Source organism: Zoogloea dura, assembly GCF_012927165.1.
Classification (GTDB): Bacteria; Pseudomonadota; Gammaproteobacteria; order Burkholderiales; family Rhodocyclaceae; genus Zoogloea; species Zoogloea dura.
This window is the reverse complement of record NZ_JABBGA010000009.1, coordinates 1-55,704: the sequence shown is the minus strand read 5'-3', so window position 1 is coordinate 55,704 and position 55,704 is coordinate 1. Positions and strand designations below refer to the sequence as shown.

Here is a 55,704-nt window from a genome sequence, read left to right as displayed (position 1 = left end):
CCGCGAGGGCGTGCCGGTGATCGAGCTGGATGTGCGCGACGGTATCTGGGCACTGGTGGCCATCCTGGCCATCTACCTCGCCTTCACCCTGTTCAGGCTGTCCCGCCCGCGGGCGGCGGCCCGGGCGGATGCCGACGCAACAGTGGCGCAGACGGTTCTTGCCGCTGCGCCGCCGGCACCTGCCGCTGTCGAGGAGGCTCCGGCCGAGCCGGAGCCCGAGTCTGCCCCCGAGGATGAATCGGTTTCACGTGCCCTGCTCAACGAGCTGGAGATCCAGCAACTGCGAAGGGATGTCTCCCAGCTGCAGACCGAAAGCGATTTCCTGCGGCGCGAGCTTGCCGCCAACCGACGCGACCTCGATGCCCTGAGGGATGCGCAGCAGGCGGTGCGCGAGCAGGCGCCGCCGGTCCAGTATGTGCGCCCGGTGTCGCCCCAGCATTCGGAGGCCATGCTGCTGGCCGGCCGGGGTTTCGATGCGGCCAAGATTGCGGAGCACTGCGGCATTTCCGTGGCCGAGGCGGAGCTGGTCTGCGCCCTGGCGCGAGCGGAGGAGAGGGCATGACGGACGAGCGCAGGCTGGCGGATGACGGCCCCGATTCCGGCGAGGATTCCCGCCGCCAGTTGTGGTTCAGGGCCGGGGTCGCTGGTGGCTTGATTGCACTCCTGCTCGGCGCATTGGCGGTTTTCGACCATCTCTCGAAGCCGCGTGGCAGTGAGGAGGTGGCCTTGCCCACCAAGCCGATCGCCCCTGCCCAGGTGGCTTCGGATGTGGGACGTGACGCGCCGCCGGAGGTGATTCGCGCCGGGAGCGAGGGGCCCCAGGCCGGGGCCGCGGAGGAGCAGCCGGCCGAGGCTACGGTGCCACCCATGTTGCCGCGCGATTCCGAAGGTGCCGGGGCACCGGTGGATCGCCTTGAATCGCCGCGTGTGCCGACGGCCCGGCCGAATCAGGCTGCGCCCTCTGCGCACGGACGTGAGGTGGAGCATCGGGCGCCTGCCCGTGCCGACGAGACGCCGCGTTCCGCTGCGGTTCCGGTGCCGGCAGCCCCGCCAGTCACCCCGCCGGCCCAGGCTCCGCGCGTGCCCGCAGCGGCAGCGCCGGCGCTTGTGCAGCAGACCAGCCCGGCGCCACAACGGGATCTGCCTCCAGCCGGAACTGTGGTGGCACCAAGGCCTGCCGGCTCAGCCCCGACCGCGTCCCCGGCGCCTGCCGTGGCGGTTTCGGTAGCGGCGCAGCCGCAGTCCGGCGCCGCGCCGGCCCCCGTGGCCGGCATGCCGGCGCGGACGGGCGCTGCAGCGCCCGTCGCTGCGCAGGCCGCGGCCGCTCCGGCAGAGGCCCTGGCACGGGGCTATGTGCTGCAGTTCGGTTTCTTCTCGAGTGTTGCCCGGGCCGAGGAACTCAAGGCCCGGATGGCCCAGGCCGGCATTCCCGCCCAGGTTGAAACCCGTCTGGTGGTGGGGCCGTTCGCCGACCGCCGGGAAGCCCTTGCGGCCCAGTCCCGCCTGCGCGAAAAAGGCATCGACACGGGCGTGCTGCTGCCCCTCGGGCGCTGAGGGGCGCTGCTCTCCGCCCGGTCAGTCGGTGACGATGGCGAGGGCGTGGCCGGTGCGGCAGTTGAGGGCCAGCCGTGATGCCTGCCCCTGGGCCTCGGCCTTCCACAGGGCGCCCTGGTCACCCAGGCTGCGCGCAATTTCATAGCCACGCTGCTTGAGCCAGCCCGGATCAAGGTGTTCGGCGACGAGTCTCGTCGTTTCAGGACTGCGGGGGTGGGCAATGACGAGTCTAAAGATTCCCATGGCGATCTCCTGAAGATGCAACGGGGCCCAATCTAGCGTCGTAGTGTGACGGTTGTTGGAGGGTGTGGCCCTGCTTCAGGGGCTGAGCTGGAAGGTCAGTGCGGGTGGCGGCAGGTGACCCGGCAGGCCGGGGTGCCGGTATTCATCGAGGATGCGGGTGGCCTCTTCCGCGTCCACCGGGCGCGAGAACAGGAAACCCTGCATCTCGTCGCAGCCGAGGGATTCGAGGGCATGCAACTGCTCCTTGTGCTCGACGCCCTCCGCCGCGAGCTGGACGTCGAAGCCCCGGGCGATGCCGGCGAGGACGCTGACCACCGGGTGATGCCCGGCGGGCTTGATGTCCTGCACGAAGCGACGATCGATCTTCAGGCGGGTGATGTTGCAGCTCTGCATGTGGGTCAGCGAAGAATAGCCACTGCCGAAGTCGTCAATGACGATGCCCACGCCCAGGTTGCGCAGGCCCTGCATGCGCAGGGAGATACGCTCACCGTTCTCCACCAGAAGCCGTTCGGTGATTTCGAGCTCCAGGCTGCCCGCCGTCAGGCCATGGCGCGACAGGGCCCGGGAGATCGACAGGTCGAGTTCGGGGTGGTCGAAATCCCGGGCCGACAGGTTGGTGGACAGGCGCAGATCCGGGTGGTCCTGACGCCAGTTGGCCAGCTGGGCACAGCCGGTTTCGATCACCCAGCGGCTGATCTCGTGGATGATGCCGGCGTCTTCGGCCATGTGGATGAAGCGTGTGGGTGCCACCAGCCCATGGCGCGGGTGGCGCCAGCGGACAAGCGCCTCCATGCCGGTGATGCGCTGGCGGGAGATGCTGACCAGGGGCTGATAGTGGAGCTCCAGCTCCTGGCGGCTCAGGGCCTGGCGGAATTCGTGCTCCAGGGACAGGCGCTGCCGGTAGTTGGCGTGCATGTCGGCCGCAAAGAAGCTGTGTGCGTCGCGTCCCGTGCTCTTCACCTGGTGCATGGCGACGCTGGCGTGCTGGATGAGTTCGTCGGCGCAGCTGCCGTCTTCCGGATGCAGGGCCAGGCCGAGGCTGAGGGTGGCGGCAAACTCGCTGTCACCGACGCTGAAGGGCTGACGAAAGGCGTCGAGGATCTTTTCGGCAATGATCCGGGCATCGTCCCGGCCGCCCACGTCGGGCAGCAGCGCCAGGAATTCGTCGCTGCCGTGGCGGGTCAGCGTGTCGCCCTTGCGCAGGCTCTGGCGCAGGCGCAGGGCGATGGCCCGGAGCAGGGCGTCGCCTTCACTTTCGCCATAGGTTTCATTGACGAATCTGAAGCGGTCCATGTCGATGAACATCACCGCGATGTAGCCCTTCCGGCGCCGGGCCTGGGCGATGGCCAGGTCGAGGCGGTCGCGGAACAGCTCGCGGTTGGGAAGGCGGGTGAGCGGGTCGTGGTGAGGCTGCCGGGTTGCGATGTCGTGCCCGGGGCCGGACAGATCCCGGGCCGCGCCATAGGTGCCCGCGTAATGGGCGGGCGCCTGGGCGTCGTCGCGGTTGTAGATCCCCATGGCGTTCAGCACGATGGTGACCGGCTCCTGGGGGGCCTTGCCCTCCATCGTCTGGCTGCGGCTCAGGCGCAGTTCGAAATTGCTGGTGGCGCGCCTGCCGGTACGCCGTTCGTTGAAGGAGAAGCGTGCCCGCTCAAGGTCTTCCGGGTAGATGATCTCGGAAAAGTGGTGGCCGATCAGGGTGCTGCGGGAGTGGCCGAGCAGGGATTCGATACGCTGGTTGAGATAGCTGAACCGGCCGTCCACATCGAGGGTGTAGATGAGGTCGAGGGAGTTCTCGACCAGGTAGCGATGCATCCTTTCGGACGATTCCAGGCGCTGTCTGGCCTGGCGCTGGTTGCGCTCGATCTGGCGCTGCGCCAGCGCGTTGTTCACGGCGTGGCGGAGCTGGTCGGCGGTGTAGGGCTTGAGCAGGAAGTCCCGCGCGCCGCGTCGCAGGGCGCCAATCGCGGCGTCTGTCGAGTGCTCGGCGCTGATCATGATCACCGATTCCCGGCGCTCATGGCTGATCAGCCAGTCCATGACCGCCAGGCCGGTGGCGTCCGGCAGGCGGTAATCCAGCAGAAGCAGGTCGTAGGCGCTGGCGTTGAGCCGGGACAGGGCTTCGGCGACGGAGCCGCAGGTTTCGATCAGCCGGTCATGTGCCTGGAGCAGCGCGGCAATTGAACGGGTGAGTGACGGCTCGTCGTCTATGACCAGGATGCGGGCCAGGGTCTCCGGGGACGAGCGTTGCCTGGCGTCCATGGGAAAAGGGGGCCCTTTCCAGGGGATGACCATTCTGACTCCCTGATATGGGTCTGGTTTTTTTGTGGCCCAATGATGCCCTAAATCACGGCCGGGCCGCCAGTGGCATGAAAATCTGGAATACCGTTCCGGAGCCGGGCTGGCTGCGGCACAGAATGGTGCCGTTGTTGCGGGTGACCAGCTCCCGCACCACCGGCAGTCCGACTCCGCCACCCGGCTTGGTGCTGTTGCGGGCGCCGCCGGTGAACAGCGTCTGTACGCGCTCGGGTGAGAGGCCGGGGCCGTTGTCCACGATGCGGATCTCCAGGCAGGCGTGGCCGTTGGTGTTGATCCCCGATACCGCCGAGACGCTCAGCTTGCCGCCCTCGGGAATGGCCTCGGCGGCATTCTTGAAGAGATTGAGCAGGATCTGCTTGAGCGCGTCCGGCGGAATGGCGGCTGGCGGCAGGTTGGGCGAGGTGCGCAGTTCGAAGTTGATGCCCCTGCGCGCAAACAGCGCCTCACCATACAGCGCGCGCAGGTCGTGCAGGATCTCGGCGACGCCGCTGTGGGCGGGGCCGGCCGGAACCATGCCGGTGAAATCGCTGGTCTTGCGGATCAGTGTGGCGACCCGGTCGAGTTCGTCGCTGAGCAGGTTGAGCTGCTCCTTGAGGGTCGAGTCTTCCAGCTTCTCATCGATGATCCCCAGGTAGGTCTTGATCACGGTGAGCGGGTTGCTGGCCTCGTGGGCGATCCGTCGGGCGTGGTCGATGTAGCGCCGGGCCACGCTCTCCTCGAGATCCACGCGCATCCGCTCATCGGCCTGCTTGGCCGAGATCCGGGTAGTGGCGGCGTCGGTGACGAGCTTGCGCAGGGCCTGGTCGATCTCCTCGCCGGTATGTTCGTCCGCGGCGCAGGGATAGACGGCGATGCCGGACTGGTGCTCGTTCTCCCAGGGGACGCAGAGCAGGCCGTCGCACTCCAGCCAGCGGGCAAGCTGCCAGTCGGCGGCGCAGCGGCCGGGCGGGCGGTCGGCGGACTGGAAGCGTGTCTCGACGCCGCTGCGGTAGGCCTCGGCGATGACGCTGTGGGCATCCTCGACCGCGATATGGAGTTGCGACACGCCGGGCAGGGCCGTGCTGGTGGTGCCGCTGAGAGTCTGGCCGTCGAGGGGCCGGATGAACAGCACTGGGGCATCAAGGCCGAGCAGCAGGCGCGAAGCGGTGTTGAAATCGCTCCAGGCAGACAGGTCGCGGGTGAAGACGCTGCGGGTGAAGGCGTTCAGCGCCGAGCGGGCGACGCCGCCATCGATGCTGCCTGTCTCGGTAACGGTGTCCGCTTGGTTGCTCCAGGGCAGCGAGAGCATCGCCGGCTCTGCCGGGATTCCCGCGGCGAGGGCGCGCTCCTGCACTTCACGGCTGGTGTCGGCGAGCAGGCTGACCAGCAGGGCGCCTTCCAGGCCGGTCAGGCGGCCGGCGCGCTCCAGGCAGTCGGCCGACTGGCTGCTGCGGTAATTGGCAAGCTCCTCGGCGGCGGCGGCGATGCGGACCAGCGGGTGGGCGGTGACGAGGGTGTCCACGTTGGCGTGATGCAGGGCGATGGCGTCGGTGGCTACCGGCGGCAGGCCACATGAGGCGAGCAAGGCGGAGGAAATCTCGGTGTGATCCTGGCCGTAGCGCTCCCACTCATTGCCGCTGAGCGTCCATTCATCGGGGCTGTCGGCCAGCAGGCTGGCGTAGTCGTCGGCGTATTCGGACATCCACAGCAGGCCGAGGTCGTGGAGCAGGCCGGTGGCATAGGCCTCGTCGGGGGCCGCGTAGGCGGTCTCGCGGGCGAGGTGCCCTGCCAGTTCGGCGACGAACTGGCTGTGCAGGCAGTGGTGGCGATGGCTGTGCTCGCTGGTCCGGCGCTGGGGCTGGTGGATGATGTGGCGCAGCGCCCAGGCCTGCAGCAGGGCCTGGCTGGTGTTGTCGATCCGCAGGGCGATGGCGTCCAGCAGCTTGTGCCCCTCCGCTTCGCCGAGCGGGCTGGTGAGCAGCAGCTCGAAGAGCAGGACCGGATCGAGAATGATGATGCGTGCGGCATCTTTCGGCGTGGAGGTCCCGAGGGACAGTACCCGCAGCAGGGAGATCGCCGCCTCACGCTGGCAGTGCAGGCGCAAGGTGGGAATCACGGCGGGGCGTCGCATTTTGGCGTTTCGGGTGGTTTGCATGAAGGAGGCACGTATTTCTCAGATTTCGTGCTTTCGATCGTATCCTGCCCACCCAAACCCAAACTGTGACTTATGTTTGCCCTGACCCGCCCCATGCGTGGTGAGCGTGATCCATTCCGCGAATGACGCTGAGGTTTTGCAGCCATCCGACCGCTCTGTGCTGTGGGTGGACGGCCTGCCGCCCGGGCGGCAGGGTGGCCCGGGCGGAGGTGATGCTTGGTTGCGGGCCGGGTCGGACTAGCCGAATTGCAGGCTGTCGGCGAAGGAAAGGGCCTCGAGGTGGGCCCGGTTGACCTGGTCGGGGGAGATGTGGAGTTCGCCGGCCAGCTGGGCCAGCTGCTTGTCGTCAAAGCTCTCTAGTGCCTTGGCCAGCTTGAGGAAGGGGGCATAGACGCCATCGCCCGTGATCAGCGCATCGGCGATCGGGGTGGGGAGATGCATTTCCTCCAGGGCCGACTGCAGGCTGGCGCCGAGCAGGAGGTGGAGCAGCGAGAAAGCGCCGGTGATGAAGAGGTTGTCCAGCTCGCCCTTGTCGAAGAAGGCGGCCCCGATCTTCTCCATGAAGCGTCCGCGGGCGATGGCGGTCTGCATCAGCGCGGGTGCAGACGGGTCGCGGCTGGCGGAGACGAGCAGCACTGAAAGCCATTTATTGAGCTTTTCGTAGCCGAGGATGGTGACGGCATGCCGGAAGGATTGAATTTCGCACATCAGCCCGAATCCGGCGGAATTGATGTATCTCAGGAGCTTGTAGGAGAGGGCCACGTCCTGCTTCAACACGGTTTCGATCTCGCGGACTTCCGCATTGCGCCGCACCAGGTTCATCAGACGCACGATCTGGGCGTGGGACGGGGCGAGCTTGCCGTCGGTCTTGACGCCACGCAGGAAGAACCAGCCGGAGGCGCCGTCGTAGCCCTCGGCGATGGCGTTGCGGAAGTCGGGTACATCCGTCAGCCCCCAGGCGATGGACAGCCCTGGTGGGTCGGCGGGCAGGTGTTGGCGCTTGGCATCCACGATCAGGAAGCGCCATTGCACATTGGGCGGCAGGACGGTGTCGTGCTGATACCAGGTGAGGTTGAGGCTGATGTTGGCGGCCAGCAGCTGGGGGATCAGGGTCAGGGTCAGGGGATGGGCGATCGACTGGGTGGGGATCTCGACCATGGCATTGGCCGGGGCGATCCAGTTGAGCAGGTCCGGGGTGGGCACCAGCTTGTAGAGGCTGATGAAGACCGGGTGGGTCGAAGGCCACACCTCGGCGAGGCTGTCCAGGGCCTCCACCGCCTGGGAGACGGACGCCGCATGGACGATCAGCCGGTTGGCGGTGATCTTGTGCTGTTTGTTGATGACCGGTTCGCGGGTGATCAGGACGGCATTGCTCATGGCGCAGGTTCCGGTGGGAGCTCAGGCGGCTCCGGCGTCGTTCGAAAAGCTGAAGGCGTCGGCGAAGAAGGCCTCCTGCGGCAGGCCGCAGCGGGAGGTGAGGTCGGCGCGGGCGGTGTCGATCATCGCCGGCGAGCCGCAGGCATAGACTTCGTGGCCGGACAGGTCGGGCAGGTCGGCCATGAGGGCGTGATGGGCCAGGCCGCGGCGGCCGCTCCAGGCGTCCGCGGGCGTTGCATCGGAGATGACCGGGATGCAGCGGAAGCCGGGCAGCAGGGCCTCCCAGCTACGGGCCAGTTCGAGCTGGTAGAGGCCGGCCAGGTCGCGGCTGCCCCAGTAAAGGGTCATCGGGCGGGTCTGCCCGGTGGCGATGGCGTGCTCGACGATGCTCTTGATCGGTGCGAAGCCGGTGCCGCCGGCCAGCAGCACGATAGGCCTGGTCGATTCTTCATGCAGGCGGAAGCCGCCCAGGGGGCCTTCGAAGCGCAGGATGTCACGCTCCTTGAGCTTTTCGAACACATGGGTGGTGAATTGCCCGCCCGGTACCAGGCGGATGTGCAGTTCGAGGAAGTCGGCGCCGCTGGGCGCGCTGGCGATCGAAAAACTGCGGCGCTTGCCGTCGGCCAGCAGGAAGTCGATGTACTGGCCGGCGATGAACTGGAATTTCTCGCTGGCCGGCAGCTTGATCTCGAGCACGATCACGTCGGGCGCCGCGCGGGTCAGCTTCTGGACCCGGCATGGCAGCTTCTTGACCGGGATGTCGCCTGCCCGGGTGACCTGGCGGACTTCGACCACCAGGTCGGAGCGCGGCGTGGCACAGCACAGCAGGGCCAGCCCGGCTTCACGGTCGGCGGCGGTCAAGGTCGATTCGGAGATGCGGCCCAGGTCCACCTCGCCGGAGACGATCCGGCTCTTGCAGACGCCGCAGGCACCGTCCCGGCAGCTGTAGGGGAGGAGCAGCCCGGCGGCGAGGGCGGAGGCGAGAACGGTTTCGTCGGGGGCGGCCTCGAAGTGGAGGCCGCTGGGCTGGAGGGTGACCTGGAACGACATGGTGGGTGGCCGTGAGATAATGGAAATATGAAACGTCGAAAAATGAATCGGGTGCTGATTGTCGGGAGCGGAGACGTGGTCCGCCGCATCATTCCGTGGCTGGCGCTCCGCTTTCGCGTCCGGGCCGTGGTGCGCCGTCCGGAGGAGTGCGCAGCACTGCGTGCCCTCGGGGCAGAGCCCCTGGTGGCTGATCTCGATGTGCCGGGCAGCCTGAGGCGTCTGGCGGGTATCGCGGAATACGTCCTGCACTGCGCGCCCCCGCCGGGGCAGGGGGATGACGATCCGCGAACCCGGCGCCTGCTGGCGGCCCTGACTCGTCGCGGGAGTCTACCACGACGGATAAGCTACATAAGTACTACGGGCGTCTATGGAGACTGTGGCGGCGCCTGGCTGGACGAGAGCCGGCCGGCACGCCCCGTCTCGCCGCGCGGGCGTCGGCGGGTGGCTGCCGAGGCGCGTCTGCGGCGCTTTGGCGCTGCATCGGGTTGCCGGGTGGCCATCCTGCGGGCGCCGGGCATCTATGATTCGGCGGCCCGCCTGCCGGTCGAGCGCCTGCGCCGCGGCGATCCGGTGCTCAGCCCCGAGGACGACGTGTTCACCAATCACATCCATGCGGACGACCTGGCCCGCCTGCTGGCCCTGGCCTTGTTTCGCGGCCGGCCGAACCGGACCTACAACGCCAGCGACGACAGCGAGTTGAAGATGGGGGACTACTTCGATCAGGTAGCCGATGCCCTGGGGCTGCCACGGCCGCCCCGGGTGTCGCGGGCCGAGGCGGGGAGCCGACTGTCGCCGCAGACCCTGTCCTTCATGTCCGAATCCCGTCGCCTCGACAACCGGCGGATCAAGCGCGAACTGCGCGTGCAGCTGCGTTACCCGACGGTGGCGGCCACCCTGGCCGGCCTGCGCGGCATTTCTTCCTGAAACCCTAACGAGACCCGTCATGCTCTTCCTCAGCATCAAGGCCCTGCACATCATCTTCGTGACCAGTTGGTTCGCCGGCTTGTTCTATCTACCCCGCCTGTTTGTCAATCACGCCATGGTGAGCGATGCCGCGACCCGTGAGCGGCTGGCCCTGATGGAGCTCAAGCTCTATCGCTTCATGACGCCGCTGGGCATCCTGGCGGTGGCGCTGGGCATGTGGCTGTGGTTCGGCTTTGACGTGGCTGGAGGCTGGCTGCACGCCAAGACCGGGCTGGTCACCTTCCTGATCGTCTATCACCTTTACTGCGGCCGCCTGATGCGGGACTTCGCCGCCGGGCGCAATACCCGCAGCCACGTGTGGTACCGCTTCTTCAACGAGGTCCCGGTGCTGGTGTTGTTCGCCTGCGTCTTCCTTGTCGTGCTGAAGCCCTTCTGATTCTTCCTTACGGATTCCTGCCTTGAATTTCTTTGCTCCCTGTCCCCGCGGCCTCGAGTCGCTCCTCGTCGAGGAGCTGCGCGCCCTCGGCGCCACCGACCCCAAAGCCCTGCCCGGCGGCGTGCAGTTCGCCGGCGACTGGGCCGTGTGCTACCGGGCCAACCTGGAAAGCCGCCTGGCCAGCCGCATCCTGTGGCAGATCACGATGGGTCGCTACCGTGGCGAGGAGGATGTCTATCGCATCGCTTACGCGCCCACCTGGGCCCGCTGGTTTACGCCGGATCAGACCATCCGCGTCTTCGTTACCGCCCACAAGTCGCCCCTGCGCAGCCTGGAGTTCACCACGCTGAAGATCAAGGACGCGGTGTGCGACCACTTCCGTACCGTGGCCGGGCGTCGTCCCGACGTGGACACCCAGACGCCGGACATGCGCATCCACGCCTTTCTGTCGGAGGACACGGTCACCCTGTATCTCGACACCTCTGGCGAGCCGCTCTACAAGCGGGGTTTCAAGCCCGCCGCGGTGGAGGCGCCGCTGAAGGAGAACCTGGCTGCCGGCATCCTGCGCCTGACCGGCTGGAAGCCCGGTGAGGAGGCCCTCTGCGACCCGATGTGCGGCAGCGGCACCTTCCTGATCGAGGCCGCCCAGATGGCGCTGGACGTGGCGCCGGGGTTGGGGCGGCACTTTGCCTTCGAGCGCTTCAAGCACTTCGAGCGGGACGTGTGGCTGCCCATCCGCAAGGCCGCCGAGGCGCGCCGGCAGGCACCGCGCAAGCTGGCCATCTACGGTTCGGACATCCTCGAGGAGCAGCAGCGCAAGAGTTTTGTGAACCTGCGCAGCGCCGGTCTGGACGGCTGTGTGGAAGTGGGGCGCGGCGACATGCTGGACATGAAGGCGCCGGCCGCATCCGGCGTGCTGGTGGCCAACCCGCCCTATGGCGTGCGCCTGTCCGACACCTCCGAGCTGGAAGCCTTCTACCCGAAGCTCGGTGACGCCCTCAAGGCCCACTGGACAGGCTGGCGCTGCTACTTCTTCAGTGGCGACCCGGCCCTGCCCAAGGGCGTCCGCCTCAAGGCCAGCAAGCGCACCCCCCTGTACAACGGCTCCATCGACTGCCGTCTGTACGAATACCTCATGATCGCCGGCTCGGCGAGAAAACCAAAACCCTCCGACGCCGCCTGAGGTACTGACTGCCCGTCAGTGAGGGAAGGCAATGCGCAGCGAGCCTTCCCGAACCAGCACACGCCTGAATGGGGGCAGGAAGCGTAGCGAGCGGTCCGAGGTCGCGACGAGAAGCGCAGCCGTACTCGAGTACGGCGAGCATCGCAGTCGCGAGACCGGACCACGCAGTAGCTTCATGCCCCCATTCACACGATGTCGAGGTTCTGGATGCCGGAGAGCATGTCACGGTCGCCACGGCTGCTCTTGAGCTTGATCTGCAGGCGCAGGTCGTTCATGGAGTCGGCGTTGCGCAGGGCGTCCTCGTAGGTGATCAGGTTCTTCTCGTAGAGGTCGAAGAGGCTCTGGTCGAAGGTCTGCATGCCCAGCTCGCTGGAGCGCTTCATCACTTCCTTGATGTTGGGGATGTCGCCCTTGAAGATCAGGTCGGAGATGAGCGGCGAGTTGAGCATGACCTCCACCGCCGGCACCCGGCCCTTGCGGTCGCACATGGGCAGCAGGCGCTGTGAGATGAGGGCCTTGAGGTTCAGGGAGAGGTCCATCAGGAGCTGCTGGCGCCGTTCTTCCGGGAAGAAGTTGATGATCCGGTCGATGGCCTGGTTGGCGCTGTTGGCGTGCAGGGTGGCCAGGCACAGGTGGCCGGTCTCGGCGAAGGCGACCGCGTAGTCCATGGTGGCCCGGTCGCGGATTTCGCCCATCAGGATCACGTCCGGCGCCTGGCGCAGGGTGTTCTTGAGGGCCGGCTCCCAGGAGTCGGTGTCGATGCCGACCTCGCGCTGGGTGACGATGCAGTTCTTGTGGGCATGCACGAACTCGATCGGGTCTTCCACCGTGATGATGTGCCCGAAGGTCTTTTCATTGCGGAAGTCCACCATCGCCGCCAGGGAGGTGGTCTTGCCGGTGCCGGTGCCACCCACGAAGATCACCAGGCCGCGCTTGGACATGGCGATGTCCTTGAGAACGGGCGGCAGGCCCAGCTCGTCGAGGGTCGGGATCTTCTGCGGGATGGTCCGCAGCACCAGGCCCACCTGGCCTTGCTGGATGAAGGCGTTGGCGCGGAAGCGCCCGATGCCCGGCGGGGAGATGGCGAAGTTGCACTCCTTGGTGGCCTCGAACTCCTGTGCCTGGCGGTCGCTCATGACCACGCGGGCCAGCTCGGCCGTGTGGGTGTGGGTGAGCTGCTGGTTGGACTGGGGCACGATCTTGCCGTCGATCTTGATCGCCGGCGGGAAGCCCGCCGTGATGAAGAGGTCCGAGCCGTTCTTCTGCAGCATCAGCCGCAGCAGATCGTGCATGAACTTGAGTGCCTGGTCGCGTTCCATGGTGGGTCCTGTGGCCGGCAATGCGCCGGCGGGTGGCTAAGTTCAGGGGGAGGTGCAGGGCGCGTCCGGCCGCTGTTGCATCAGGCCGGGAAGCTGTCCTTGTTCTGGGCTCGCAGGCGGGCTTCGGCGCCGGACACGATGTTGCGGCGGACGAGGTCGGCGAGGCACTGGTCGAGGGTCTGCATGCCGAGGTTCTGGCCGGTCTGGATGGCGGAGTACATCTGGGCGACCTTGTTCTCGCGGATCAGGTTGCGGATGGCCGGGGTGCCGATCATGATCTCGTGGGCTGCCACCCGGCCGGTGCCGTCCTTGGTCTTGAGCAGGGTCTGGGAGATCACCGCGCGCAGGGATTCGGACATCATGGCCCGCACCATGTCCTTCTCGGCGGCGGGGAAGACGTCGACGATACGGTCGATGGTCTTGGCGGCGGAGGAAGTGTGCAGGGTGCCGAACACCAGGTGGCCGGTCTCGGCGGCGGTGAGGGCCAGGCGGATGGTTTCCAGGTCGCGCATTTCGCCCACCAGGATCACGTCCGGGTCTTCCCGCAGGGCCGAGCGCAGGGCCGCGTTGAAGGAGTGGGTGTCACGCGCGACCTCCCGCTGGTTGATCAGGCAGCGCTTGGATTCGTGCACGAATTCGATCGGGTCCTCGACGGTGAGGATGTGGCCGTATTCGTTTTCGTTCACGTAATCGACCATCGCCGCGAGCGTGGTGGATTTGCCCGAGCCCGTCGGGCCGGTGACCAGCACGATGCCCCGCGGCTGGTTGGCAATGTCCTTGAAGATCTTCGGGCAGTTGAGCTCCTCGAGGGTCATGACCTTGGACGGAATCACCCGGAACACCGCCGCGGCGCCGCGGTTCTGGTTGAAGGCGTTGACCCGGAAGCGCGCCAGGTTGGGGATCTCGAAGGAGAAGTCGGTCTCGAAGAATTCCTCGTACTGCTTGCGCTGGGAGTCATTCATGATGTCGTACACCATGCTGTGGACGTCCTTGTGGGCGAGCGCCGGGAGGTTGATGCGGCGGACGTCGCCGTGTACCCGGATCATGGGCGGCAAGCCGGAGGAAATGTGCAGGTCAGAGGCCTTGTTCTTGACGGTGAAGGCCAGCAGTTCGGTGATGTCCATCGTTCGGGCTCGCGGCAGGCAGGGTTGTTCGGGCAGGTGTTCCGGCAGGAAGGGAGGGCAAGGGGCCGATGCTATACTCAACGGCCCTTACTGCCCAGAATCAAGCTTTGGAAGAGTATAAATCAGGCATATCCGAGCGCCTTCAAAACCTCATCGCCCGGATCGCCGGAGCGGCCAGGTCGGCTGGTCGTCCAGCGGATGAGGTGAGGCTGCTGGCGGTCAGCAAGACCTGGCCGGCGGAGGCCGTGCGCAGTGCCGCGGCAGCCGGCCAGCAGGCCTTCGGCGAGAACTATGTGCAGGAGGGTGTGGCCAAGGTCGAGGCGCTGGCCGGCCTGGGCCTCGAGTGGCACTTCATCGGCCCCCTGCAGAGCAACAAAACCCGCCTGGTGGCGAACCATTTTGCGTGGGTGCACTCCATCGATCGCCTGCGCATTGCCCAGCGCCTGTCCGAACAGCGTGACGTGCATCTGCCGCCGCTGCAGGTGTGCCTGCAGGTCAACGTGAGCGGCGAGGACAGCAAGAGCGGCGTTGCGCCGGACGAGCTGCCAGCGCTGGCGCTGGCGGTTGCCGCATTGCCGCGGCTGCGCCTGCGTGGCCTGATGGCGATTCCCGAACCCACTTCCGACACGGCCTTGCAGCGCCGGCGCTTTGCCCAGTTGAGGCAGCTGCGCGATGCGCTCGCCGCGCAGGGCTTGGTGCTGGACACCCTGTCGATGGGCATGTCCGATGACCTGGAGGCGGCGATCGCCGAGGGTTCGACGATGGTCCGCGTGGGCACGGCGATCTTCGGTGCGCGCACTTATCCGGCGCAGGGCACGGCCGGGCCGGCGGCATCCTGACGGTTTCTTTTTTCCAATCAAGCTCCTATCAATACGGCGGAATCGACACAATGAAGATCACTTTCCTGGGTGGCGGCAACATGGCGGCGGCCTTGATCGGCGGCCTGGTCAAGCAGGGCTTTGCCGCGGCAGACCTGCAGGTCGTGGAGTTGTCCGCCGAGGGGCGGAGCAAGCTGCAGGGCGACTTCGGCGTGCGCGCCGTGGAAGCTTTTGACGAGCAGGCCCTGGCCTGCGATGTGTTGGTGCTGGCGGTGAAGCCGCAGCAGATGAAGGTGGCGGTGGCGCCGATGGCCGGCCGTCTCGATCAGCAGATCGTGGTGAGCATTGCGGCCGGCCTGCGCCTGGCCGACATCAGCCGCTGGCTGGGCGGCCATACCCGCCTGGTGCGGGCCATGCCCAATACGCCGGCGCTGATCGGCGCGGGCATCACCGGCTTGTATGCGGATGCATCGGTGGGCGCCGAGGGGCGCGAGGCTGCCGCCCGGGTGCTCAACGCAGTCGGCAGCACCGTGTGGGTGCCGGAAGAGGCGCAGATCGACGGCGTCACGGCGGTGTCGGGCAGCGGCCCGGCCTATGTCTTCCACTTCATCGAATGCCTGCAGGCGGCCGGCGAGTCCCTCGGCTTCGATGAGGCGACGGCCCGCAAGCTGGCGCTCGAGACGGTGCTGGGCGCGGCCCGGCTGGCCGTCGACAGTGATGAAGCGCCCGCCGTGCTGCGTGAGCGGGTGACCTCCAAGGGCGGCACCACCGCGGCGGCGCTGGCCTCTTTCGCGGCCGACGGCTTCCCGGCCATCGTCACCCGTGCGGTGGCGGCGGCCGAGGCACGTGGCCGCGAGCTGGGCGAACAGCTCGGCCAGGACTGAGCGGGGTCGATCATGCTCGGAGGCCTTTTCCTGACTCTCGTCGACACCCTCGGCGGACTATTGACCGGTGTGCTGTTGGCGCGCTTCGTGATGCAGTGGCAGCGCATCTCCTTCCGCAATCCCATCGGCCAGTTCGTGGTGGCCACCACCGACTGGCTGGTGCTGCCCCTGCGCCGCTTCATCCCGGGCCTGGGCGGGCTGGATCTGGCCAGCCTGCTGCCGGCCTGGGTCGTGCAGGTGCTGGTGATCTTCGTCGCCCTGGGGGTGCGGGGCATCATCGGTGTTGCTGATCCGCTGAGCCTGCTCTTCGTCATGTGGGGCGTCGGCCTGCTGGAGCTGTGCAAGGTCGCCCTGTATTTGCTGATGGGCGTGGTCCTGATGTCGGCGGTGCTGTCCTGGGTCAATCCCCATGCGCCGATGGCCGGTGTCATCAACGCGCTGGCGGAACCCTTCCTGCGCCCCTTCCGGCGCGTCATCCCGACCATCGGCGGGGTGGATCTGACGCCTATCGCCTTGCTGCTGCTGGTCCAGTTGCTGCTCAGCGCGCTGGCCATGGGCAAGTACATGCTGGTGGGGCTGGCCTGAACATGACGTGGCTGAGCCGGGCGGCAGATGGCAGCGTGGTGCTGACGCTGCATATCCAGCCCGGTGCCAGGAAGACCGAGCTAGCCGGGTTGCACGGCGAAGCCCTCAAGATCCGGCTCGCCGCCCCGCCTGTCGATGGCAAGGCCAATGCCGCCCTGGTGGCCTTCCTGGCCAAGGCCTGCGGGGTGTCGAAGTCGGCGGTGGAGCTGGTGAGCGGCGAGACCTCCCGCAGCAAGCGTGTGAGGGTGCGCGGTGCCGATGTGGCGGTGCTGGAACGTCTTGTTGACGGTGCCTGAAGCAATGGCAGGCCGTCGATTGCTTCCGGCACGCCGTCGAGAAGGAATGGCAGGCCGTCGATTGCTTCCGGCACGCCGTCGAGAAGCAATGGCAGGCCGTCGATTGCTTCTGGCGCGTCGTCGAGAAGGAATGGCGGGCCGTCGATTGCTTCTGGCACGCCGTCGAGAAGGAATGGCGGGCCGTCGATTGCTTCTGGCGCGTCGTCGAGAAGGAATGGCGGGCCGTCGATTGCTTCTGGCGCGCCGTCGAGAAGGACTGGCGGGCCGGCAGGCGTGATTCGCCGCCTGCGCATTGATGCAGATTGACGCAGGGGCGGCTGAAGCCGCCCCTGCATGCTTTCCGAATGCCCCGCCGGAGCGGGGCGGGGGCTATTACTCCATCGCCTCGTACAGCGGCAGGGTCAGGAATTCCGGGTATTCCGGGGTCAGGGACATGCGGTCGAAGATCTCGGCGGCCTGGTCGTAGGTGGCGGTGTCCTCACCCTGGGCGGTGACGGTGGCCTTCACCTTGGCCAGCTCCTCGGCGATCATCGGACGCACCATTTCAACGGTGACCTTGCGGCCGTCGTCGAGGATGCCCTTGGGCGACACCACCCACTGCCACACCTGGGAGCGGGAGATCTCGGCGGTGGCCGCATCTTCCATCAGGTTGTGGATGGGCACGCAGCCGTTGCCGGCCAGCCAGGAGCCCAGGTAGTGGATGCCGACGTTGATGTTGTTGCGCAGGCCGGCTTCGGTGATCGGGGTGGTGGGGCGGAAGTCGAGCCACTGCTCCGGGCCGAACTTGCCGTCCACCTGCTTCTCCCACTGGTTGGGCTTGTCGCCGAGCACCTTCTGGAACTCTTCGGCGGCGATCGAGACGAGGCCCGGGTGAGCCACCCAGCCGCCGTCGAAGCCGTCGTTGGCGTCGCGGGTCTTGTCGTGGCGGATGCCGGCCAGGGCCTTCTCGTTGGCTTCCGGATCGTTCTTGATCGGGATCAGGGCCGACATGCCGCCCATCGCCGGGGCGCCGCGCTTGTGGCAGGCCTGCACCAGGGCCAGGGCGTAGCCGCGCATGAAGGGCACTTCCATGGTGATGGCGCTGCGCTGGGCCAGGCAGAAGTCCTGATTCTTCTTGAACTTCTTGATGCAGGAGAAGATGTAGTCCCAGCGCCCGGCGTTGAGGCCGGCGGAGTGGTTGCGCAGTTCGTAGAGGATCTCTTCCATCTCGAAGGTGGCGAGGATGGTCTCGACCAGCACGGTGGCCTTGATGGTGCCCTGGGGCAGGCCGATGTGATCCTGGGCCATCACGAAGATGTCGTTCCACAGGCGGGCCTCGAGGTGGCTTTCCATCTTCGGCAGGTAGTAGAACGGGCCGGCGCCGCGGGCGATCTGCTCCTTGGCGTTGTGGAAGAAGACCAGGGCGAAGTCGAAGATGCCGCCGGAGACGCGCTGGCCATCAACGGTGACGTGCTTCTCGTCCAGGTGCCAGCCGCGGGGGCGGATCTGCAGGGTGGCGATCTTGTCGTTGAGCTTGTATTCCTTGCCGTTCTCGTTCTTGAAGGACAGCTCGCGGCGGATCGCCTTGTAGATGTTGACCTGGCCCTGGATCTGGTTGTCCCACTTCGGGCTGTTGGAGTCCTCGAAGTCGGTCATGTAGGAGTCAGCGCCGGAGTTGAAGGCGTTGATGATCATCTTGGCCTCGACCGGGCCGGTGATCTCGGTGCGGCGGCGCTCAAGGGCCTTGGGCAGCGGCGCGATCTTCCAGTCACCTTCGCGGATGGCCTTGGTCTCCGGCAGGAAGTCGAGCTTCTCGCCGGCATCGATGCGAGCCTGGCGCTCGACGCGGGCCTTGAGCAGTTCCTGACGACGGGGCTCGAAGGCGCGATGCAGCTTGGCGACCAGCTCGAGGGCTTCCGGAGTGAGGATGGTTTCGTAGCCCGGTTGAAGCGGGGCGTTGATCTGCATGCCGGCGGGGAGGGTGAGGCTCATGGTGACTCCTTGTGATGAAGGTTAAAAATAGGTCTTGGCGAAGTATACGGTGGTCAGGGTGCTGCCCACGGCCACCACCAGGCGGCGCAGCCACAGGGCCGGCAGGCGGCGGGCCAGGGCGGCGCCGGCCAGGGCACCGGCCATCGCGGTGGCGGTCATCAGGACCGTGTGGGGCCAGCTGACGGCGCCCGCGATGATGAAGGTGCCTGCCGCAAAAGTGTAGTTGACAGCGGAGGTGAGGTTCTTGAGGCCGTTGAGCTCCTGGATGTCCTCTACACCCTGGATGGCCAGCGCGGCGAGAGTCAGGATGCCCAGGCCGGCGCCGAAGAAGCCGCCGTAGATGGCCACGGCGAGCTGGAAGAGCAGGCCGCCGACACCGCCGGGCGTGCCCCGGGCCTGGTCGCCGAGGCCGATGCGGGACTTGACGCTGCGCACCAGGCGCGAGACCTGGCTGGAGAAGGCGAACAGCACGGTGGCGATCAGCAGCAGCCAGGGAATCAATTTGGCGAAGGCGGCGTTGGAGGTGGCCAGCAGGAGCAGTCCGCCGGTGATGCCGCCGATGAAGGCGGCGATCACCAGCAGCAGCGTCCAGCGCGGGTGGCGCATCACCTCCTTGCGGTAGGCCCAGGCGCTGGACAGGCTGGCCGGCCACAGGGCCACGCAGTTGCTGGCGTTGGCCACCACCGGCGGCACGCCGGCCGCGAGCAGGGCGGGAAAGGAGAAGAAGGTGCCGCCGCCGGCCATGGCGTTCATGGCGCCGGCCAGGAAGGCGCCGCCGCCCACCAGCAGGATCTCGGCGGGGCTCATTTGTGGCGGCTCCGGGTGATGAAGTCCACCACCTCGTCCATGGTCTGGCCGGTGGCACTGGGGGTGAAGTCGAGCTCTTCCCTTGGCTGGCCGGCCCGGTTGATCCAGAACGTGGTGTACCCGTACCAGCTGGCACCCGCTGCGTCCCAGCAATTGGAGGTGACGAAGAGGATGCGCTCGGCCGGGCAGCCGAAGGCCGCCGGGCCGAGGCCGTAGGCAGCAGGGGCGGTCTTGTACTGATGCACGGCATCCACCGACAGTACGTGATCGAAGAGCCCGCCCATCCCGGCGCTCTTGACGGCGACCGCAAGCATGTCGGGCGTGCCATTGGAAAGAATGGCGGTGGGCACGCCAGCGGCCTTCAGGCTGCGCAGGGCGCCCAGGTTTTCGGGAAAGGGTGACAGGCAGGCATACTGGTTCATCAACTGGGTGCAGCGATGGGCATCCAGTTCGAGGCCCAGCCGGGCTGCCGCGAAGCGCAGGCCGTCCTGGGTGATCTCCCAGAAGGGCTTGTAGCGGCCGGATAGGCTGCGGATGAAGCTGTACTCGATCTGCTTGTTGCGCCACAGCTCGGCCAGCGCCGCACCCTTGCCGGGGTAGAGCTGCTCGGCCAGCAGACCGACGGAATAGACGTCGAAGAGCGTGCCGAAGGCGTCGAACGCGACTGCCTGGATTCGGGGCGGATGGGCCATGCTCTTGCTACCTTTGCTCAGCTGTTGGGGTTGGGGTGGCTCCTCGGGGGCGCTTCTGCCGGACTCGTGGTCCGGTGGCGCCCCTCGGGATCCTGTCTCCTCCACCTTTGATGGGCTGCAGTGTATTCAATGACTGAATAAAAAAGAAGATGTAATAAAATCAAATGATTTTTTACCAAGAGTATTAAATGAGCAGCTTCAAGGAAATCGAAGCCTTCGTCAGCGTCGCCACCCGGGGCAGCCTGTCGGCCGCCGCCAGGGCCGACGGCGTGACGCCGGCCATGATGGGGCGACGCATCGACGCGCTTGAAGAGCGGTTGGGGGTCAAGCTGCTGTTGCGCACCACCCGCAAGCTGAGCCTCACTTTCGAGGGCAGTGCCTTTCTGGAGGACTGCCAGCGCATCCTCAACGATCTGGCCAATGCGGAAGCGTCGGTGAGCCTGGGCGGGGTGAAGGCCAGCGGCCACATCAAGGTGTCGGCGCCAGCCGGCTTCGGGCGGCGCCACGTGGCGCCGCTGGTGCGGGACTTCCTGTCGGCCCATGCGGAGGTGACCTGCAGTCTGGATCTCAGCGACCGCCTGGTGGACCTGGTCAACGAAGGCGTCGATTGCTCGATCCGGATCGGCGAGCTGAGCGACTCCAGCCTGGTGTCAGTACGCCTTGCCGATAACCGGCGCGTGGTGGTGGCAAGCCCGGATTATCTGGCGCGCAATGGCGTTCCGCTGACTCCGGATGATCTGGCGCGGCACGATTGTCTGTCGCTCGACCCGCAGCGGGGCTGGGTCTTTTCCGATCTGGAGGCGCCGGGGCGAACGCGTACGATCAAGGTGTCGGGCCGCTTCGAGTGCAACGATGGCACTGTGCTGCACGAGTGGGCGCTGGGCGGCATCGGCCTGGCCTGGCGTTCGATGTGGGAGGTGGAGCGGGATCTGGCGAGCGGAGCGCTGGTGTCGGTGCTCGACCTTTTCGCCGCGCCCGCCACCGGGATCTACGCGGTGTTTCCGCAGAACCGCCGGCTGCCCCTGCGGGTGCGCCTGCTGATAGACCATCTGCGCAGTGTCTTTGGCCGGCCGGACTACTGGCGCGGTGCCGCCTGAGTCTGCGGGACCGGCACGGCCTGCAGGCCGGAGGCATTTGTGTCGCCGATCTCGACTTCGACACGGATGCGGCTGGGTACAGCCTTGTCGTGGATTTCTGCGGGGCGGAATATCCATCCCATGATAAAGCCGCCGTAGATCCCGCCCGCTTCGCAAAGTTGTGGTTCGCAGAGCGGATTGACCCTCATGACACGGCCATCCGTGCCAATGTCAACTTCTATGGCAAGCTGCCCGGCCGGTGCACCCGGTGTCGGTGGCCAGTCGTCAGGGCCGATCTCTGTGAGCAGTTCCGGGGGGCGGCTCAGGGCAGAGAAGGGGAAGTAGGCCGGTGCCGGCGCGGGGGCTGGGTCTGGCTGCGTGCCGGAGGGAGCTTCGGTGGGCGCGTCCTGGCGAGGCGGTATTTCCAGAGAGGGCGTCGCGGGGCGGGGGGGGAGGGTGCTGGCCACGGCCGCATCAGGCGCTCCGGCTCTGGCGCGCGGGCTGCTGAGGGTGGCCTGCAGGCGCTGGACGGCCCGTGCCTCGCCCGGGCTTGCCGGCCCCAGGGGCCAGGCAAGCAGAACCAGCATGTGGAGCAGTATCGAGAGCGTGCAGGCAATCGGTAGTCGGGAGGGCGGTGGCATGGGCGATGGCGGGCTTGGCGGTAGCCATGGTCAAGCATAGTGCAGCTGGTCGTGAGTGCCGGCAGCCGTCTGTCCGGAGGCGCTTCCCGCTTGTCGCAACTGTCTGGTCTTTGACCGGACTTCATCCGAATATTGACAGTGGAGGAATGAAAGATGCAAAAAAACCAGGGTTTCAGTCTGATCGAGTTGATGATTGTGGTGGTGATCGTCGGCATTCTCGCGTCAATCGCCGTGCCGGCCTACACCGATCACATCATCCGCGGCAAGATCGCCCAGGGCGTGGAAGGCCTGTCCGAGGCCAAGGTGCGCATGGAACAGGTCTTCAATTCCAAGCGCTCCTACAAGCTGGATGATGGCAGCTGCCCTGATCTGTCGGGCATGTTCACCGATCTGCCCTTCACCATTGCCCATGACCCTGCCTGTACGGCGACCACTTTCACCCTGAAGATCAGCGGCAAGTCGGCCAGCGGCATGAGCGGATTCTGGTATTCGATCAACGAGAGCGGCGAGAAGAAGTCGGCCACACCCAGCACCAGCGGCAGTTGCTGGCTGATGAGCAAGGGGGCGTCGTGCTGACCTCCAGGCGTTCGCTCCAGCGCGGCTTCACCATGCTGGAGCTGATGGTGACTGTCGTCATCCTGGCGATCCTGATAGGCATCGGGATGCCGCAGATGGCTCAGTGGATCCAGCGGATGACCGTGAGCTCGGCGTCGGAGCTGATCCAGAACGGCCTGCGCCAGGCGATCGGCGAAGCGATCCGGCGCAATACCGAGGTGGACTTCATCCTCACCGATGGCACGCCCAGCGTGTCGGGCGTGGCCAGCCTGGTCGCCAAGCAGAATGGCATCAACTGGGCGATCCGGGTGGTGGATGCCGCTGCGGCAAATCGCTACGTGAATGGCCATGCAACCAAGGAGTTGTCCAGCGGTGTCACGTTCCAGGGGCCTGCCGGTGTCCGTTTCAACGGATCGGGTCGGGTGCTGGATCTGACGGGCTCTGCTGTGGGGGGAAAGCAGATTTTTCGGGTCACCCGCTCCGGCGCGGAGGTGGCTTACTGTGTCTTCGTGACGCCGGGGGCCGCAGTGAAAATGTGTGATCCCTCCAGGACGAGCGGCGACCCCCGGGCTTGCCAGCCCATCCTGACCGCATCCGAGTGTCCGGCTGCGTAGGAGATGCGATGAAGAATTCGAGGCGAACCCTACGCGGCTACGTGCTCCTGGAGGCGCTGGTGGCCCTGCTGATCTTCTCCCTTGGGTTGCTTGGGATGATCGGCTTCCAGGCGGCCTCCACGCGGATTGCCACCGACAGCCGTTTTCGCACCGAAGCGGCGATTCTGGTTGATGAGTTGATCTCGAAGATGTCGGTGGATCAGCGGGTGAACGTGGCGGCCCGGTATGGCTATGACTCCGCAACGGGTGTCAAGGGCGTGGCGACGGACGCGTGGTTCAACGACCGCGTTGTTGGGGCCAGCAAGCTGCCCAATGCAGCGGCGAAGGTCGAGGTTGCCAATGGGGCGGCGCTGGACACGATGTCTGTGACTATTACCCTGACCTGGATCATGCCGGGGTCAATCAAGGAGTCCAGCACTACAGCGGAAAAGGCAAAGCAAAAGGAACAGGCGGAGGGCAAGTATGTCACCAGCACCTTGCTGTATTGACCGGAAGCATGTGCGTCCTGCATCGCGGGTCGGGCAGACTGGTCTTAGCATTGTTGAAATGATGGTCGGGGTGGCGGTTGGGTTGATCGCTACCACGGTGATCATGCATACCTATTCATCAAGCGAAATGTACCGGCGTAATCTGACCGGAACGGGGGATGCAGTGCAGTCCGCGTCTATAGCCGCGCAGCGTCTCGATCTGGCGCTGCAGGGCTCCGGGGCGGGTTTGGCTCGGAGTACCCGGGTGTGGGGGTGTAGGCTCATGGTGACCTACGCGAGCAATGTCGTGTTGCCGAGGAGCGGGCCTTATCCAGCGCCATTCGCCAGTGTTCCCTCCACGCTTCGGGTCATGCCTCTGGCTGTTCAGAGCGGGGGAGCTTCGGGCTCCGACGTGATCCTTACCATGGCGGCAAATTCAGCATCTGCCAACCAGCCCTTCAACGTTTCGTCTCCGGCAGGGACTTCGCTGGTCGGCTCTCCAACGCCGCCGCTGGGGATCGGGCTCAAGAGCAGTGCGAACGCAGTCGATTACGATCTGTTCCTGGCCGCGCCGCAGGACTTGGGGGGGGATCCGGGGGATTGCCGGATCGTCCAGGCCGCCTCTACGTTTGCCCCGTTCACCCTACTTACCGATGCAACGCTTGCGTTGAAGGTTGCTCAGGTGCCTGATGTGGCCGTGCCTTTGAACAGCACGACTTATGGAAATGTCGACTCGTCCATTCTTGCAAAGGCCCCTGCTGCGTTTCATCTGGGGCTCAGGGCGGACCCCAGGTTTTCGATGTTCGGGGTCAATGACAACAATGAACTCGTCCAGTACGATTTGCTCAACCGCAATGACTCTCAGGTCATCGCAGAGAACATCTTTCTGATGAAGGTTCGTTATGGCCTCGACAATGGCGTGGGGGGAACCATCAACGACAATGCGGTGGACGAATGGGTTTCCCCCGGAGAGAGCGGCTGGACCATCGGCGAACTGATGGATGGGAAAGCGGCCACCCAGCAGAAGATCGGTTTTATCAAGGCAATCAGGATTGCCGTTGTTCTCAGATCGTCCCAGCCGGTGAATACCGATGCAGTGGTGTCGAGCATTGATCTGTTTCAGGATCTCGCGGCGTCCCGCCAGTTCAGTTACACCTTGTCGTCCACCGAGAAACGATATCAGTACCAGGTTTACGAGTGGGTGATCTCCCTGCGCAATATGCGGGTGCCGCCTGTTATCTGATGAATCGGAAGCGGATGGGTTCGAGCATGCGATCTCTTTACATTCAACGACAGCAGGGAACGGTTCTGGCCGTGGTGCTGGTCGTACTCGTGGTGATGATGCTGGGCTCGGTTTCACTGATGCGCTCCATCGATACGTCTGCTTTGTTGTCGGGCAATATCGGTTTCAAGCGCGACTCCCTGAACAGTTCGGCCGCGGGGCTCAACAAAGCGTTCGAAAAGATGAAGCTGGCAACGTTTGTCGGCACTCAGGATTCGGTGGCGGGTTGCCCTCCACCTGCCGGTACCGGCACGGCCTGCACGGCAGTGAGTACCTGGAAGACCCTGAATTTTTACCCGCGTCTGCTTGAGTCCGACGCGAGTGGCATTCCCGTCATTCTCAAGGATACGGCGGCGTTCGACGGAAAGTTTACCGCTGGAACGGTAGTGGCCAATGGTAATCAGGTTCGCTTCCTGATCGAACGCATGTGCAATGCCTACGGGCCTTCCTCCAAGGCCAACTGCGTTCTCTCGGCCTATTCCCCAAAAGGGGGGGAGCAGTTCTCCGAGAAGGCGGGGTCGGTTGCAACCCCCGTCTACCGGGTGACCGTGCGGACCGATGGGGCCCGCAATACCCAGACTTATGCCCAATGGAACGTGACCTTCCGGCAGGAGTGAGCCTGCCATCGCTATGGGATTATCAATCATGAACGCATTCATTCCATTGTCCAGTGGTGGTCCATCCGGGCAGGTGAGGACGCGCATGGCCCGCGCTCTGACTGCAATTGCCCTGTGGCAGGCGATGCTGCCCACGGCCTGGGCGCTTGATACCCCGCTGGCAGACTCGCCCATTCCTTCCAGTCAGGAAGGTGTGCCCGCCAACGTGATGATGGCCCTCTCGGTAGAGTTTCCGACAGCACACAGCCATGCGAACTTCAGTACCGGTGGCTATGGCGTGACGGCCTTGCCGGCCAGTTCCTCCTCCGATCCCTATTTCGAGCCGACGCGCCGCTATCTGGGCTATTTTGATCCGGGGAAGTGTTATCTGTATTCAGGCAACTCGACAAGCGGCTATTTTTATCCCTCGGGCAATTCGACAGGCACCAATTACACATGCACTGGGGAATGGTCCGGGAGTTACATGAACTGGGCCACCATGCATGTGATCGACCTCTTTCGCTGGGCGATGACAGGCGGTACTCGCGATGAGGATCTGCCCCTTGATTTTTCGGGCTCTGCTACGGGCACGACCATCTTGAAGAAAGCATGGTGGTCGGCCGACGGGAGTCAGGGGGGCTTGTCGAATTTCCCCGACAAGTCGATTGTCGCCGCAAACATCACCAAGTACACCGGGCTTGCGGCCAGTGGAACGAAAAATCTGGTCGCCCGGGTATATGGCCGGGGGATCAACGTCGATTTCAGCTACAGCACCAACAATACGGCATCCACTACAGCGGTGAGCTACCAGGTGCGGGTGAAGGTCTGTGACGGTACTGATACCACCAAGCATGAGTATCCCGACCAATACTATTGCCAGAAGTACACCAGCGAGGACAAGACGAAGTGGGTGTACAAGCCGGTAGGGCTGATCCAGAAGAACATCAACCGTATGCGTTTTGGTGCGACGGGTTATCAGAACCTCAACAACACCACCTACGGGGACGACAACAAGCTGCAGACCTGGGAAGGCGCGGTCGTGAAGGCGCAGATCCGCGATACCAAGAAGGAGATTACCGAAACAGGTGCCTTCCCTCAGGACCCCTTTCCTGCTGACAAGGGAGGGGATGCGGATGTGAGCCGCACGGGGGCCATCAATTATCTCAATCTTTTTGGTTACAAGGCGAAGAACTACAAGCGCTACGATAACGTCAGCGAGATGTACGCGGTGGCACTCCGATACCTGCTGGGACCCCAGGGGATCGGCAACGTACCGGCCTACACGACGCCGCCTTCCGGCTTGTCGGCTACCCAACGGGCCGCCATCAAGGACGATTTCCCGATGATCTCCAGTTGGGTGGACCCGATGTTCGCGGCCAACCTGGGAGGTACTTGCCAGAAGCAGTTCATCATCGGTGTCGGCGACACCAACACGTGCAGTGGGTCTGGATGCGACAGTCACCTGTCCGGAAGTTCCACGGCAATGAACCCGGCCGTGTCGGCCGAGAGGTTTGCGGGTGAGACTGCCAATGCCTGGGCCAAGAAGATCAGTGGTTACAGCTTGCCCTATGACTATATTGCGGGTCTGGCTTACGCCGCCAATACCAAGGCTTTGCGCAGCGATTTTTCGAACATGAGGGTCAAGACCTTCTGGGTGGATGCGCTCGAGTATTCGGAGATGGACGCAAATAACCAGTATCAGAAGGCCGCCAAGTATGGGGCATTCAATGATCTGAACAACAACGGGGTGCCCGACAATGGGGAGTGGAACGCACTGGGGCAGACTTACAAGGGTACTGCCATCCCGGATGCTTACTTCCCTGCATCCGATCCGGATCGGATGGTGGCGGGCCTCAATTCGGCCTTCAGCCAGATCAATTCCCTGATCGGTTCGGCGGCAGGTGTGGGTCTGACCGGATCGGTGATCTCGGAGAGCTTTGCCAGTGATGCCATTTTCCAGGCGTCCTATGACTCCCAGTATTGGGCGGGCGACCTGAAAGGTCTCAAGATCACTGCAATTGATGCGGATACCGGCAAGATCTCATCCAACCTGGTTTGGAGTGCGGCGGCCAAGCTCGATGCGATGGTCGCAGGGAGCGGATGGGATTCCGGACGCAGGATCGTGACCCTTGCACCCAACTCCAGCGGCAAGCTGGTTGGCGTTCCGTTCAGGGTGGCCAGTTTGTCGACTGCCCAGAAGACCACTCTGGGGGGGACTTCGACCGAGCAGACCAATGTGCTCAATTATCTGCGCGGTGATGCAACCAATGAATCCACCTTGACGGTGCGGAAGGCCTACCGCTACCGTGCTTCCGCGCTGGGAGACATTGTTGATTCAGGGGCCATCTACATGGGGCCACCAAGCGGAGTGTACTCCGACGCCTATAATCCCGGCTATGCGGCCTTCAAGACGGCCAAGGCCTCCCGCAAGCCGGTAGTGTTCGTGGGAGCCAACGACGGCATGCTGCATGCCTTCGATGCCCAGGTAAACGGGGCGAGCACTGGAGGGCAGGAACTGTTTGCGCTGGTGCCGAACGCCGTTTATCAAGGGCCCGATGGCCGGCCGGTTGAAAGTGGTCTTAGGGCATTGGCCGACAATGCCTATCAGCATCGTTACTACGTCAATGCGACGGGTATGGTTCGCGATGTAGACTTTGCCCGCGCTGGTGTCACGCCAAGTGCATCGGCGACGCCGGATTGGCGAAGCCTGTTGGTCACGGGCCTGGGTAAAGGGGGGCGCAGCTATGTGGCGATTGATGTGACGGATCCGTCGGCCTGGACATCCGAGTCTGCGGTAGCGGGCAAGGTGCTGTGGGAGTTCACCCACGAGGATCTCGGGTTCACGTTTGGTAGGCCGATGATCGTCAAGACGGCCAAGTGGGGTTGGGTGGTCATCGTCGCTGGCGGCTATAACAACAATCTCGGTTCGGACGCCAGCAAGAAGGGTAAGGGTGTGATCTTTGTGCTGGATCCCAGGGATGGCACCCTGTTGCACAGGGTGTACACCACTCAGGGCTCGGCGACGAGTCCAGCCGGATTGGAGCATCCGAACGGGTATGTGCCCGACTATGCCGACATGACCCTGGAGAGCCTGTATGTCGGGGATCTGCTGGGCAATGTCTGGCGCATGGATTTCACCAGCCCGACGGTGAGCGTGCCCGCTCCCACCCTCCCCATTGCCAGGTTGACCGATGGGGAGGGGGTTCCTCAACCGATCACTACTGTGATCTTGCCGGAGATTGCGCCAAGCCTGGCCCGTTATGTATTTGTGGGTACAGGGCGCTTGCTGCACACCGATGATCGGGATAACACGCAACAGCAGACCTTTTATGCGCTGCGTGATGGTACCGTGAGTAGCCCCTATTCAACCGAGAGCGGGGCCGGTAATCCATTACCCAGTGGTGTTTCGTTCCCATTCGAACGGAACAAGATGACGGCGGTGACGAGCCTGATTAGTGGCATGATCCGGAATTCCGATGAGCCCATGGGCTGGTACTATGATCTCTCCGGTGTCAGTGGCAACTACCGGGAGCAGATCACTACCCATCCGCAGGCCAATGAAGGGATCATTGCCTGGATCGGTACCTTGATGAATCAGGATAAGTGCAATCCTGCAGGTCAAAGTACTGCCTATGCAGTGCACTACGAGTCGGCCAAGACGGCTTTCGGACGGATTCAAAACGGGGTTCGCGTACCGGTGGAAATGGTGAGTTCTCCGACCGGTGTGGTAGGAGCAAGACTGGTGCGGATCGGCAATACTATCCGTCTGCTGGGGTCGTCGGCGGATCCGACCGTCGGTGCTTCCATTCTCGGTAGCCAGATCGGTGGATTGACCGACCCGCGTGTGCTCAACTGGCGGATCATCGGCCAGTAAGTGCCGCTACGGTAATTCCGCTCCGAGAACACAAAGGGCGTGCAACTGACAGTGAAAAAATCCGTCTGTCGGGCAAGCCAGTTGAGACGATGCCCGCCGTCGAAAGATGGCGGGCATTGTTGCTCATGGGCTTTGTACAGGGCGAAGAGAGATCGCAGGGAGCGCTGTTCCCTGTTTCACTGGATGAACTGACCCCGGAGGATCGCCTGGTCCGGGTCATCTGGCCCATCCGGAGATGATGAAACGGCGCCGGGCCAGCGTCGAACACCTCTTTGGGAATTTGAAGGAGCGCATCTTCGGCAACGGACGGCTCCTTGTCCGGGGCTTGCGCAGCGTGGGTGGCGAGATGGCCGTGGCGGTGCTCGCCCATAACTTCAAGCGAGTGAGCAATGTTCTCGGAATTCCTGCCTTGATGGGCAAACTCGCTCAGGCCTGACGGCAGTAGCGCGCCATAACACCACCAAAAAACAAAACGCCTCGCAAACTTCGCGAGGCGTTTTTATTCAACCGGGCCAGCAGAAGGTTTTTACACAGTCTGGAAAGGCGCCCTTTGTGTTCAATACGAAGCAATCTCAGCTCAGGTGATGATCAAATGCGCGTCTTGGTGCGGACGGAGAGACTCGAACTCTCACGCCAAAGGCGCCAGAACCTAAATCTGGTGCGTCTACCAATTTCGCCACGTCCGCAAGCGGCGCGCATTGTAACTGCCGGCCGAGTCAATGACCAGACGGCGGTCGAAAATGTTTGAACTGCAAAGCAAGTGAAGGGGAGGCTGGCAATCCACCAGCAATCCCTCCTGGCAAAGGCTTAGCCCCTGCGCATGGCGTCGAAGAATTCACCGTTGTTCTTCGTCGCCTTGATCTTGTCGAGCAGGAACTCCATTGCATCGATGTCGTCCATGCCATACAGCAACTTGCGCAGCACCCAGACCTTTTGCAGGATGTCCGACTTGAGCAACAGTTCTTCGCGGCGGGTGCCCGAGCGGTTCACGTTGATTGCCGGATACACGCGCTTCTCGGCCATGCGGCGATCCAGATGGATTTCCATGTTGCCGGTGCCCTTGAACTCCTCGTAGATCACGTCGTCCATGCGGCTGCCGGTATCGATCAGCGCAGAGGCGATGATGGTCAGGGAGCCACCTTCCTCGATGTTGCGGGCTGCGCCGAAGAAGCGTTTGGGCTTCTGCAGGGCGTTGGCGTCCACACCGCCGGTGAGCACCTTGCCGGATGCGGGCACGACTGTGTTGTAGGCACGGGCCAGACGGGTCAGGGAGTCCAGCAGGATGACCACATCCTTCTTGTGCTCCACCAGGCGCTTGGCCTTTTCGATGACCATCTCGGCCACCTGGACGTGACGGATGGCGGGTTCGTCGAAGGTGGAGGCGACAACCTCGCCCTTCACCGAACGCTGCATTTCGGTTACTTCTTCGGGGCGCTCGTCGATCAGCAGCACGATGACCACGACGTCCGGATGGTTGGACGTGATGGAGTGGGCGATGTGCTGCAGCATGACCGTCTTGCCGCTCTTCGGAGGTGCCACCAGCAGGCCGCGCTGCCCCTTGCCGATCGGCGCGATCATGTCGATCACGCGGGAGGTGATGTTCTCTTCGCCCCGGATGTCCCGCTCAAGCTTGAGGCATTGATTGGGGTGGAGGGGGGTCAGATTCTCAAAGAGGATCTTGTGCTTCGAGGCCTCGGGGGGTTCGAAGTTGACCTTGTCCACCTTGACCAGGGCAAAGTAGCGCTCACCATCCTTGGGGGTCCTGATCTCGCCTTCCACCGTATCGCCGGTGTGCAGGTTGAAGCGTCGGATCTGGCTGGGAGAGACATAGATGTCGTCGGTGCCGGCAAGATAGGACGTATCGGGCGAACGCAGGAAGCCGAAGCCGTCCGGCAGTACCTCCATCACGCCATCGCCGTAGATCGGCTCGCCTTTCTTGGCCCGGTTCTTCAGCAGCGCGAAGACCAGTTCCTGCTTGCGCAGGCGGTTGGCGCCTTCGATGTCGTTGGCAATGGCCATTTCAAGCAATTGGCCGACGTGGAGGGACTTGAGCTCCGAGAGTTGCATGGCAGGCAGCGGTGGGGGGAGGGGGAAAATAAAGGTGGGGAAACAGCGGAGCGCGTCGAGATGTCTGCTCTGACTGCTGAGCGGCGCCGGGGTTGCCGGATGGCTTGCCCGGAGGGCGCCGCTAAAACTTGACCGGGAGGGTATCCCTATTACAGATGGCTGTCAATGAAGGCCGCGAGCTGGGACTTCGACAGGGCGCCGACCTTGGTCGCTTCGATGTTGCCGCCCTTGAACAGCATCAGGGTGGGGATACCACGGATGCCGTACTTGGCCGGGGTTTCCTGATTTTCATCGATGTTCAGCTTGGCAACCTTGAGCTTGCCGCCGTATTCCTTGGCGACCTCGTCGAGGATGGGGGCGATCATCTTGCAGGGACCACACCATTCTGCCCAGTAATCGACCAGCACGGGGCTGGCGGACTGCAGAACCTCGCTTTCGAAGTTTGCATCGGTGACGTAATGGATATGTTCGCTCATGATTCCTCGCATTCAGGGGGGGCTGGGGTCGTTGGATGGGGCGCCTGGCTGGCGCGGGGCGTTGCAGCCCACGATCCGATCGACAGGGTAAGAGATGTCCGATCCTAGCGAATATTGTCTGGCAAGAAAAGCGATTTTCTCGCCGCAGGCCGGGTTTCGTGGTGCCGAAAGTGCAGCCCATGCTGGGTCTGGCCGCACCGGATGCGGTAGTCGGGTAGGTTGTAGCCTACCGGATCGGGTATATTTCCGGCTTGTGGACATCTTGCCTGCGCAGTTGGTCGCCCGTCTGACCGGGGCTGCTGCGGGCTTACTAGATAGAACAGGAGTTTGCCCCATGACCTATGTTGTTACCGAAAACTGCATCCGCTGCAAGTACACCGATTGCGTTGACGTGTGCCCGGTGGATTGCTTCCGTGAGGGTCCCAACTTCCTGGTGATCGACCCGGAGGAGTGTATCGACTGCACGCTGTGCGTCGCCGAGTGCCCGGCGGAGGCGATTTTTGCCGAGGACGATGTCCCGGCCGATCAGCAGGGCTTCATCGCCCTGAATGCCGAGCTCTCGGCCAAGTGGGTTCCCATTGTGGAGCGCAAGGAGCCGCCGGCGGATGCGGATGACTGGCGTGGTGTGAAGGACAAGCTCAAGTTCCTCGAGCGCTGAGCGCGACCGGACCGGAGCAGTGGAGGGCGCGTTGAGCGCCCTTTTTACTGTGCGCCCGTTAAACGGCGCGGAGGCGCGGACTCAGATTATCTGGCTGACCTTGCCGCGATTTCGGGTCTGCTCCGGTGTCCTGCGGTACAATCCAGACCGATTTCATCCATCGTCCCCTCCATGGCCGATCAGCATTCCCGTAAACCCCTGCTCAACCCGGAACGGCGCCGCAGGGGGATCTACATTCTCCCGAATCTCTTTACGACAGCAGCGCTCTTTGCAGGCTTCTATGCGATCGTCCAGGCCATGAACGGCTTGTTCGAGCAGGCCGCCGTGGCGATCTTCATTGCAATGGTGCTGGACGGGCTCGATGGTCGGGTTGCACGCCTGACCCGTACCCAGAGCGCGTTCGGGGCCGAATACGACTCTCTGTCGGACATGGTGTCCTTCGGTGCCGCGCCGGCGCTCATCATGTATGAATGGGCCCTCAAGGGGATGGGCAAGCTCGGCTGGATGGCTGCGTTCATCTACTGTGCTGGTGCGGCCCTGCGCCTGGCCCGCTTCAATACCAATATCGACGTGATCGACAAGCGCTACTTCCAGGGGCTGCCGAGCCCGGCGGCGGCTGCGCTGGTGGCTGGTCTGGTGTGGGTGGTGATCGACAACGGCATTGCCGGCCCGGATGTGCGTTGGTACGGCTGCGCCCTGACCATCTTTGCGGGTGTGTCGATGGTGAGCAATGTGCTCTTCTACAGCGGCAAGGAGATCAACCTGCGCAAGAGCGTGCCCTTCATCGTCATCATCGCCTTCGTGCTGGGCTTCCTGCTGGTTTCCAGCTACCCGCCGGGCGTCCTGTTCGGGCTGTTCCTGTGCTATGCGGTGTCCGGCTATGTGCTGGGGGCCTGGGGTTGGCTCAAGGGGCGGCGGAGCAGGGCGGTTGCTGCACCCGAAAAGACTGATCTATAGTCGAAACCCTTCCCGTGCTGCCGGGGGCTTGCACCGGTGGCACGGCGATCCTTTCTGACATCCTGCGCGTCCGGCATTGAACGCCGGGTCTGCGCTCAAATCCAATAACAAGGAATCCGGCGGGAGCCCATCATGAACGACCAGCTCATCATTTTCGATACCACCTTGCGTGACGGTGAACAAAGCCCCGGCGCATCGATGACCCGGGATGAAAAGCTGCGCATCGCCCGCCAGCTCGAGCGCATGAAGGTCAACGTGATCGAGGCCGGTTTTGCGGCTGCCTCCAACGGCGACTTCGAGGCGGTCAAGGCGGTGGCCGAGGCGATCAAGGAGTCCACCGTCTGTTCCCTGGCTCGCGCCAACGAGAACGACATCCGTCGGGCTGGCGAGGCGATCCGCCCGGCCGCATCCGGCCGCATCCATACCTTCATCGCCACCAGCCCGATCCACATGGAGAAGAAGCTGCGCATGACGCCCGACGAGGTGGTCGAGCAGGCGGTGAAGGCGATCGGCTGGGCCCGCGAGTACACCAGTGACATCGAGTTCTCCGCGGAGGATGCCGGGCGTTCCGACATCGATTTCCTGTGCCGGATCTTCGAGGCCGTGATCAAGGCCGGGGCAACCACGATCAATGTGCCGGATACCGTTGGCTACAACGTTCCCGAGCAGTTCGCCGCCACCATCCGCAGCCTGATCGAGCGGGTGCCCAATTCCGACAAAGTGGTGTGGTCGGTGCATTGCCATAATGATCTTGGACTTGCGGTGGCCAACTCTCTGGCGGCCGTGCGGGCCGGTGCCCGTCAGGTCGAGTGCACCATCAACGGCCTTGGCGAGCGCGCCGGCAACGCTTCCCTCGAAGAGGTGGTGATGGCCGTGCGTACGCGCAAGGACATCTTCCTGTGTGATACCCGCATCGACGCCACCCACATCGTGCCAGCCTCCAAGCTGGTGTCCGGCATCACCGGCTTTCCGGTGCAGCCGAACAAGGCGATTGTCGGGGCCAATGCCTTCGCCCACGAATCCGGCATTCACCAGGACGGCGTGCTGAAGCATCGCGAGACCTACGAGATCATGCGCGCCGAAGATGTGGGCTGGGGCGCCAACAAGCTGGTCATGGGCAAGCACTCCGGTCGCAACGCCTTCCGCTCCCGCTTGCAGGAGTTGGGCGTGGAGATCAAGTCGGAAGAGCAGCTCAATCATGCTTTTGCCCGCTTCAAGGAGCTGGCCGACAAGAAGCACGAAATCTTCGACGAAGACCTGCAGGCCCTGATGAGCGACGAAAGCTCCGAGCCGAAGGAGCACTTCCGGCTTGTGTCCTCCTCGTTTCATTCTGAAACGGGTGAAACGCCTTGTGCCCGCGTGACGCTGTCGGTGGGCGGTGCGGAAGCCAAGGCCGAATCCTGCGGCTCGGGCCCGGTGGATGCTGCCTTCAAGGCCATCGAGGTGGTGGCCAACAGCGGCACCGAGCTCCTGCTGTATTCGGTGAATGCCATCACCACCGGCACCGACGCGCAGGGCGAGGTCACCGTGCGCCTGTCGAAGGATGGGCGGGTGGTCAATGGTCAGGGTGCGGATACCGACATCATCGTGGCGTCCGCCAAGGCTTACCTCAACGCGCTCAACAAGATCGAGGCTGGCGTGGAGAGGATGAACCCGCAGGTTTGAGGCCTGCGGGTTGCGGCTCAGGCGTCCTTGCGGGCAGCCTGGGCCAGGCGGGACGGTGCGGTGTTGCGGGCGTACAGCACCACGACTATGAAGAAGATCACGCTCAGCACGGCCTCCGCCAGCGCCAGCGCGTTGCCGGGGGCCGCATCATTGGTGCGCACCACGCCTTCGGTGAGATAGAGCAGGATCATCATCGAGCTCCACTGATAGGTGTAGCGGGTGCCGCGCAGGATGCCGAACAGGGCGCCCATCAGCGGCAGGACCTTGAGCGTCATCCAGGAGCCGCCCGGGCGCAGGGGGGCCAGGAGGGTCTCCCAGGCGAGGCACAGGGCAATCAGGGCCACCAGCGTGATGCTGGCGATCAGGGCGAGAGTCTTGGGTTTCATCGGGCGTGGAGTTTGAGGGCGGTTTCGGCAAGGCGCTTGCCGAGGGCGGTGGCGAGGCGCTTTTCCTCGTCGGTGAGCTGGATGTTGTCGTCCTTGCCAGCCCAGTGGGTGGCGCCGTAAGGCGAGCCTCCGCTGCGGGTGCGGGTCAGGTCGGGTTCCGAGAAGGGTAGGCCGACGAGCAGCATGCCGTGGTGGAGCAAGGGCGTCATCATTGAGAGCAGGGTGCTTTCCTGGCCGCCGTGCTGGCTGGCCGTGGAGGTGAACACGCAGGCCGGTTTGCCGGCCAGGGCGCCCGACAGCCAGGGGCCGGCCGTATTGTCGAGAAAATACTTCATCGGTGCGGCCATGTTGCCGAAACGGGTGGGGCTGCCGAGGGCAAGGCCGATGCACTCTTCCAGATCCTGTGTCTCGGCATAGGGGGCGCCGGTGGACGGGATGTCGGGCTCGGTGGCCTCGCACACCGCAGAGATGCGGGGGACGGTGCGAAGCCGGGCGGCGGCACCGGGGACACTGTCTATCCCCTGGGCGATCATTTCGGCCAGGGCCCGGACAGAGCCTCGATGGCTGTAATAGAGGACAAGAATTTCCTGCATGAACAAGGGCCTTTGATGCGGAACGGCATTATACGTAAATGAACTCCCTGCTTGATCCCGGACGGCGTCAGCGCGCCTGGCTCCGTTCCTGTCCCCTCCTTGCCAAGGCCGTTGTCAGGCGCTTCAAGGAAGGGCGTTGTGCCCAGGTGGCGGGGAGCCTGGCCTTCACCTCGCTGCTGTCCCTGGTGCCGTTCGTCACCCTGGTGGTGGTGGTGTTCAGCCGCTTTCCCCAGTCCCAGCGGTTTGCCGAGGTCCTCCGGGGCTTCCTGCTCGACAACCTGCTGCCCGACAAGGCCGGCAAGGTCATTGCGACCTATGCGCTGCAGTTCAGCCAGAAGGCCACCAATCTCACCATCGTCGGCGGGGTGGTGCTGATCTTTACCGCGCTCATGCTGATGCGGACGATCGATCAGGTCATCAACCAGATCTGGCGGGTTCCGGGGGGCAGGCCCTGGGCCACCCGGCTTGCCGCTTACTGGGTGGTCCTGTCATTGGGGCCGCTGTTCCTGGCAGGAGGCGTGCTGGCGGCCAGCGTGATGCTGACGGCCTCGATGGATCTGATGAACGAGCCAGCCTGGCTGGAGGTGGCGGGCTTTCGTGTGATCTCCGTCATGCTGCTGGCAGGCCTTTTCGGCTCTCTCTACTTTGCGGTGCCCCACTGCACCGTCCGTCCCCGGGACGCAGCTCTCGCAGGTTTGCTGGCGGCGCTGGGCTTCTTTGTGATGCAGCGTCTCTTCGGCCTGTACTTGGTGCATTTCCCGAGCTACACCCTGGTCTACGGGGCTTTTGCGGTGCTGCCCATCTTCCTGCTCTGGCTTTATTTGTCCTGGTTGATCATCTTGCTGGGCGCGGTCGTTGCGGCGGTGCTGCCTGAGCGTAGCCTGCGGCGCCGGCCTTTGCCCGAATTCCCGGGGCGCCGGCTGTATGTGGCCTTGCTGATCGCCAGGGAACTGGCGGAGGCGCAGGCAGAAGGCGGGTGCCGCAGCGTGGAGTTGCTGGCCGACGCCGCGCGGGTGGGGCATGAGGAGGTGCGCGACATACTCGGCGTGCTGGCGTCCGAGGGGATCGTAGCCAGGCGTGATACAGGCGGCTGGTTGCTGGCGAGGTCGGCGGAGAGCTTGCCGCTGGCCGAACTGGTCAGGCTGTTCGGCTTGGGGCGGGTGCCTGCTGCGTCTGGCTGCAGCCCGGGCGAGGAGCGGGTCGCAGAAGTCTGGGAGCGTCTTCAGAAGGGCTTCGACGAAACTGCCCGCCTGCCCCTGAGCCAGTTGCGGGGGCTTGGGCAGGCGGCGGGTGGGGCTGGCTAGAGCGGGTAAGGGTCGATTTCGTACTGGAACAGCTCGACGGCCGCAGTCTGCATGTCGAGACTCAGCAGGCGGCCTTGCGCGACATACAGGCGATTGGTGTCCGACACCAACATGAAGCGGCGGGCGCTGTAAGTGCCTGCTGGCGCAAGGATGGCCTGCTGCCGGCCTGCGGCCTGGATCGGCGGCAGGACCAGGGCGGGGCTCATGGCGCGCGGACGGTTGGCGTTCCGGAAGCCCACCGTCACCGGCTTGGCCGAATTGGCGATGACCTGCAGGCCGAGTTCGACCTGTTCCGGGGTTTCCGAGCGGATCCAGCGCACCACGCAGAGAGTCCAGGGTTCTTCATCGTCCCGGCGCAGTGCGATGGCGATGCCGGCATTGAGTGTGGCGGCCGCAGCGGTAACCTGCATGATGGCGTAGCCGGTGGGGCTTTCGTTGACCACCATCCATTCGCTGGCGTGAGCCGACTGGCGACTTGAACCGGGCTCCCGGAGCATCTTCCAGATGTTGTCCAGGCCGCAGCACACCTGGACCGAATACTGGTTGCGCCGCCGCGAGTGCTCACGGTGCGGCGGGCATGCCCAGTACTCGCGGACGCGCCTGAGCAGGGTGGCCACTTCGTGGCGTTCCATGCCGGGGTGGGTGTCCGGCGAGGGCGGCTCATCGCCCTCGAGCTGATCGATCAGGCAGGTGGCCCGTCGGGCGAGTTCTTCGCCGGAAAAGTACAGCAAGCCTTCCACGGGAGGGGGAGGGCGGCGATGGATGGAGATGGGGGGGGTGTCCTGGTCGGGGTCGACCCAGAACCAGCCCAGCTCATCCTCTCCCGGGGGGGAGTGGCGGATGGAGGTGGCCCTGACATTGCTGGCGAGATAGTCGGCCAGCCAGGTGATCTCGCGCCCGGTGAGGCCCGCCGGATGGGCGGCAGACAAGGCCAGCAGGTATTTGTAGGCAGCCAGGATGCCCTCGACCGCATCGTCCCCCTTGTCGCCGGCGAGCGGGTCGGCGGCGTTGAAGACGGCGTGGGCGCGCAGCCAGAACTCGAAGGGCGCGCTGCTGCCGGACAGGTGGGCAATGGTGAACTGCTCTGCGAGCAGTTCGATGGCCCTGGCGCTGATGATCGACGGGTTGCGGCGCAGGGAGCGGGCCAGCCGGTGGTGCGTCTCGGAAAGAACCTCTTCATGCGCTGCGGCTACTTTGCCGAGTGCTGCCAGCATGCGGGTTGCCGAGCGATGCAGGCCGATGGTCAGCGGCAGGGTGGCTGCGGCGAGGCGCCCCCGGAAGAGGCGGCTGATGGCCATGCTGCGGGCGTACAGCGGTTCGAGGCAGCGCTTGAGTTGCCCCCGGTTGGACTCCGAGCTGCCGAGCTCGTCGAGGTGGCGCACGAGGGATGCCAGTTCCAGGTCGGGGTCGTCAACTAGCGGGGATGCCAGCCAGTCGAGAACCGGAGCCATTCGATCGGAGAGGTGGGGGTCTGCGGCGCTCATTGCCTGCTAAGTCTCTGGGGCGAGGCGGTATTGTAAATAAATCCCTGTCCCATGTGCCGCGTTCGGCACACTTTATGAGTGTGTCCTGTCTGTATGGCGGCTGTTCGCGGCAAATCGGCTCATGCTGCTCTGACTTGCCGTGTTCGCCTTGCTGTTTTGCCGTTCATAATTTAATATCCAATGTTTTTCCATTCCATCGGATCAGGAACACGTCATGGTTGTTATTCGTCTTGCCCGCAGCGGCTCCAAGAAGCGCCCTTTCTACAACATCGTCGCCGCTGATTCCCGCAATCGCCGCGATGGCCGCTTCATCGAGCGCATCGGTTACTACAACCCGGTTGCTTCCGGCAATGCCGCCAGCCTGGTGATCAACGCCGAGCGTCTGGCTCACTGGGAAGGCAACGGCGCCCAGCTGTCCGAAACCGTTTCCCGCCTGGTCAAGCAGTCCGCCAAGGCTGCTGCCTGAGCGGATCAGGCAGACTTCAGGCCCGGCTTTTTACGTGAGTGACCGATCGATGATCGTGCTGGGGAGGATCGTTGCCCCGTTTGGCGTGAAGGGCTGGGTCCGCGTACATCCCTTCGGGGATGACCCCCTGTCGTGGGGAGGCATGTCCCGGTGGTGGCTCGGCACTGATCCTGATGGTTCGGAGTGGGTCGAGTACTCCCTGAAGGCCTGCCAGGAACACGGCAAGGGCGACCTGATCGCGTCTTTTGACGAAGTGCCCGACCGCAATGGCTCCGAAGCCCTTGCCGGGTATTACGTGGCGGCGCCGCGGGATGCGTTGCCCAAGCCGGCTGACGACGAGTACTACTGGGCCGATCTTGTCGGCCTTGAAGTGCGCAATGCTTCCGGTGTTCTGCTCGGTACGGTAAGCGGCCTGATGTCCACGGGGGCCCATGATGTGCTCCAGGTGCAGGATGGCGATGTCGAGCGTCTGATCCCCTTTGTGGCGAGTTACGTCACGACGGTGGATATGCCGTCGCGGATCATCCGGGTCGAGTGGGAAGCCGACTGGTGACGGTTGCGCCGGGGCGAAGAGCCTACGACGTCGTCACGCTGTTTCCGGAAATGTTCGATGCCCTCTCGGGTTTCGGGGTGACCGGAAGAGCGCAGGACCGGACTCTGTACGAACTTCACTGCTGGAATCCGCGGGACTTCACCGAGGATCGTCACCGCACCGTGGATGATCGCCCCTATGGGGGAGGGCCTGGCATGGTGATGTTGCCCGGGCCGCTGGAAAAGACCATCGGTGCAGCGAAGGCGCGGCAGCACGAGTCCGTTGGCTGTGCAGGCCGGGTGATCTATCTGTCTCCGCAGGGCAGGCCGCTGGATCATGCCCGCGTGCTTGAGCTGGTGGCTGAGCCGTCGCTGGTGCTGTTGTGCGGAAGGTACGAGGGGGTGGATCAGCGCCTCATCGAGCGTTGCGTGGATGAAGAGATTTCGCTGGGTGATTTCGTCCTTTCGGGGGGGGAGTTGCCGGCAATGGTATTGCTTGATGCGATGATCCGGCAGTTGCCGGGCGCGCTGAACGACGGGGATTCGGCAATCGAGGATTCCTTTGTCGATGGTTTGCTGGACTGCCCGCACTACACCCGTCCGGTCGAGTACGAGGGTTTGTCCGTGCCCGGGGTGTTGATGTCGGGCAATCACGCCGAGATCCGGCGCTGGCGTCTGCAGCAGTCGCTGGGGCGCACGGAGCAACGCAGGCCCGACCTGTTGTCCGGTCGGTCCTTGAGCAAGGAAGAGTTCCGCCTGTTGGAAGCATTCCGGCAGGCAAACAAGAAGGACGCAGAGTAAGGCGTCCTTCATAAAAAAGCCGTGCACCAGGTGGCGACCTGCTCTGCATGTAAGGCCAATGGCCCATATCTTTCAGGAGTTACGCATGAACCTCATTCAGCAGCTGGAACAGGAAGAAGTTGCCCGCCTGACCCAAGGCAAGACCATCCCCGAGTTCGCCCCCGGCGACACCGTGGTTGTTCAAGTCAAGGTTAAGGAAGGTAACCGCGAGCGTCTGCAGGCTTACGAAGGCGTTGTCATTGCCAAGCGTAACCGCGGCCTCAACTCCGCTTTCATCGTCCGCAAGATTTCCTCCGGTGAAGGCGTTGAGCGTACTTTCCAGACCTACTCCCCGCTGGTTGCCAGCATCGAAGTGAAGCGTCGTGGTGATGTGCGTCGTGCCAAGCTCTACTACCTGCGTAGCCGCTCCGGCAAGTCCGCCCGTATCAAGGAAAAGCTGGACTACAAGTCCTTCGCCGCCAAGGCTGCCGCTGCAGCTGCCAAGGCCTGAGTTTTTCCAGGACGAAAAAAACGGAACCTTCGGGTTCCGTTTTTTTTGCCTGTTTTGCCCGCCGTGCCTGCTGCGGGCGGGGCGCTCAGCGGAGGCGCTTGTCCTGTTCGATGAGGGCGTAGGCGGAGTGGTTGTGGATGGATTCGAAATTCTCGGACTCGACCACGTAGGCCACCACGCGGGGTTCATCGTTGAGGCTGCCGGCCACGTCACGGACCATGTCTTCGACAAACTTGGGGTTGTCGTAGGCGCGCTCGGTCACGAACTTCTCGTCCGGGCGCTTGAGCAGGCCGTACAGCTCGCAGGAGGCCTGGGCTTCGACCAGTTGCACAAGCTCCTCGATCCACAGCAGGTCGTTGGTGATGGTGGTCACCGTGACGTGGGAGCGCTGGTTGTGGGCGCCGTAGGCGGAGATCTTCTTCGAGCAGGGGCACAGGCTGGTGACAGGCACCACGACCTTCATGGTGAATTCGTAAGCGCCGCCCTCGCGGATCTCGCCGATGAAGGTGACCTCGTAGTCCATCAGGCTCTGCACGCCGGATACCGGTGCGGCCTTGTTGATGAAGTAGGGGAAGGTCATTTCCACGTGGCCGGTCTCGGCCTCGAGCTTCCTGACCATCTCCCGCAGCATGGGCTCGAAGGACTCAACGGAGATCTCGCGCTCGTGGCTGTTGAGGATCTCCACAAAGCGTGACATGTGGGTGCCCTTGAAGTTGTGGGGCAGGCCGACATACATGTTGAAGACGGCAATGGTGTGCTGCACCCCGCCGCCGCTCTTGTCCAGCACCTTGATCGGGTGCCGGATGGACTTGATGCCGACCTTGTTGATGGCCAGGTGGCGGGAATCCACGGAATTCTGTACGTCCGGGATGGGTGTGGGGGTGGCGCACGTAGTCATGGCTGTACTGTTCTCTAAGATCTCGTTGGGGAATGGGGGTCTGTCGCCCCCTGATCATTCGATCCTAACATTCCCGACAAAAGCGCTCAACTATTCGCCTTGCCGGCAGCTTCAATCCGCTGTGCCACGCTGGCGGCGTCAAGGCCGACCTCGGCCAGCAGCTGGGCCTGATCGCCATGGTCGATGAAGCGGTCGGGCAGGCCGAGCTGCAGCACGCGGGTGGTCTTGCCGGCTTCGTGGAGGACGCGTGCGACTTCGGTGCCGACGCCGCCGATCACCGAGTTTTCCTCAAGGGTGACCAGGAGTTCGTGCCGTCCGGCGAGATCGAGGATCAGGTCGCGGTCGATGGGCTTGGCGAAGCGCATGTTCGCCACCGTGGCGTCGATCTGCTCTCCGACCTGCAGCGCGGTGCCGAGCATGCTGCCGAAGGCGAGCAGGGCGGTCTTGCGGCCTTCGCGCCGGACCTCGCCCTTGCCGATGGGCAGCGCGGCCATGGCGGCCTGCGGTGTTACGCCCAGGCCGCTGCCGCGGGGGTAGCGTACGGCGGTGGGGCCGTTGTGCTGGTAGGCGGTGTAGAGCATCTGCCGGCACTCATTCTCGTCGGCGGGGCAGAAGATCGTGAGGTTGGGGACGCACAGCAGATAGGACAGGTCGAAGGCGCCGTGGTGGGTGGCGCCGTCTGCGCCAACCAGGCCGGCCCGGTCGATGGCCATCATGACCGGCAGGTTCTGCAGGGCGATGTCGTGGATGAGCTGGTCGTAGGCGCGCTGCAGGAAGGTGGAGTAGATCGCCACCACCGGCTTGAAGCCCTCGCAGGCCAGGCCGGCGCCGAAGGTCAGGGCGTGTTGCTCGGCGATCCCCACGTCGTAGTAGCGGTCCGGGTATTCATGGGCGAAGCGGACCATGCCGGAGCCTTCGCGCATGGCCGGTGTGATGGCGACCAGGTTCCGGTCGGACGCCGCCATGTCGCACAGCCAGTCACCGAAGACCTGGGTGTAGGTGAGCTTGCCGCCCCCCTTGCTGTCCTTGCCGGAGGGGATCCCCGCGAGGTGGTCAAAGCGCGAGACGCCGTGGTACAGGATGGGGTCAGCCTCGGCCAGCTTGTAGCCCTGGCCCTTGCGGGTGATCACGTGCAGGAACTGGGGGCCCTTGAGGGTGCGCAGGTTCTGCAGGGTGGGGAGCAGGGATTCGAGGTCGTGGCCGTCGATGGGGCCGATGTAGTTGAAGCCGAACTCCTCGAACATCGTGCCGGGCATGACCATGCCCTTGACGTGCTCCTCGGTGCGCTTGGCCAGTTCGAAGACCGGCGGGGGGAGGTTTTCCAGGAAGCGCTTGCCGATCTTGCGGGCGCCGTTGTAAATGCGCCCGGAGAGCAGCCGGGAGAGGTGCTTGTTGAGGGCTCCGACCGGCGGCGAGATGGACATCTCGTTGTCGTTGAGGATGACCAGCAGGTTGGTGTCGTGGATGTCGCCTGCGTTGTTGAGCGCCTCGAAGGCCATGCCGGCGGACATCGCGCCGTCGCCGATCACTGCGATGGCGCGCCTGTCCTCGCCGCGCAGGCGGGCCGCCTCGGCCATACCCAGGGCGGCGGAGATCGAGGTGGAGGAGTGGGCTGTGCCGAAGGTGTCGTAGCCGCTCTCGGAGCGGCGCGGGAAGCCCGAGATGCCGTGGTACTGGCGCAGGCTGGCCATGCCTTCGCGGCGGCCGGTGAGGATCTTGTGGGCGTAGGTCTGGTGGCCTACGTCCCAGACGATGCGGTCGTCGGGGGTGTGGAAAACGTAGTGCAGGGCGACGGTCAGTTCGACGGTGCCGAGGTTGGACGACAGGTGGCCGCCGGTGCGGGAGACCGAGTCGATCAGGAAGCTGCGCAGTTCGTCGGCCAGCTGGGGGAGCTGGTCCGGGTCGAGCTTGCGCAGGTCCGCGGGCGACGCGATGCGGTCGAGCAGGCTGGCGCGGGGTGAAGCGGGCTGCGTTCCGAGGGGCATTCCGGGTTACCGGGTCGTTAATGGGTGTTCGTTGGGGGCGGCTCGATCAGAACTGACGGCGGATGATGAAGCGCGTGAGTTCGGAGAGGCGCTGGCCGGCGTCGCCAAACGGGGCGAGGCGGGCGATGGCATCCTGGTACATCTCCTCGGCAAGCTCCCGGGCGCGGCTGACGCCGAGGAGGCTGACGTAGGTGGGCTTGTCGTTGGCTGCGTCCTTGCCGGCAGTCTTGCCGAGGGTGGCGGTATCGGCCTCGGTGTCGAGGATGTCGTCCACCACCTGGAAGAGCAGGCCGATGACCTTGCCGACATGGTCCAGCGTCTCCATTTCGGCGTCGCCCAGGGGCTGTCCGCATTGGGCGCCGAGTGTCACCGAGGCCCGGATCAGGGCACCCGTCTTGTGGATGTGCATGAACTCGAGCTCGGCCAGGCTCAGCTGCAACCCGACCGAGGCGAGGTCGATGGCCTGGCCGCCGGCCATGCCTCGGGAGCCGGTGGCGATCGCCAGCTGGCGGATCATGCCGAGCTGGCGTGCCGGGGCGTCGCACACAGGGGCGTCGGTCACGTGCTGGAAGGCCAGGGTCTGCAGGGCATCGCCCACCAGCAGGGCGGTGGCTTCATCGAACTGGACATGGACGGTGGGCTTGCCGCGACGCAGCACATCGTCGTCCATGCACGGCATGTCGTCGTGGACCAGCGAATAGGCGTGGATCATCTCGAGGGCGCAGGCAACCCTGTCGAGGCGTTCGGGCGCCGCGCCCGTGAGCTGGCCTGCGGCATGCACGAGCAGCGGACGCACGCGTTTGCCGCCGCCGAGTACGGCATAGCGCATGGCCTCGTGCAGGCGTGCCGGCGCGATCGCGGCCGACGGCAGTGCGCGGTCGAGGGCGTCTTCGGTGCGGGCCTGGATGTCGGCCATCCACTGCCCAAAGTTCATCTGGCCGGAGTTGCTGTTGTTCATGGTTGCGGGGCCTCCGGGGTTGCGGCTTCGATCACGCGGATGCTCTGCTCCGCGTTTGACAGGAGGTCCTGGCATTGCCTCAGCAACTGGGTGCCGCGCTGATAGGAGGCGAGTGCCTGGTCGAGGGGAAGCTGGCCGTTTTCCATTTCCTGAACGATGGATTCCAGTTCAGAAACAGCTGTTTCGAAACTCGGTGACTTGGAGTTCTTGACCATGCGTGGCCGGATTTTACGTGGGGAAACCGTAAAAATAGCCTATGGCCGGGCTTCAGGTCAAACGCGTAATACTATAGAATCCCGTGTTTAACGTTTCGGGCTTTCGCTTTGAATCAGGGGGTTCGGGATGTCTGACATCGCTTCTCAGGCACTTCTCTCGCCGGCTGCTTGCCAGCTGCCGGTATCGTGGTATTTCGACGAAAAGATCTTCGAATTGGAGAAGCGACTCCTCTTCGATGCCGGTCCCGGCTACGTCGGCCACGAGCTGATGGTGCCGGAAGTCAATCAGTACCGCTCCCTGGAGTGGGCAGACCACGCGCGGCTGTTGATCAACCGCGAGGACGGTTTTTACCAGATGTCCAACATCTGCCGTCATCGCCAGGCGATCATGCTCGAGGGGTCCGGCACGGCCGACCGCAACATCGTCTGCCCGATCCACCGCTGGACTTACAACCCCGACGGTCTGCTGATCGGCGCTCCGCATTTTGCCGACAAGCCCTGCCTCAATCTCAAGCGTGACAAGCTTGAGAACTGGCATGGCCTGCTCTTCAACGGGCCGCGCTCGGCCAACGCCGATCTGGCGGGGATGCAGGTTGCCAGGGAACTCGATTTCGCGGGCTACAAGCTCGACAAGGTCGAGATCCACGAGTGCAACTACAACTGGAAGACCTTCATCGAGGTGTATCTCGAGGACTACCACGTCGTGCCGTTCCACCCGGGGCTTGGTCAGTTCGTCACCTGCGATGACCTGACCTGGCAGTTCGGCGAATGGTATTCGGTGCAGCGCGTCGGCATCACCTCGCTGCAAAAGCCCGGGTCACCCACCTACAAGCGCTGGCATGAGTCCGTGCTGGCCTATCACGGTGGTGAGATGCCGAAGCACGGCGCCATCTGGCTGACCTACTTCCCGAACATCATGGTGGAGTGGTACCCGCATGTGCTGGTGGTCAGCACGCTGATTCCGACCGATGTGAACAAGACCACCAATGTGGTCGAGTTCTACTATCCGGAAGAGATCCTCGAGTTCGAACGCGAGTTTGTCGAAGCCGAGCAGGCAGCCTACATGGAAACCGCCATCGAGGACGACGACATCGGCGAGCGGATGGACCGCGGTCGTCTGGCCCTGCTGCGCGAAGGCCGCAACGAGGTCGGGCCCTACCAGTCTCCCTACGAAGACGGGATGCAGCATTTCCACGAGTTCTACCGGCGGATCATGCAGTCGCATATCGGTTGAAACGCAGCAGCTTTGAGTAGAAAAATGGGAGCCCTCGGGCTCCCATTTTTGTTGGCGGCTCCGGGAGCCCCCCTGTTACGGGGGCCCGCGGCGCAGATCAGCGGTTGGATTCGCGGACGATCTTCCACTGACCGTTCTCGAGCTCGTAGTGCAAGGTCTTGGACATGCTGTCGGTGAAATCGGCGGAGCGGTAGTTCTGGGTGAAGCTGGCTTCGGACGCGGTGGCGGACAGGCGGCGCACCGTGATGCCCTCGACGCTCACGTTGATCTCGCCCGGTTTGGCGAGACGCTTCTCGCGCTGGCTCAGCCAGGCTTCGAGGCTGCCTTGCTCGGGCTTGAAGTTGCTCGAGTAGAAGGCCTTGTAGCTCTTGAAATCCTTGGCGGACCAGGCCGCGGCCCAGGATTTGACCTGCGCTTCGACGCCCGTGGCGGCGGCCGGGGCTGCCACCTGCGCCGCAGGCTGTGCCGGGACCGGCAGGGGCACGGCGACGGGTTGCGGACGTCCCTGGAGTGCGCCCGCGGTATCGAGCGGCGGCACCTCCGGCAGGTCGGTGCTGCACTGCACGGCCTCATCGGTGGCTTCGCCCTGGCTGGCGGCGGCTTCCTCGGGGGCGTTGCGGCTGACCGGGGTCAGTTGCACGCTCGGCAGGAGGGTGTGGGTCTGGGTGAGGACACGGAGTTCGGCCTGGACGAGGTCGTAGCGGGCCCGGGCGGTGGCGCGCTTGGCGTCGAACAGCTCGTTCTCGGTGTTGAGCACGTCGAGCAGGCTGCGCTGGCCGATGTCGAACTGCTGGCGGTAGGCATCGCGGGCTTTCTCGGTGGAGAGCTGGTGCTGTTCGAGATAGACCAGCTGTTCCTTCAGCTTCTTCACGTCGTTCCAGGCGATCGCGGTCTGCTGGCGGACGTCGCGGCAGGCCTTGTCGCGCAGGTCGGTGGCGTTGTAAAGCTGCTCGTGGGACTGGCGGATGCGCGCTTCGTCGGAGCCGCCCTTGTAGAGGTTCCAGTTGAGCAGAACCTGCAAGGCGGTGCTGGTGGTCTCGCCGGTCACGCCCAGCAGGTTGCGGTCCATGCCGGTGCTGGCGCGCAGCTCGACGGTGGGCAGGTTGTTGGCGCGCTGCACGTCGATGTTGGCGCGGGAGGCGCGGATGTTGGACACCGCCGCGCGGAAGGACGGGTTTTCGACCACGGCCTGGCGCAGCACATCCTTTTCGGCCGGCAGCTTGGTGGCGAAGGAGGGCACGCTCTCCAGCTTGTCGGCGGGGGCTTCGCCGACGACGCGCTGATAGCGCTGGCTGACGTCGTGCAGGTTGGAGCTCTCGGTGAGCCAGTTGGACTGGGCCAGGGCGAGGCGGCCGAAGGCTTGTTCGAGGTCAACCCGGCGGCCGACGCCGGCTTTCACGCGGCGCTCGATCTGGTCGACGGTTTCCTTGTGGATGGCCCAGTTCTCCTGGGCCAGCTTGGCCAGGTCACGGTAGCGCTGAACGTCGAGATAGGCACGTGCCGCTTCATAGGCCGTCTCGTCGGTGCTGCCGAGGAGTTCGTAGTAGCGGACCGCGCGGGCAAAGCCCAGGCGCTTGATGTCGTTGCTGGTGGCGAAGCCATCGAAGATCAGCTGGCGCAATTGCAACTGGTAGCCCGGGCGGTTGTAGCTGTCCGACGGTGCGGTGGGCGTGTCACGCCGTTCGCGGCCGGTGTAGCCCTGCAGGTCGATCCGCGGGAAGAGACCGCCACGGGCGATGTCCCGTTCAGCATCCGATGCCTGGTAGTTGTGCAGGCGCGCCAGGACTTCCGGGTTGCGGAGGACGGCCTTCTCGATCGCGTCGGGCAGCGTGCCCGGGGTGCCCGCGTGGGCTGCGGACAGGGTCAGGAAGGACAGCGCGAGGCTGGCGGAGAGCTTGGTCAACGTGGGCATGGTCATCTCGGTAAGGGGAGATTCGGGTAGCACTTCAAGGTGCGGCGATGAAGTTCGCGGAGAACATTCCGCAAGGCAGACGGATTCTATTCGGCGACTTTGGCATTTCCCGAGAATTATTTGGGTTTTTGGATGAGACAAGGCCCGGATCCTTCTTCTCGAATTAATATTTCACAAATAACGACAGAGCGCGGTAGAACTCAATTTTTCCCGCGCGGAGCCGTTGATTCCGGCTGAGTTGCCGCCTTCCTCTCTGACCCCGCGACATTTCGCACAGACGCCGGTTCTCTGCTCCTGATGGCTCCAGCCGATTCCCTGCGTTCAATTTCACGCCAATTCCGGTCCGATTGCCGGATGGCCTGGTTCGGAATGCTGATGGGATTGTGGGCCGTGCTGGCTTTTGCCGGCTTCGACCTGGAGCGGATGGAGGCGGTCGCCCAGCAGCGTTTTGGCGCAGCGGCGGCCGAGGCCGTAGAGGCTTGGCGAAGCGCGCTGGCGGGCTGGCGCGACCAGGCCGAGCAGGAGCAGTTGCGAAGGGTCAACGAGTATTTCAATCGGCGCATCCGCTTTGCCGACGACTCGGTGGTGTGGTCCCAGACGGATTACTGGGCGACGCCCCTGGAGACCATCGGGCGGGGCGCGGGCGATTGCGAGGATTTCGTTTTTGCCAAGTACTTCAGTCTGAGGGAGCTGGGGGTTCCCGAGGCGCGCCTGCGCATGACCTATGTGCGCGCCCATATCGGCGGGCCGGCCAGCAGCGTGACCCAGGCCCACATGGTGCTGAGCTACTACCCGTCGCCGGAAGCGGTGCCGCTGGTGCTCGACAATCTCATCACGGACATTCGTCCGGCGACGGCGCGCCCGGACCTGGCGCCCGTGTTCAGTTTCAACATGCAGGGTGTTTTCGTGGGGGGCGCCGCCCAGGCGACGAGCCCGGTGGACCGGGTGTCCCGCTGGCGGGAACTGCTCCAGAGAATGCGTTCGGAAGGCTATACGCCATGAAGGAAAGATAATGTCATTGCTGAGAAGGTTGTGGGTCAGTGTGGTGGTGGCGATGGGGGTGGTGCTGGCCGGGTCCTTCGGAGTCAGCCTGCTTACTGCGCGAGGCTACTTCGAGCAGCAGCTGTCGGCCCAGGCGGGCGACGGTGCGGTGTCGCTGGCCCTGTCGATGTCCCAGCAGAGCAAGGACGTGGCGACTCTCGAGTTGCTGATTGCGGCCCTGTTCGATGGTGGCCATTTCCGCATGATCCGCTTTACCGATCCGGCCGGAAAAGTCCTTATCGAGCGTGTCCAGCCGGACGTCGCCGACGGCGTGCCGGATTGGCTTCCGGCGCTGCTGCCGCTCAATGCCCGGCCTGGCCAGGCGCTGGTGAGTGATGGCTGGCGGCAGGTCGGGCAGGTGACGGTGGAGGCGGCCCACGGCTATGCGCACCGCTCCCTGTGGCGGGGCTGTCTGCAACTGGGCAGCCTGATGCTGGCCATCGGATTGTTCTGGGCGGTGGCAGTGTCGATGCTGATGGGCTGGGTGCGGCGGCCTCTCGACGAGATGGCGGAGCAGGCCGAGGCGATTGGTGGCGGGCAGTTCCGGGTGCTGGAGGAGCCCCGCGTGCTTGAGTTGCGGAGCATGGCGCGTGCGCTGAACCGGATGTCCGAGCGCGTCAGGACCTTGTTTGCAGAGCAGGCCGGGCGCATCGAGAGCCTGCGGGATGAAGGCAGCCATGATGCCGGAACCGGCCTGTTGAATCGGGCTGCCTTCAATGGCGAGCTGCGCCGGGTCTTGTCCGACCCGGATGTGCCGCCGGGCGGTTGCATTGCAGTGTTGCGGATTGCCGATCTGGCCGGGTTGAACCAGAAGCTCGGCCGGGTCCGTACGGACGAGTGGCTGGCCAGTGTGGCAAGTACGTTGCAGCGCAGCCTGGAGGCTGGCGATGACATGGCGCTGGGGCGCCTCGGTGGTGCGGAGTTCGGTGTTCTGGTCCCCGGCCTGGGCCTGGGTGAGGGACGTGCCCTGCTGGAGCGGGCTTGCGGTGCGGTGGCGGCGCTGGATCTGAAGATCGACGACACGCTGCGCCTGAAGCTGGACGCGGCGGCGGTGGCCTATCGGCGTGACGATACGCCCGGCGACGTGTTGGCGCGGGTCGATTCGGCCCTGATGCGGGCCGAGGTGGAGGGCGGCATTGTGGCCGAGCCCGGTGGCTCGCCCCTGCCCATCCCCGCGCCGGGCGAGGGGGGCTGGCGGGAGATGCTCGAGGGTGCCTTGGCGCGCCATGACTTCGCCCTGGCGGGCTACCCGGTGCTGGATCGGGAGGGGCGCCTGGTGCACCGGGAGTACATGCTCCGTCTGCCGGTGGAAGGCGCGGTGCTGACCGCCGGGCAGTTCATGCCGGCAGCAGTGCGGGTGGGGCTGGCCGCTGCCTGCGACCTGGAGGCAATCCGCCTGGGGGTCGATCTGCTGGCTGCTTCAGCGGAACCCGTGGCGATCAACGTGGCACCGCGCTCCCTGACCGAGGCGGGTTTTCTCGACAAGCTGGACATGCTGCTCGCCATTGCCGGGCCGAATGCCGCACGCCTTTCGATCGAGGTCAGCGAGCGTGGGCTGGATGCCAGCCTGGCGGGGCTGGAGTCGTTGGTGGAGGTCCTGTCACGCCACGGTGCGCATCTGGGGATCGAGCATTTCGGGCGCCAACTCGCGGCCTTGCCCCGCCTGTATGCGCTGCGTCTGGCCTACCTGAAGCTCGACGGCAGCTTCGTGGTGGCGTTGCACGAGAACGAGGGGCATCGGCGGCTCGTGAAGGCGATCGTGGATGTGGCGCGTGGCCTGGAGGTGGTGGTGTACGCAGAGCAGGTGCACTGCGCCGAGGAGTGGGCTGCTGCCAGTCTGCTGGGCGTGGGCGGGATGACGGGCCCCGAGGCGTCGCGACGGCAGCTTGCCGGCTGAAGCGATCAAGGCTTGTCTTTGCAAGGAAAAAAGGGGGCGCCTCGCGGCGCCCCCTTTTTGTACTGCGCCTGCCCTTGCGTGCAGGCCGGATGCCTAGTCGGCGCTGAGCTTACCCTTGGTCAGCAGATCCTGGATGATCTGGCTGTCATTGCTCAGGGCGCCGCTGTTGGTCAGATCCACGCCTTGCAGCACAATCTTCTGGTCGGTGGCGCCGGCATTGAAAGTGCCGCCCGTGTAGCCACCGGACGAGCTGATGTGTACCACCGTGTCGGTGCCCGCGCGTTCGAAGTGCAGGTAGCTGTCCAGGTTGCCGACCGCCGTGCCGGTATGGCTCTCGCCCTGCAGCAACTCGCGCAGGTCGAGCACGTCACCGCCGTCGAGAGGCGCGGCCTTGTTGAAGTCGGTGATGGCATCGATGGCTGGCTGGCTGGTGGTGCCGGCATCGCCCAGAGACCACTTGAACACATCGGAGCCGAGGCCACCGGTCAGGGTGTCGTTGCCGGCGCCGCCGGAAATGGTGTTCTCGTTGGCGCCGCCAATGATCACGTCGTTGCCGAGGCCACCGTTGATGATGTCCTGGCCCGTACTGCCGGTGATGTGATCGTTGGCGTCGGTGCCGTCGGTCTGTGCGCCGGTCTGGACCAGCCAGCTGCCGTTCTGGGTTGAGCTCTCGATGATGTCCTGGGTCTCGCTCAGAGTCGGGGCGCTGGTGGGGGTGAACAAGGCAAAGTCGTCGGTGCCCAGGGTCTTGTAGGCGGTGTCGGCTTCACTGTGGAGTTTGACCTCGATGCGCAGGCGCGCATTGCCGCCCTGTTCCCAGTAGAGGATCTCGATGGGGTGCAGGCCGCTTTCCATGCCTACGTTCTGGAACACCCGGGTGGTGGGCGACTGGATGTTGTCGAACATGGCCACGGTCTGGCCATCGACGTTGATCCGGAAGCCGTCGTCAGCGGTGATGCGGATGTCGTAGTTGCCGCCAGCCACGTTCATCAGGCCGACAAAGCGCAGGCCGGAGTCGGTGGTGTAGCCCAGACCCGTGGTGGTGGTCAGGGTGCCGGCATCGGAGCCCGCCGTGCCACCGCGCAGGAAGTTGTACAGCGCACCGGAATTGACCGCCAGGTCAGCGCCCACGGTGGGGTTGTTGCCCAGGTTGCCATCGACTGCACCCACCGTGGTGGTGGTGCCGCTGGTGGTGGTGGAGTAGCCGAAGCCGTAATCGATCTTGTCGGCACTGAAGGTGGCGTCCGCACCCGAGGCCGGTGCGGCGTCGTAGGTGCCCACCACCGTGGTGCCGCTGCGCCCGTCGACGATGGTGGTCATGTCTGACACGTGATCGAGATTGCCGAGGGTCCGGTCGTCCGTATGGGTACGGGTGATGCTCGCACTGGTCGAGTCGTTGTAGCCGTAGTACTCCCCGGTCAGGCCCAGGCTGGTGGGGCTGATGGCCGTTGTCGTGCTGGTGAGGGCGATGGTGTTCTCGGCGGTGCGGCTGACGTTGAAGGTGACCTCCGCGCCGGCGTGGTCGCCGTCCTTGTCCACCAGCACGAAGCTGAAGCCGTCGACGATGGGGGTGGTGACGGTGGCCTTGGGCGTGTAGGAGTAGCTGCCGGTACTCAGATTCACCAGCAGGGTGCCGCCGTCGGCGGTCTTGATGGTGAATTCGTGGCTTGCCGCATCATAGGTGCCGGTTCCGGTGCCACTGCTGGGGGTCACGCTGCCGGCACCGTCGGCTGCTGTCGGATCGTAGGTGTAGGTGACTCCGTCCACCGTGATCGACTCGATGTGACCACCATCGGCACCGAAGCCGGACGTGCCACCCAGCAGGCCGCCGGAGAGGATGTCACCACTGGCCGACTGGCCGACGGTGCCTTGGAGGGTGCCGGAGAGTTGGTCGTAGCTGGTGATCAACTGCCCGTTCATGTCTGTGTTGGTCAGGCCATTGAAGGCGACAGGGTCCAGATTGACTTGGTTGGCACTGCCCAAGCCCAGGGCGAAACTGGTGATGTTGTTGGCGGACAGAAAGTTCTGCCAGTTGGTGATGTCGGCACCAGAAATCTCGGTGCCACCGTTGGGTGCGCCGTCGGTCAGGAAGTAAGAGACGTTCTGCCCGGAGGCAAGCTTGCCCGTCGAACCGAAGGCAGCTTGGCCAGCTGCGATGGCCGCATCATAGTTGGTGGTGCCGGCCGTGCTTACGCCGTCCAGCAGGGTCTTCGCTGCGCTTGCTGTGGTCCAGAAGCTCCCAGTTCCGTTCGGGTTCGAGGTGCTGTTGAAGGTCACGATGCGGACGCGCACTTCGCCCAGATTGTCATAGCTGTCGATCAACTGCTGCAGCGAGGCAACGGCTGACTGCAGGCGCGAGGTTCCATTGACTCCGTCCAGGGTGTTCATGCTCGCGGAGTTGTCCAGGATGATCAGCAGGTTGGTGTCCTGCGGCGGTACCTCCACGCCCTGGGTGACCGAGGTAGCCGTGGGGGCGTCGTCTTCGATGACCACGGTCAGGGTGTTCAGCGTGCTGGTGATGCCGTCGCTCACCTTGATGCCGATGGGCAGGTTGAGGGTGTCTTCCTGGGTGGTGTCGGGGTGGTCGATGGGGCCGGCCAGGGTGACGCTGTACTGGCCGTTATCGGAGATGGTGGCGCGCACGATCTCCACGCCGTTGGCGCTGCCCACGAGGGTATGGCTGTCGTTGCCGGTCCAGGTGATGGCGACATTGTTGGAGGTGAAGCTGCCGGTGGGCGCCGTCAGGGTCAGGGTCAGGGCGTTGCCATCCACGTCGGACAGGGTGACGACGCCGCTGGCGGTCGTCTGGTTGGTGGTGTCGGTGGTGCCCAGCGAGTCGGCCTGGCCGCCGGGGAGGCCTTCTTCCGAGACGTGGACTGTCGCACCGCTGACCACCGGGGCGTCGTTGGTGCCATGTACGTCGATGACGATCTCGCGGACGGTGCCGTCGGCGCTCTGGACCTGGACGTGCTCCTGGACGAGCTGCCCCTCCTTGAGCGACTGCACGTTGGTGGAGGCGTTGTCCAGCGAATAGGTCCAGGTCCCGTTGGGTTGCAGGCTCAGGGTGCCATAGGTGCCGTGGGTGGTCTGAGCCACGAAGGACGATTGGCCTGCATCCGGGTCGGCGATGGTCAGGGTCCCGCTGGCGGTGAGCACGCCATCCTCGGTCACGCTGCCCGTGGCGACGCCACCGATGACGGGTGCGTCATTCTGGCCGGTGACATGAATGGTCAGGGTGGTCGTGGCGGTGCCGCCGTTGCCGTCGGAGACGGTGTAGGTGAATACGTCGTTGGCGGCCTGGCCGGCGGTCAGCGCCTTGGCCCCATCCCCCGGGGTGTAGGTGTAGGAGCCGTCGGCGTGGATCAGCAGGCTGCCAAGACTACCGCCTACCGTGGTGCCGGCGGGGCCGACTGCCAGGGTCGCGCCGCCGTCATGGGCAATGTGGGAGACAGTCAGGGTGCCACCGTCGATATCGCTGTCGTTGGTCAGCACGCCGGTGCCGGCGCTGTGGTCCACCGCCGTGTTCTGGTCGGTGCTCGCGTTGTCGGCGATGGCCACCGGAGGATCATTGACCGGATTGACGCCGATGCTGGCGGTGGCCTGGGAGGAGGTGGCGCCGTTGTTGTCGGTGGCGGAGTAATGGAACTCGGTGGAGCCGTTCCAGTTGGCGTCGGGCTTGAAGTAGAGGGTGACGCTGCCTGCGGTGGCGGCGAGTGCGGAGCCTGCGCTGACCGGCTGGGTCATGGCGGCGTCGAGGTAAAGGGTGCCGTGGGTGGGCAGGTCGGCCAGGGTGAGGCTGGTGACGGTGCCGTCCACATCGCTGCCGGTGAGGGTGACCGGGATGGGCAGGTCTTCGTTGCCGGAGGCGCTGACGTTGCTGACGGTGGGCGCTTCGTTGGTGCCGAGGACGGTGACGGTGACGGTCCTGGGGGTACCGTCGGCGGTGGTGACGGTGAAGGTTTCGGTACGGCTGTCGCCTTCCTTGAGGGCCTGGACGTTGGCCGCGTCATTGCTGAGGGTGTAGGTCCAGGTGCCGTTGGCGGCGATGGAGAAGCTGCCGTAGGCGCCGGGGGTGGTGGCGGCATTGAAGGTGGCCGGGCTGTCCACATCGGTGGCGGCCAGGGTGCCGGTGGAGATGAGCTGTCCGGCGGTGTCTTCCTTGACGCTTCCGGTGGCGGTGCCGGTGATGACGGCAGCGTCGTTGGCCCCGGTGACGGTGATGGAGAGCTGGGCGATGGCGGTGAGGCTGCCATCGGAGAGCTGGTAGGAGAAGACGTCCTGGACCGAGTCGCCGGTGTTGAGCGCCTGTGCGGCGGCCCCCGGGGTGTAGGTGTAGGAGCCGTCGGCGTGGATCAGCAGGGAGCCATAGGCACCGACGAGGGTGACGCCGGCCGTGCCCGGATCGGTGAAAGTGCCGGCGGTGCCGGTGCGCACACCGGAGACGACGAGGCTGGCGCTGTCGATGTCGGAATCGTTGGCGAGCACGCCGGTGAGGGCGTTGCGGCTGACCGGGGCGTCCTCGGTGGTGGTGGCGCTGTCATCCACGGCCACGGGGGCGTTATCGACCGGATTGACCGTGATGGTGGCGATGGCGGTGGAGGTGCCGCCCTTGCCGTCGGAGATGGTGTAGCTCACCTCGACCGGGCCATTGAAGTTGGGTGCCGGGTTGAAGGTGAGGGTGCCATCGGGATTGACGGTGACGCTGCCCTTGGCGGGATCGACGCTGGCGCCGGTGACGGTGAGGGTGTCGCCGTCCGGGTCGGTGTCGTTGCCGAGGACCGGGAAGGTGACGGGGGTGTCCTCGTCGGTGCTGGCGCTGTCCGGAACGGCGGTGGGGCCGTCGTTGGTGCCGATCACGGTGAGAG

The 55,704-nt window shown here is 64.6% G+C and carries 50 protein-coding genes and 1 tRNA gene (1 of these 51 only partly in view); 28 read left to right on the top strand and 23 right to left on the bottom strand.

Annotated features, from left to right (window positions below; genetic code table 11):
* Positions 1 to 562, top strand: partial view of a DUF2802 domain-containing protein gene (locus HHL15_RS12805; RefSeq protein ID WP_169146169.1) — the 3' portion only. Its footprint begins 29 nt before the window's first position; the window shows 562 of its 591 coding nt (coding positions 30-591); its start codon lies beyond the left edge, outside the window; the stop codon is at positions 560 to 562.
* Positions 559 to 1,554 (top strand): SPOR domain-containing protein, encoded by a 996-nt coding sequence (locus HHL15_RS12800; protein WP_169146168.1) that lies wholly within the window; start codon positions 559 to 561, stop codon positions 1,552 to 1,554. The genes HHL15_RS12805 and HHL15_RS12800 overlap by 4 nt, the downstream gene beginning before the upstream one ends.
* A gap of 21 nt (positions 1,555 to 1,575) precedes the next feature.
* Here HHL15_RS12800 and HHL15_RS12795 read toward each other — a convergent pair whose 3' ends face one another.
* The 5 genes from HHL15_RS12795 to HHL15_RS12775 all read right to left on the bottom strand — a co-directional run bounded on the left by HHL15_RS12795 (position 1,576) and on the right by HHL15_RS12775 (position 8,677).
* Positions 1,576 to 1,797 (bottom strand): hypothetical protein, encoded by a 222-nt coding sequence (locus HHL15_RS12795; RefSeq protein WP_169146167.1) that lies wholly within the window; start codon positions 1,795 to 1,797, stop codon positions 1,576 to 1,578.
* Between the two features lie 75 nt (positions 1,798 to 1,872).
* Positions 1,873 to 4,059, bottom strand: a complete 2,187-nt coding sequence (locus HHL15_RS12790) for a putative bifunctional diguanylate cyclase/phosphodiesterase (protein WP_169146166.1) — start codon at positions 4,057 to 4,059, stop codon at positions 1,873 to 1,875.
* An 85-nt stretch (positions 4,060 to 4,144) separates the two neighbouring features.
* Positions 4,145 to 6,226: an ATP-binding protein gene (locus tag HHL15_RS12785; protein ID WP_169146165.1), complete on the bottom strand. Its 2,082-nt coding sequence runs from the start codon at positions 6,224 to 6,226 to the stop codon at positions 4,145 to 4,147.
* 261 nt (positions 6,227 to 6,487) lie between these two features.
* Entirely contained in the window at positions 6,488 to 7,627 is a 1,140-nt protein-coding gene (locus tag HHL15_RS12780; protein ID WP_169146164.1) for an EAL and HDOD domain-containing protein, read from the bottom strand.
* A gap of 21 nt (positions 7,628 to 7,648) precedes the next feature.
* Entirely contained in the window at positions 7,649 to 8,677 is a 1,029-nt protein-coding gene (locus tag HHL15_RS12775) for a CDP-6-deoxy-delta-3,4-glucoseen reductase (RefSeq protein ID WP_169146163.1), read from the bottom strand.
* Between the two features lie 42 nt (positions 8,678 to 8,719).
* Between HHL15_RS12775 and HHL15_RS12770 the strand changes: the two genes are divergently transcribed.
* The 3 genes from HHL15_RS12770 to HHL15_RS12760 are packed head-to-tail and all read left to right on the top strand — an operon-like array spanning position 8,720 to position 11,220.
* A complete protein-coding gene (locus HHL15_RS12770) occupies positions 8,720 to 9,601 on the top strand; it encodes an NAD(P)H-binding protein (RefSeq protein ID WP_169146162.1) in 882 nt (293 codons plus the stop codon).
* A 19-nt stretch (positions 9,602 to 9,620) separates the two neighbouring features.
* Positions 9,621 to 10,037 carry a CopD family protein gene (locus tag HHL15_RS12765; RefSeq protein ID WP_169146161.1) on the top strand — a complete coding sequence of 139 codons (417 nt, stop codon included), beginning with the start codon at positions 9,621 to 9,623 and terminating at the stop codon, positions 10,035 to 10,037.
* Positions 10,038 to 10,059: 22 nt separating this feature from the next.
* Positions 10,060 to 11,220, top strand: a complete 1,161-nt coding sequence (locus HHL15_RS12760) for a THUMP domain-containing class I SAM-dependent RNA methyltransferase (RefSeq protein ID WP_206198740.1) — start codon at positions 10,060 to 10,062, stop codon at positions 11,218 to 11,220.
* A gap of 185 nt (positions 11,221 to 11,405) precedes the next feature.
* On the opposite strand, the gene HHL15_RS12755 is transcribed toward HHL15_RS12760, so the two are convergent.
* Both HHL15_RS12755 and HHL15_RS12750 read right to left on the bottom strand, forming a co-directional pair.
* Positions 11,406 to 12,539 carry a PilT/PilU family type 4a pilus ATPase gene (locus HHL15_RS12755; RefSeq protein ID WP_169146160.1) on the bottom strand — a complete coding sequence of 378 codons (1,134 nt, stop codon included), beginning with the start codon at positions 12,537 to 12,539 and terminating at the stop codon, positions 11,406 to 11,408.
* An 80-nt stretch (positions 12,540 to 12,619) separates the two neighbouring features.
* On the bottom strand, positions 12,620 to 13,663 hold the full coding sequence (locus tag HHL15_RS12750) for a type IV pilus twitching motility protein PilT (RefSeq protein ID WP_169146159.1): 1,044 nt from the start codon (positions 13,661 to 13,663) through the stop codon (positions 12,620 to 12,622).
* A gap of 68 nt (positions 13,664 to 13,731) precedes the next feature.
* Here HHL15_RS12750 and HHL15_RS12745 point away from each other — a divergent pair, with 68 nt between their 5' ends.
* From HHL15_RS12745 to HHL15_RS12730, 4 genes are read left to right on the top strand one after another with little or no spacing between them, the layout of a single operon-like run.
* A complete protein-coding gene (locus HHL15_RS12745; protein WP_169146158.1) occupies positions 13,732 to 14,502 on the top strand; it encodes a YggS family pyridoxal phosphate-dependent enzyme in 771 nt (256 codons plus the stop codon).
* Positions 14,503 to 14,552: 50 nt separating this feature from the next.
* Complete coding sequence (proC, locus tag HHL15_RS12740) at positions 14,553 to 15,365, top strand: pyrroline-5-carboxylate reductase (protein WP_169146157.1); 813 nt, start codon at positions 14,553 to 14,555, stop codon at positions 15,363 to 15,365.
* Positions 15,366 to 15,377: 12 nt separating this feature from the next.
* Positions 15,378 to 15,950 carry a YggT family protein gene (locus HHL15_RS12735; protein ID WP_169146156.1) on the top strand — a complete coding sequence of 191 codons (573 nt, stop codon included), beginning with the start codon at positions 15,378 to 15,380 and terminating at the stop codon, positions 15,948 to 15,950.
* A 2-nt stretch (positions 15,951 to 15,952) separates the two neighbouring features.
* Complete coding sequence (locus tag HHL15_RS12730) at positions 15,953 to 16,246, top strand: DUF167 domain-containing protein (RefSeq protein WP_169146155.1); 294 nt, start codon at positions 15,953 to 15,955, stop codon at positions 16,244 to 16,246.
* 372 nt (positions 16,247 to 16,618) lie between these two features.
* On the opposite strand, the gene aceB is transcribed toward HHL15_RS12730, so the two are convergent.
* From aceB to HHL15_RS12715, 3 genes are read right to left on the bottom strand one after another with little or no spacing between them, the layout of a single operon-like run.
* Entirely contained in the window at positions 16,619 to 18,217 is a 1,599-nt protein-coding gene (gene aceB, locus HHL15_RS12725; protein ID WP_169146154.1) for a malate synthase A, read from the bottom strand.
* A gap of 21 nt (positions 18,218 to 18,238) precedes the next feature.
* On the bottom strand, positions 18,239 to 19,024 hold the full coding sequence (locus HHL15_RS12720) for a sulfite exporter TauE/SafE family protein (RefSeq protein ID WP_169146153.1): 786 nt from the start codon (positions 19,022 to 19,024) through the stop codon (positions 18,239 to 18,241).
* Complete coding sequence (locus HHL15_RS12715; RefSeq protein ID WP_169146152.1) at positions 19,021 to 19,716, bottom strand: haloacid dehalogenase type II; 696 nt, start codon at positions 19,714 to 19,716, stop codon at positions 19,021 to 19,023. Before HHL15_RS12715 ends, HHL15_RS12720 begins: the two co-directional genes overlap by 4 nt.
* Positions 19,717 to 19,904: 188 nt before the next feature.
* On the opposite strand from HHL15_RS12715, the gene HHL15_RS12710 reads away from it, so the two are divergent.
* Positions 19,905 to 20,813: a LysR family transcriptional regulator gene (locus HHL15_RS12710; protein ID WP_169146151.1), complete on the top strand. Its 909-nt coding sequence runs from the start codon at positions 19,905 to 19,907 to the stop codon at positions 20,811 to 20,813.
* Here the strand turns inward: HHL15_RS12710 and HHL15_RS12705 are convergent.
* Entirely contained in the window at positions 20,792 to 21,001 is a 210-nt protein-coding gene (locus HHL15_RS12705; protein WP_169146150.1) for a hypothetical protein, read from the bottom strand. The two genes, HHL15_RS12710 and HHL15_RS12705, sit on opposite strands and share 22 nt — an antisense overlap.
* Positions 21,002 to 21,586: 585 nt before the next feature.
* Here HHL15_RS12705 and HHL15_RS26925 point away from each other — a divergent pair.
* The 7 genes from HHL15_RS26925 (at position 21,587) to HHL15_RS12670 (ending at position 29,257) form a co-directional block, all read left to right on the top strand.
* On the top strand, positions 21,587 to 22,009 hold the full coding sequence (locus HHL15_RS26925; RefSeq protein WP_169146149.1) for a type IV pilin protein: 423 nt from the start codon (positions 21,587 to 21,589) through the stop codon (positions 22,007 to 22,009).
* Positions 22,003 to 22,602, top strand: a complete 600-nt coding sequence (locus tag HHL15_RS12695) for a pilus assembly FimT family protein (protein WP_169146148.1) — start codon at positions 22,003 to 22,005, stop codon at positions 22,600 to 22,602. Before HHL15_RS26925 ends, HHL15_RS12695 begins: the two co-directional genes overlap by 7 nt.
* Positions 22,603 to 22,610: 8 nt before the next feature.
* Positions 22,611 to 23,090, top strand: coding sequence for a type IV pilus modification PilV family protein (locus tag HHL15_RS12690; RefSeq protein ID WP_169146147.1), 480 nt, complete (start codon positions 22,611 to 22,613; stop codon positions 23,088 to 23,090).
* A gap of 58 nt (positions 23,091 to 23,148) precedes the next feature.
* Entirely contained in the window at positions 23,149 to 24,312 is a 1,164-nt protein-coding gene (locus HHL15_RS12685; RefSeq protein ID WP_169146146.1) for a PilW family protein, read from the top strand.
* 26 nt (positions 24,313 to 24,338) lie between these two features.
* The gene (locus HHL15_RS12680; protein ID WP_169146145.1) at positions 24,339 to 24,968 is read left to right on the top strand and encodes a hypothetical protein; all 630 of its coding nucleotides are present in this window, start codon (positions 24,339 to 24,341) and stop codon (positions 24,966 to 24,968) included.
* A gap of 28 nt (positions 24,969 to 24,996) precedes the next feature.
* On the top strand, positions 24,997 to 28,821 hold the full coding sequence (locus HHL15_RS12675; protein ID WP_169146144.1) for a pilus assembly protein: 3,825 nt from the start codon (positions 24,997 to 24,999) through the stop codon (positions 28,819 to 28,821).
* 235 nt (positions 28,822 to 29,056) lie between these two features.
* Positions 29,057 to 29,257 carry a transposase gene (locus HHL15_RS12670; protein ID WP_169146143.1) on the top strand — a complete coding sequence of 67 codons (201 nt, stop codon included), beginning with the start codon at positions 29,057 to 29,059 and terminating at the stop codon, positions 29,255 to 29,257.
* A gap of 166 nt (positions 29,258 to 29,423) precedes the next feature.
* Here HHL15_RS12670 and HHL15_RS12665 read toward each other — a convergent pair.
* The 3 genes from HHL15_RS12665 to trxA all read right to left on the bottom strand — a co-directional run bounded on the left by HHL15_RS12665 (position 29,424) and on the right by trxA (position 31,364).
* A tRNA-Leu gene (locus HHL15_RS12665) sits at positions 29,424 to 29,507 on the bottom strand.
* A 121-nt stretch (positions 29,508 to 29,628) separates the two neighbouring features.
* Complete coding sequence (rho, locus tag HHL15_RS12660) at positions 29,629 to 30,888, bottom strand: transcription termination factor Rho (protein WP_169146142.1); 1,260 nt, start codon at positions 30,886 to 30,888, stop codon at positions 29,629 to 29,631.
* Positions 30,889 to 31,037: 149 nt separating this feature from the next.
* Positions 31,038 to 31,364 (bottom strand): thioredoxin TrxA, encoded by a 327-nt coding sequence (gene trxA, locus HHL15_RS12655; RefSeq protein ID WP_169146141.1) that lies wholly within the window; start codon positions 31,362 to 31,364, stop codon positions 31,038 to 31,040.
* A 334-nt stretch (positions 31,365 to 31,698) separates the two neighbouring features.
* Here trxA and fdxA point away from each other — a divergent pair, with 334 nt between their 5' ends.
* The 3 genes from fdxA to HHL15_RS12640 all read left to right on the top strand — a co-directional run bounded on the left by fdxA (position 31,699) and on the right by HHL15_RS12640 (position 34,644).
* Entirely contained in the window at positions 31,699 to 32,022 is a 324-nt protein-coding gene (fdxA, locus tag HHL15_RS12650) for a ferredoxin FdxA (RefSeq protein WP_169146140.1), read from the top strand.
* Positions 32,023 to 32,193: 171 nt separating this feature from the next.
* Positions 32,194 to 32,979, top strand: a complete 786-nt coding sequence (gene pssA, locus HHL15_RS12645) for a CDP-diacylglycerol--serine O-phosphatidyltransferase (RefSeq protein ID WP_169146139.1) — start codon at positions 32,194 to 32,196, stop codon at positions 32,977 to 32,979.
* A gap of 132 nt (positions 32,980 to 33,111) precedes the next feature.
* Positions 33,112 to 34,644, top strand: coding sequence for a 2-isopropylmalate synthase (locus HHL15_RS12640; RefSeq protein WP_169146138.1), 1,533 nt, complete (start codon positions 33,112 to 33,114; stop codon positions 34,642 to 34,644).
* A gap of 17 nt (positions 34,645 to 34,661) precedes the next feature.
* Here HHL15_RS12640 and HHL15_RS12635 read toward each other — a convergent pair whose 3' ends face one another.
* A complete protein-coding gene (locus tag HHL15_RS12635) occupies positions 34,662 to 35,030 on the bottom strand; it encodes a DUF2069 domain-containing protein (RefSeq protein ID WP_169146137.1) in 369 nt (122 codons plus the stop codon).
* Positions 35,027 to 35,623 (bottom strand): NAD(P)H:quinone oxidoreductase, encoded by a 597-nt coding sequence (gene wrbA, locus HHL15_RS12630; protein ID WP_169146136.1) that lies wholly within the window; start codon positions 35,621 to 35,623, stop codon positions 35,027 to 35,029. Before wrbA ends, HHL15_RS12635 begins: the two co-directional genes overlap by 4 nt.
* A gap of 38 nt (positions 35,624 to 35,661) precedes the next feature.
* Here wrbA and HHL15_RS12625 point away from each other — a divergent pair, with 38 nt between their 5' ends.
* Positions 35,662 to 36,927 carry a YihY family inner membrane protein gene (locus tag HHL15_RS12625; RefSeq protein WP_169146135.1) on the top strand — a complete coding sequence of 422 codons (1,266 nt, stop codon included), beginning with the start codon at positions 35,662 to 35,664 and terminating at the stop codon, positions 36,925 to 36,927.
* Here HHL15_RS12625 and HHL15_RS12620 read toward each other — a convergent pair.
* A complete protein-coding gene (locus HHL15_RS12620; RefSeq protein WP_169146134.1) occupies positions 36,924 to 38,411 on the bottom strand; it encodes a hypothetical protein in 1,488 nt (495 codons plus the stop codon). The genes HHL15_RS12625 and HHL15_RS12620 overlap by 4 nt on opposite strands.
* Before the next feature lie 214 nt (positions 38,412 to 38,625).
* Between HHL15_RS12620 and rpsP the strand changes: the two genes are divergently transcribed.
* The 4 genes from rpsP to rplS all read left to right on the top strand — a co-directional run bounded on the left by rpsP (position 38,626) and on the right by rplS (position 40,699).
* A complete protein-coding gene (rpsP, locus tag HHL15_RS12615) occupies positions 38,626 to 38,877 on the top strand; it encodes a 30S ribosomal protein S16 (protein ID WP_169146133.1) in 252 nt (83 codons plus the stop codon).
* 49 nt (positions 38,878 to 38,926) lie between these two features.
* On the top strand, positions 38,927 to 39,430 hold the full coding sequence (gene rimM, locus HHL15_RS12610; protein ID WP_169146275.1) for a ribosome maturation factor RimM: 504 nt from the start codon (positions 38,927 to 38,929) through the stop codon (positions 39,428 to 39,430).
* Positions 39,427 to 40,209: a tRNA (guanosine(37)-N1)-methyltransferase TrmD gene (trmD, locus tag HHL15_RS12605; protein ID WP_328825034.1), complete on the top strand. Its 783-nt coding sequence runs from the start codon at positions 39,427 to 39,429 to the stop codon at positions 40,207 to 40,209. The genes rimM and trmD overlap by 4 nt, the downstream gene beginning before the upstream one ends.
* Before the next feature lie 85 nt (positions 40,210 to 40,294).
* The gene (gene rplS / locus HHL15_RS12600) at positions 40,295 to 40,699 is read left to right on the top strand and encodes a 50S ribosomal protein L19 (RefSeq protein WP_169146131.1); all 405 of its coding nucleotides are present in this window, start codon (positions 40,295 to 40,297) and stop codon (positions 40,697 to 40,699) included.
* 85 nt (positions 40,700 to 40,784) lie between these two features.
* Here the strand turns inward: rplS and folE2 are convergent, their stop codons facing one another.
* The 4 genes from folE2 to xseB form a co-directional block, all read right to left on the bottom strand.
* Positions 40,785 to 41,597, bottom strand: a complete 813-nt coding sequence (gene folE2, locus HHL15_RS12595; RefSeq protein WP_169146130.1) for a GTP cyclohydrolase FolE2 — start codon at positions 41,595 to 41,597, stop codon at positions 40,785 to 40,787.
* Between the two features lie 86 nt (positions 41,598 to 41,683).
* Positions 41,684 to 43,582 (bottom strand): 1-deoxy-D-xylulose-5-phosphate synthase, encoded by a 1,899-nt coding sequence (gene dxs, locus HHL15_RS12590; RefSeq protein WP_169146129.1) that lies wholly within the window; start codon positions 43,580 to 43,582, stop codon positions 41,684 to 41,686.
* Between the two features lie 46 nt (positions 43,583 to 43,628).
* Positions 43,629 to 44,540: a polyprenyl synthetase family protein gene (locus HHL15_RS12585; RefSeq protein ID WP_169146128.1), complete on the bottom strand. Its 912-nt coding sequence runs from the start codon at positions 44,538 to 44,540 to the stop codon at positions 43,629 to 43,631.
* Positions 44,537 to 44,755 (bottom strand): exodeoxyribonuclease VII small subunit, encoded by a 219-nt coding sequence (xseB, locus tag HHL15_RS12580; protein ID WP_169146127.1) that lies wholly within the window; start codon positions 44,753 to 44,755, stop codon positions 44,537 to 44,539. The genes HHL15_RS12585 and xseB overlap by 4 nt, the downstream gene beginning before the upstream one ends.
* A gap of 127 nt (positions 44,756 to 44,882) precedes the next feature.
* On the opposite strand from xseB, the gene HHL15_RS12575 reads away from it, so the two are divergent.
* Positions 44,883 to 45,989 (top strand): aromatic ring-hydroxylating oxygenase subunit alpha, encoded by a 1,107-nt coding sequence (locus tag HHL15_RS12575; protein WP_169146126.1) that lies wholly within the window; start codon positions 44,883 to 44,885, stop codon positions 45,987 to 45,989.
* 97 nt (positions 45,990 to 46,086) lie between these two features.
* Here the strand turns inward: HHL15_RS12575 and HHL15_RS12570 are convergent, their stop codons facing one another.
* Positions 46,087 to 47,901: a TolC family outer membrane protein gene (locus HHL15_RS12570; RefSeq protein ID WP_169146125.1), complete on the bottom strand. Its 1,815-nt coding sequence runs from the start codon at positions 47,899 to 47,901 to the stop codon at positions 46,087 to 46,089.
* A 375-nt stretch (positions 47,902 to 48,276) separates the two neighbouring features.
* Here HHL15_RS12570 and HHL15_RS12565 point away from each other — a divergent pair, with 375 nt between their 5' ends.
* Positions 48,277 to 48,903, top strand: coding sequence for a transglutaminase-like cysteine peptidase (locus HHL15_RS12565; RefSeq protein WP_235943379.1), 627 nt, complete (start codon positions 48,277 to 48,279; stop codon positions 48,901 to 48,903).
* Between the two features lie 10 nt (positions 48,904 to 48,913).
* Entirely contained in the window at positions 48,914 to 50,839 is a 1,926-nt protein-coding gene (locus HHL15_RS12560; protein ID WP_169146124.1) for a bifunctional diguanylate cyclase/phosphodiesterase, read from the top strand.
* A gap of 93 nt (positions 50,840 to 50,932) precedes the next feature.
* Here the strand turns inward: HHL15_RS12560 and HHL15_RS26800 are convergent.
* Positions 50,933 to 55,704, bottom strand: a 4,772-nt coding sequence (locus HHL15_RS26800) for a beta strand repeat-containing protein (RefSeq protein WP_169146123.1), incomplete at its 5' end; no start/stop codon positions are given.

Coding starts and splice junctions, on each gene's coding strand:
- HHL15_RS12730 (WP_169146155.1), top strand. CDS start 15,953: ATGACGTGGCTGAGCCGGGCGGCAGATGGCAGCGTGGTGCTGACGCTG.
- rimM (WP_169146275.1), top strand. CDS start 38,927: ATGATCGTGCTGGGGAGGATCGTTGCCCCGTTTGGCGTGAAGGGCTGG.
- HHL15_RS12790 (WP_169146166.1), bottom strand. CDS start 4,059: ATGGACGCCAGGCAACGCTCGTCCCCGGAGACCCTGGCCCGCATCCTG.
- aceB (WP_169146154.1), bottom strand. CDS start 18,217: ATGAGCCTCACCCTCCCCGCCGGCATGCAGATCAACGCCCCGCTTCAA.
- HHL15_RS12575 (WP_169146126.1), top strand. CDS start 44,883: ATGTCTGACATCGCTTCTCAGGCACTTCTCTCGCCGGCTGCTTGCCAG.
- proC (WP_169146157.1), top strand. CDS start 14,553: ATGAAGATCACTTTCCTGGGTGGCGGCAACATGGCGGCGGCCTTGATC.
- HHL15_RS26925 (WP_169146149.1), top strand. CDS start 21,587: ATGCAAAAAAACCAGGGTTTCAGTCTGATCGAGTTGATGATTGTGGTG.
- HHL15_RS12640 (WP_169146138.1), top strand. CDS start 33,112: ATGAACGACCAGCTCATCATTTTCGATACCACCTTGCGTGACGGTGAA.
- pssA (WP_169146139.1), top strand. CDS start 32,194: ATGGCCGATCAGCATTCCCGTAAACCCCTGCTCAACCCGGAACGGCGC.
- HHL15_RS12770 (WP_169146162.1), top strand. CDS start 8,720: ATGAATCGGGTGCTGATTGTCGGGAGCGGAGACGTGGTCCGCCGCATC.
- HHL15_RS12690 (WP_169146147.1), top strand. CDS start 22,611: ATGAAGAATTCGAGGCGAACCCTACGCGGCTACGTGCTCCTGGAGGCG.
- HHL15_RS12680 (WP_169146145.1), top strand. CDS start 24,339: ATGCGATCTCTTTACATTCAACGACAGCAGGGAACGGTTCTGGCCGTG.
- HHL15_RS12735 (WP_169146156.1), top strand. CDS start 15,378: ATGCTCGGAGGCCTTTTCCTGACTCTCGTCGACACCCTCGGCGGACTA.
- HHL15_RS12675 (WP_169146144.1), top strand. CDS start 24,997: ATGAACGCATTCATTCCATTGTCCAGTGGTGGTCCATCCGGGCAGGTG.
- HHL15_RS12765 (WP_169146161.1), top strand. CDS start 9,621: ATGCTCTTCCTCAGCATCAAGGCCCTGCACATCATCTTCGTGACCAGT.
- HHL15_RS12715 (WP_169146152.1), bottom strand. CDS start 19,716: ATGGCCCATCCGCCCCGAATCCAGGCAGTCGCGTTCGACGCCTTCGGC.
- HHL15_RS12785 (WP_169146165.1), bottom strand. CDS start 6,226: ATGCGACGCCCCGCCGTGATTCCCACCTTGCGCCTGCACTGCCAGCGT.
- HHL15_RS12775 (WP_169146163.1), bottom strand. CDS start 8,677: ATGTCGTTCCAGGTCACCCTCCAGCCCAGCGGCCTCCACTTCGAGGCC.
- trxA (WP_169146141.1), bottom strand. CDS start 31,364: ATGAGCGAACATATCCATTACGTCACCGATGCAAACTTCGAAAGCGAG.
- HHL15_RS12570 (WP_169146125.1), bottom strand. CDS start 47,901: ATGCCCACGTTGACCAAGCTCTCCGCCAGCCTCGCGCTGTCCTTCCTG.
- HHL15_RS12565 (WP_235943379.1), top strand. CDS start 48,277: ATGGGATTGTGGGCCGTGCTGGCTTTTGCCGGCTTCGACCTGGAGCGG.
- HHL15_RS12795 (WP_169146167.1), bottom strand. CDS start 1,797: ATGGGAATCTTTAGACTCGTCATTGCCCACCCCCGCAGTCCTGAAACG.
- HHL15_RS12625 (WP_169146135.1), top strand. CDS start 35,662: ATGAACTCCCTGCTTGATCCCGGACGGCGTCAGCGCGCCTGGCTCCGT.
- HHL15_RS12620 (WP_169146134.1), bottom strand. CDS start 38,411: ATGAGCGCCGCAGACCCCCACCTCTCCGATCGAATGGCTCCGGTTCTC.
- HHL15_RS12750 (WP_169146159.1), bottom strand. CDS start 13,663: ATGGACATCACCGAACTGCTGGCCTTCACCGTCAAGAACAAGGCCTCT.
- HHL15_RS12800 (WP_169146168.1), top strand. CDS start 559: ATGACGGACGAGCGCAGGCTGGCGGATGACGGCCCCGATTCCGGCGAG.
- xseB (WP_169146127.1), bottom strand. CDS start 44,755: ATGGTCAAGAACTCCAAGTCACCGAGTTTCGAAACAGCTGTTTCTGAA.
- HHL15_RS12560 (WP_169146124.1), top strand. CDS start 48,914: ATGTCATTGCTGAGAAGGTTGTGGGTCAGTGTGGTGGTGGCGATGGGG.
- rho (WP_169146142.1), bottom strand. CDS start 30,888: ATGCAACTCTCGGAGCTCAAGTCCCTCCACGTCGGCCAATTGCTTGAA.
- HHL15_RS12710 (WP_169146151.1), top strand. CDS start 19,905: ATGAGCAGCTTCAAGGAAATCGAAGCCTTCGTCAGCGTCGCCACCCGG.
- fdxA (WP_169146140.1), top strand. CDS start 31,699: ATGACCTATGTTGTTACCGAAAACTGCATCCGCTGCAAGTACACCGAT.
- wrbA (WP_169146136.1), bottom strand. CDS start 35,623: ATGCAGGAAATTCTTGTCCTCTATTACAGCCATCGAGGCTCTGTCCGG.
- HHL15_RS12745 (WP_169146158.1), top strand. CDS start 13,732: ATGCTATACTCAACGGCCCTTACTGCCCAGAATCAAGCTTTGGAAGAG.
- HHL15_RS12720 (WP_169146153.1), bottom strand. CDS start 19,024: ATGAGCCCCGCCGAGATCCTGCTGGTGGGCGGCGGCGCCTTCCTGGCC.
- rplS (WP_169146131.1), top strand. CDS start 40,295: ATGAACCTCATTCAGCAGCTGGAACAGGAAGAAGTTGCCCGCCTGACC.
- HHL15_RS12685 (WP_169146146.1), top strand. CDS start 23,149: ATGATGGTCGGGGTGGCGGTTGGGTTGATCGCTACCACGGTGATCATG.
- rpsP (WP_169146133.1), top strand. CDS start 38,626: ATGGTTGTTATTCGTCTTGCCCGCAGCGGCTCCAAGAAGCGCCCTTTC.
- dxs (WP_169146129.1), bottom strand. CDS start 43,582: ATGCCCCTCGGAACGCAGCCCGCTTCACCCCGCGCCAGCCTGCTCGAC.
- HHL15_RS12705 (WP_169146150.1), bottom strand. CDS start 21,001: ATGAGGGTCAATCCGCTCTGCGAACCACAACTTTGCGAAGCGGGCGGG.
- folE2 (WP_169146130.1), bottom strand. CDS start 41,597: ATGACTACGTGCGCCACCCCCACACCCATCCCGGACGTACAGAATTCC.
- HHL15_RS12755 (WP_169146160.1), bottom strand. CDS start 12,539: ATGGAACGCGACCAGGCACTCAAGTTCATGCACGATCTGCTGCGGCTG.
- HHL15_RS12780 (WP_169146164.1), bottom strand. CDS start 7,627: ATGAGCAATGCCGTCCTGATCACCCGCGAACCGGTCATCAACAAACAG.
- HHL15_RS12670 (WP_169146143.1), top strand. CDS start 29,057: ATGATGAAACGGCGCCGGGCCAGCGTCGAACACCTCTTTGGGAATTTG.
- HHL15_RS12585 (WP_169146128.1), bottom strand. CDS start 44,540: ATGAACAACAGCAACTCCGGCCAGATGAACTTTGGGCAGTGGATGGCC.
- HHL15_RS12635 (WP_169146137.1), bottom strand. CDS start 35,030: ATGAAACCCAAGACTCTCGCCCTGATCGCCAGCATCACGCTGGTGGCC.